The 42012-nt window shown below is 34.3% G+C and carries 39 protein-coding genes, 1 tRNA gene and 3 pseudogenes; 37 read left to right on the forward strand and 6 right to left on the reverse strand.

Annotated features, from left to right (window positions below; translation table 11 throughout):
* From dnaA to F5ESL0230_RS00065, 13 genes are all read left to right on the forward strand, one after another.
* Window positions 1-1368: chromosomal replication initiator protein DnaA (gene dnaA, locus F5ESL0230_RS00005; RefSeq protein WP_233551624.1), on the forward strand; the 1368-nt coding region annotated here is incomplete at its 5' end.
* A gap of 173 nt (window positions 1369-1541) precedes the next feature.
* A complete protein-coding gene (gene dnaN / locus F5ESL0230_RS00010) occupies window positions 1542-2672 on the forward strand; it encodes a DNA polymerase III subunit beta (protein WP_122021067.1) in 1131 nt (376 codons plus the stop codon).
* 210 nt (window positions 2673-2882) lie between these two features.
* Window positions 2883-3104 carry a S4 domain-containing protein YaaA gene (gene yaaA, locus F5ESL0230_RS00015; protein ID WP_305019947.1) on the forward strand — a complete coding sequence of 74 codons (222 nt, stop codon included), beginning with the start codon at window positions 2883-2885 and terminating at the stop codon, window positions 3102-3104.
* Window positions 3105-3115: 11 nt separating this feature from the next.
* The gene (gene recF / locus F5ESL0230_RS00020) at window positions 3116-4255 is read left to right on the forward strand and encodes a DNA replication/repair protein RecF (protein ID WP_122021068.1); all 1140 of its coding nucleotides are present in this window, start codon (window positions 3116-3118) and stop codon (window positions 4253-4255) included.
* Window positions 4245-6209, forward strand: coding sequence for a DNA topoisomerase (ATP-hydrolyzing) subunit B (gyrB, locus tag F5ESL0230_RS00025; RefSeq protein WP_122021069.1), 1965 nt, complete (start codon window positions 4245-4247; stop codon window positions 6207-6209). The genes recF and gyrB overlap by 11 nt, the downstream gene beginning before the upstream one ends.
* 10 nt (window positions 6210-6219) lie before the next feature.
* A complete protein-coding gene (gene gyrA / locus F5ESL0230_RS00030; protein WP_122021070.1) occupies window positions 6220-8709 on the forward strand; it encodes a DNA gyrase subunit A in 2490 nt (829 codons plus the stop codon).
* Window positions 8710-8918: 209 nt separating this feature from the next.
* Complete coding sequence (gene rpsF / locus F5ESL0230_RS00035; RefSeq protein ID WP_090093300.1) at window positions 8919-9215, forward strand: 30S ribosomal protein S6; 297 nt, start codon at window positions 8919-8921, stop codon at window positions 9213-9215.
* Window positions 9216-9262: 47 nt separating this feature from the next.
* Window positions 9263-9784, forward strand: a complete 522-nt coding sequence (gene ssb, locus F5ESL0230_RS00040; RefSeq protein ID WP_118895857.1) for a single-stranded DNA-binding protein — start codon at window positions 9263-9265, stop codon at window positions 9782-9784.
* 23 nt (window positions 9785-9807) lie between these two features.
* Window positions 9808-10044, forward strand: a complete 237-nt coding sequence (rpsR, locus tag F5ESL0230_RS00045; RefSeq protein ID WP_090093298.1) for a 30S ribosomal protein S18 — start codon at window positions 9808-9810, stop codon at window positions 10042-10044.
* A gap of 141 nt (window positions 10045-10185) precedes the next feature.
* Entirely contained in the window at window positions 10186-12204 is a 2019-nt protein-coding gene (locus F5ESL0230_RS00050) for a DHH family phosphoesterase (RefSeq protein ID WP_122021071.1), read from the forward strand.
* Between the two features lie 14 nt (window positions 12205-12218).
* Complete coding sequence (rplI, locus tag F5ESL0230_RS00055) at window positions 12219-12674, forward strand: 50S ribosomal protein L9 (protein ID WP_122021072.1); 456 nt, start codon at window positions 12219-12221, stop codon at window positions 12672-12674.
* A 38-nt stretch (window positions 12675-12712) separates the two neighbouring features.
* Entirely contained in the window at window positions 12713-14095 is a 1383-nt protein-coding gene (gene dnaB, locus F5ESL0230_RS00060) for a replicative DNA helicase (protein ID WP_090093293.1), read from the forward strand.
* A 169-nt stretch (window positions 14096-14264) separates the two neighbouring features.
* The gene (locus F5ESL0230_RS00065) at window positions 14265-14423 is read left to right on the forward strand and encodes a YtxH domain-containing protein (protein WP_122021073.1); all 159 of its coding nucleotides are present in this window, start codon (window positions 14265-14267) and stop codon (window positions 14421-14423) included.
* A 65-nt stretch (window positions 14424-14488) separates the two neighbouring features.
* Here F5ESL0230_RS00065 and F5ESL0230_RS00070 read toward each other — a convergent pair whose 3' ends face one another.
* Together F5ESL0230_RS00070 and F5ESL0230_RS00075 are read right to left on the reverse strand one after the other, a co-directional pair.
* The gene (locus F5ESL0230_RS00070; protein ID WP_122021074.1) at window positions 14489-15688 is read right to left on the reverse strand and encodes a DUF2974 domain-containing protein; all 1200 of its coding nucleotides are present in this window, start codon (window positions 15686-15688) and stop codon (window positions 14489-14491) included.
* A gap of 116 nt (window positions 15689-15804) precedes the next feature.
* Window positions 15805-16503: an MgtC/SapB family protein gene (locus F5ESL0230_RS00075; RefSeq protein WP_122021075.1), complete on the reverse strand. Its 699-nt coding sequence runs from the start codon at window positions 16501-16503 to the stop codon at window positions 15805-15807.
* Between the two features lie 148 nt (window positions 16504-16651).
* On the opposite strand from F5ESL0230_RS00075, the gene F5ESL0230_RS00080 reads away from it, so the two are divergent.
* Window positions 16652-16724, forward strand: a tRNA-Thr gene (locus F5ESL0230_RS00080).
* Between the two features lie 309 nt (window positions 16725-17033).
* On the opposite strand, the gene F5ESL0230_RS00085 is transcribed toward F5ESL0230_RS00080, so the two are convergent.
* Window positions 17034-17753, reverse strand: coding sequence for a helix-turn-helix transcriptional regulator (locus F5ESL0230_RS00085; protein ID WP_158593038.1), 720 nt, complete (start codon window positions 17751-17753; stop codon window positions 17034-17036).
* Between the two features lie 186 nt (window positions 17754-17939).
* Between F5ESL0230_RS00085 and F5ESL0230_RS00090 the strand changes: the two genes are divergently transcribed.
* From F5ESL0230_RS00090 to F5ESL0230_RS00155, 14 genes and pseudogenes are all read left to right on the forward strand, one after another.
* Window positions 17940-18386: a hypothetical protein gene (locus tag F5ESL0230_RS00090; protein ID WP_122021077.1), complete on the forward strand. Its 447-nt coding sequence runs from the start codon at window positions 17940-17942 to the stop codon at window positions 18384-18386.
* Between the two features lie 10 nt (window positions 18387-18396).
* Entirely contained in the window at window positions 18397-18603 is a 207-nt protein-coding gene (locus F5ESL0230_RS08500) for a hypothetical protein (RefSeq protein WP_233551625.1), read from the forward strand.
* 42 nt (window positions 18604-18645) lie between these two features.
* A complete protein-coding gene (locus F5ESL0230_RS08505) occupies window positions 18646-18948 on the forward strand; it encodes a hypothetical protein (RefSeq protein WP_233551626.1) in 303 nt (100 codons plus the stop codon).
* On the forward strand, window positions 18938-19732 hold the full coding sequence (locus F5ESL0230_RS00100) for an FtsK/SpoIIIE domain-containing protein (RefSeq protein ID WP_122021078.1): 795 nt from the start codon (window positions 18938-18940) through the stop codon (window positions 19730-19732). The genes F5ESL0230_RS08505 and F5ESL0230_RS00100 overlap by 11 nt, the downstream gene beginning before the upstream one ends.
* Window positions 19733-19845: 113 nt before the next feature.
* A complete protein-coding gene (locus F5ESL0230_RS00105) occupies window positions 19846-20640 on the forward strand; it encodes a replication initiation factor domain-containing protein (protein WP_122021079.1) in 795 nt (264 codons plus the stop codon).
* 158 nt (window positions 20641-20798) lie between these two features.
* Window positions 20799-21020: a hypothetical protein gene (locus tag F5ESL0230_RS08510; RefSeq protein WP_233551627.1), complete on the forward strand. Its 222-nt coding sequence runs from the start codon at window positions 20799-20801 to the stop codon at window positions 21018-21020.
* Between the two features lie 2 nt (window positions 21021-21022).
* Window positions 21023-21202 carry an AlpA family transcriptional regulator gene (locus F5ESL0230_RS00115; protein ID WP_122021080.1) on the forward strand — a complete coding sequence of 60 codons (180 nt, stop codon included), beginning with the start codon at window positions 21023-21025 and terminating at the stop codon, window positions 21200-21202.
* Window positions 21203-21245: 43 nt separating this feature from the next.
* Entirely contained in the window at window positions 21246-22472 is a 1227-nt protein-coding gene (locus F5ESL0230_RS00120) for a tyrosine-type recombinase/integrase (protein ID WP_122021081.1), read from the forward strand.
* A 90-nt stretch (window positions 22473-22562) separates the two neighbouring features.
* The gene (locus F5ESL0230_RS00125; protein ID WP_122021082.1) at window positions 22563-24665 is read left to right on the forward strand and encodes a DNA methyltransferase; all 2103 of its coding nucleotides are present in this window, start codon (window positions 22563-22565) and stop codon (window positions 24663-24665) included.
* A 2-nt stretch (window positions 24666-24667) separates the two neighbouring features.
* Window positions 24668-27457 (forward strand): DEAD/DEAH box helicase, encoded by a 2790-nt coding sequence (locus F5ESL0230_RS00130; protein WP_122021083.1) that lies wholly within the window; start codon window positions 24668-24670, stop codon window positions 27455-27457.
* 296 nt (window positions 27458-27753) lie between these two features.
* Window positions 27754-27936: a hypothetical protein gene (locus tag F5ESL0230_RS00135; RefSeq protein ID WP_233551628.1), complete on the forward strand. Its 183-nt coding sequence runs from the start codon at window positions 27754-27756 to the stop codon at window positions 27934-27936.
* A 215-nt stretch (window positions 27937-28151) separates the two neighbouring features.
* Window positions 28152-29345 (forward strand): annotated as a pseudogene (locus tag F5ESL0230_RS08515) (aminotransferase class V-fold PLP-dependent enzyme).
* Window positions 29346-29366: 21 nt separating this feature from the next.
* Entirely contained in the window at window positions 29367-29999 is a 633-nt protein-coding gene (locus F5ESL0230_RS00150; RefSeq protein WP_122021086.1) for an HIT family protein, read from the forward strand.
* Window positions 30000-30024: 25 nt separating this feature from the next.
* A complete protein-coding gene (locus F5ESL0230_RS00155; protein ID WP_158593039.1) occupies window positions 30025-30897 on the forward strand; it encodes a hypothetical protein in 873 nt (290 codons plus the stop codon).
* A gap of 314 nt (window positions 30898-31211) precedes the next feature.
* Here the strand turns inward: F5ESL0230_RS00155 and F5ESL0230_RS00160 are convergent, their stop codons facing one another.
* Window positions 31212-31496: a hypothetical protein gene (locus tag F5ESL0230_RS00160; RefSeq protein WP_122021088.1), complete on the reverse strand. Its 285-nt coding sequence runs from the start codon at window positions 31494-31496 to the stop codon at window positions 31212-31214.
* 92 nt (window positions 31497-31588) lie between these two features.
* A pseudogene (gene lepB / locus F5ESL0230_RS00165) lies at window positions 31589-32093 on the reverse strand (signal peptidase I).
* Window positions 32094-32294: 201 nt separating this feature from the next.
* On the opposite strand from lepB, the gene F5ESL0230_RS00170 reads away from it, so the two are divergent.
* Both F5ESL0230_RS00170 and F5ESL0230_RS00175 read left to right on the forward strand, forming a co-directional pair.
* Window positions 32295-32510: a helix-turn-helix transcriptional regulator gene (locus F5ESL0230_RS00170; RefSeq protein WP_122021098.1), complete on the forward strand. Its 216-nt coding sequence runs from the start codon at window positions 32295-32297 to the stop codon at window positions 32508-32510.
* 16 nt (window positions 32511-32526) lie between these two features.
* Window positions 32527-32955, forward strand: a complete 429-nt coding sequence (locus tag F5ESL0230_RS00175; RefSeq protein ID WP_147440860.1) for a hypothetical protein — start codon at window positions 32527-32529, stop codon at window positions 32953-32955.
* Window positions 32956-33960: 1005 nt separating this feature from the next.
* Here the strand turns inward: F5ESL0230_RS00175 and F5ESL0230_RS00180 are convergent.
* Window positions 33961-34965 carry a substrate-binding domain-containing protein gene (locus F5ESL0230_RS00180; protein ID WP_122021090.1) on the reverse strand — a complete coding sequence of 335 codons (1005 nt, stop codon included), beginning with the start codon at window positions 34963-34965 and terminating at the stop codon, window positions 33961-33963.
* A 133-nt stretch (window positions 34966-35098) separates the two neighbouring features.
* Between F5ESL0230_RS00180 and F5ESL0230_RS00185 the strand changes: the two genes are divergently transcribed.
* From F5ESL0230_RS00185 to F5ESL0230_RS08520, 7 genes and pseudogenes are all read left to right on the forward strand, one after another.
* Window positions 35099-35830, forward strand: coding sequence for a sugar phosphate isomerase/epimerase (locus F5ESL0230_RS00185; RefSeq protein WP_122021091.1), 732 nt, complete (start codon window positions 35099-35101; stop codon window positions 35828-35830).
* A gap of 16 nt (window positions 35831-35846) precedes the next feature.
* Window positions 35847-37301, forward strand: a complete 1455-nt coding sequence (locus tag F5ESL0230_RS00190) for a PTS galactitol transporter subunit IIC (protein ID WP_122021092.1) — start codon at window positions 35847-35849, stop codon at window positions 37299-37301.
* 19 nt (window positions 37302-37320) lie between these two features.
* Entirely contained in the window at window positions 37321-38292 is a 972-nt protein-coding gene (locus F5ESL0230_RS00195; protein ID WP_090093263.1) for an amidohydrolase family protein, read from the forward strand.
* Window positions 38293-38307: 15 nt separating this feature from the next.
* Window positions 38308-39264, forward strand: coding sequence for an NAD(P)-dependent oxidoreductase (locus F5ESL0230_RS00200; RefSeq protein ID WP_122021093.1), 957 nt, complete (start codon window positions 38308-38310; stop codon window positions 39262-39264).
* A gap of 115 nt (window positions 39265-39379) precedes the next feature.
* Window positions 39380-40381 (forward strand): hypothetical protein, encoded by a 1002-nt coding sequence (locus F5ESL0230_RS00205; protein WP_122021094.1) that lies wholly within the window; start codon window positions 39380-39382, stop codon window positions 40379-40381.
* Window positions 40382-40392: 11 nt separating this feature from the next.
* Window positions 40393-41934: an FGGY-family carbohydrate kinase gene (locus F5ESL0230_RS00210; RefSeq protein WP_122021095.1), complete on the forward strand. Its 1542-nt coding sequence runs from the start codon at window positions 40393-40395 to the stop codon at window positions 41932-41934.
* Window positions 41924-42012 (forward strand): annotated as a pseudogene (locus F5ESL0230_RS08520) (xylulose 5-phosphate 3-epimerase); the annotation flags it as partial. The gene F5ESL0230_RS00210 and the pseudogene F5ESL0230_RS08520, both read left to right, overlap by 11 nt.

A 42012-nucleotide genomic window follows, 5' to 3' on the forward strand; every position in this document is an offset into this window, starting at 1 on the left:
GAGTTTGATATTAATGAATTTTGGGAGCATTTTAATACTGAAATGCATCAACGCTTTAACGAAGTAGCATATAATGCTTGGTTCAAACATACCAAGCCTATTTCTTTTGACCAGACCAGCCATGAATTAAAAATTGCCGTTCAAAATCCGGTAACCAAAGGCTATTGGGAAAAAAACCTATCTGCTCAATTAATTCAATCAGCATATGGTTATGCCAATATTGAAGTCATTCCGATTTTTCGAATTGAAGAAACTAGTAGCAGCGAGCGCTTAGTTACACCGAGTTCACAGTCAAAGATGCCAACGGGCCAGACACAAAAGACCACACCAAATGCGTTTGTCCGCAATCTTAAATTAAACGAAAAATATACTTTTGATAACTTTGTCCAAGGTGAAGGAAACAAGTTAGCTGCTGGCGCTGCATTAGCGGTTGCGGATAGCCCTGGTAGTTTTTATAATCCACTTTTTATTTTTGGTGGTGTGGGATTAGGTAAAACCCACCTAATGCAGGCCATTGGTCATCAAATGCTGGCTGAACGTCCAAATGCTAAAATCGTCTATATTCAAAGCGAAACTTTTGTTAATGATTTTATTAATTCCATCAAAAATAAAACGCAAGATCAATTTCGGGAAAAATACCGAACTTGCGATTTATTATTAGTCGACGACATTCAGTTCTTTGCTAAAAAAGAAGGAATTCAAGAAGAATTCTTCCATACTTTTGAAACGCTCTATAACGATCAAAAACAAATTGTCATGACTAGTGATCGCTTACCAACTGAGATTCCCGATTTATCTGAAAGATTAGTTTCTCGCTTTACCTGGGGTTTGCAAGTTGAAATTACTCCTCCGGACCTAGAGACGCGAATTGCAATTTTACGCAAAAAAGCGGAAGCAGAGAACCTCACTATTGATGACAACACCTTAGATTATATTGCTTCACAAGTTGATACTAACATTCGGGAACTAGAGGGGGCCCTGGTCAAAGTACAGGCACATGCCACAATTGAGCATGAAGATATTAATGTTAATTTAGCGCGTGAAGCATTGGCCGACCTCAAATTAGTACAAAAAAATCAAGGACTGCAAATTTCTAAAATTCAAGAAGTTGTTGCAAATTACTTTCAAACTTCAACTTTTGAGTTAAAAGGTAAGAAAAGAGTTCGACAAATCGTGATCCCACGCCAGATTGCCATGTATTTGTCACGTGAATTAACTGATTCTAGTTTGCCGAAAATCGGACAAGAATTTGGTGGTAAAGATCATACTACCGTGATGCATGCTTATGAAAAAATTAGCCAAGAAATTAAAACTAATTCTGATATTAAGACTGCAGTTTTTGATTTAAAGCAAATGCTCGATCACTAACCAAATTAATTATTGTGGAAAAGATATTGACTTATACACAACTTCTTAACCGTACGAATTACGTTATTTTAGGGTCAACTTACTTTTTCAACACAAATCACAGGACCTACTAATACTACTTAAATAAATATATAATTAATATATAAAGAAATTAGCCATTACAGGAGGCAATTATGAAATTTACTGTTAATCGAAATCTTTTTATCGATAATTTAAATAACGTCATGCACGCAATCTCTTCTAGAACAACGATTCCTATTCTCAGTGGTATCAAACTTAACCTATCTGAAAATGAATTACTGCTAACAGGTAGTGATACTGAAATATCAATTGAAATTCGCATTCCAGTCAGTGAAGATTTAAAAGTCGACTCTCCAGGATCAATTGTTCTACCTGCACGCTTTTTTAGTGAGATAATCAAGCGTTTGCCAGGTAAGGAATTTTCACTAGAAGTAAAAGAAAGCTTTCAAACCCAAATTGTTTCCGAGAATAGCGAATTTACGATTAATGGCTTAGATTCCAATACTTACCCAAGATTACCGGAAATTTCCGACGATTCCGCTTTTATAATTTCGGGAAAAACTTTCCGTGAAATTATCAATGAAACCCAATTTGCTGTTGCTACTCAAGAAAGTCGTCTCGTACTAACGGGCGTTCATTTTACCTTTAGTCCCAATAAGATTCATGCCGTTGCAACTGATTCACATCGCTTATCAAGTCGTGCTCTAATTTTAGATCAAGGTGCACAAACTGAAACTGATTTAATTATTCCGGGAAAAAGCTTATTAGAATTAGCGCGAATTATTGGTGAGACAGATCCTCAAATTAAAGTTTGTCCAGGTGAAAACCAAGTATTATTTGAAATTGGTAATATCTTATTTTATTCACGGTTACTTGAGGGCAGTTACCCAGATACAGCTCGGTTAATTCCAACTGAAAGTACAACTCAAGTTGAATTTGATTTGGCTGAATTATCTAGCGCACTTGATCGAGCAAGTTTATTGACCCATGCTGGACGTAATAACGTAGTTGATTTAACCTTAGATACAGAAAAGCAAAGTGTTAAATTATCGGGTGAGTCGGCAGAAATTGGTAATGTTGAAGAAAACGTAAGTTTTCGCCAACTAACTGGTAGCAATTTGAAAATATCATTTAACCCAGATTACTTACGTGATGCCTTGCGCGCGTCTGTATCTGATGCAGTAATTATGGAATTTACGCAACCTTTGCGTCCGTTTACTGTTAATCCAAATAAAACGGACATTGACTTTGTTCAATTAATTACCCCAGTTAGAACTTTTTAGAAAAAAAGCCATTAATTTAAGCTAATGGCTTTTTTTGTATGACCTTGTTAAAATGGTCAAGATGCGGGGCTGTATTTTATTTTTGAGTCCTTTACTATAAAATGTTTATTTTGAAAAACAGCGGTTATAGGGCTTTATATTGCCACTTAAGTTGTCTTTTAGTGATGAAACGAATATACTTAATATAAGAAATATTAGAAGTTTATAGTGGTGAAGGTGGATATTATTAAGGAATTTAAAGTAAAGGGCGAATATATTACCCTGAGTCAATTTCTCAAAGAAGAAAGTATCATTTCATCGGGTGGACAAGCTAAATGGTACTTGCAGGAAAATCCGGTTTTTCTTAATGGAGTCAAAGAGAATCGGCGTGGTAAAAAAATTAGACCGGATGATCAAGTTGAAATAGCTGACGAAACATATAAATTTCGGTAAGCAACAAAAAGATGTACCTTAAGCATTTTATTGCGCAACATTATCGTAATTTACACCAGTGCGATATTAATTTTGATCCTAACGTTAATATTTTTATTGGACAAAATGCGCAGGGAAAAACAAACTTGCTCGAAGCTATTTATTTTTTGGCATTAACTAGATCGCATCGTACAAATAACGACAAAGATTTAATTGCTTTTAAACAGGAGTATGCAAATATTTCAGGTCGTGTTTATAAAAGTCAGCTTGATTTGTCCTTGCGCGTCCTAATTACAAAAAAAGGTAAAAAAGCTTGGATCAATCGTATTGAGCAAGCCAAACTTTCTAAGTATGTTGGACAGTTAAATGCTATTTTATTTTCTCCTGAAGATCTAGAACTTATTAAAGGGGCGCCGGCTCTGCGGCGGCGTTTTATGGACCAAGAATTTGGCCAGATTGATGCAGAATATCTTTATTTTGCTGGTAAGTATAAGCAAGTATTACAGCAAAAAAATAATTACCTTAAGCAACTAGCTAGAGGTAGAACAAAAGATACTGTCTTCTTAGAGGTTCTATCTGATCAATTGGCTGGGGTAGCTGCAGAAATAATTGTAAGACGATTTAAGTTTTTAAGATATTTGGATAAATATGCTAAAGAGGCTTATAAGCACATTAGTTCAAGTGGGGAGCTGCTGCAAGTTATCTATAGACCTTCAGTTAGTGATATTACTAGTCATGATAGTTTAGAAGAAGTTTATCGTAAGCTGCGAGTTAGTTTTCAAAAAAATCAGACTAATGAAATTACGAAGGGAGCGACTTTAAGTGGTCCACACCGGGATGATATTGAATTTGAGTTAGATAATAAAGATGCTCATTTATATGGATCCCAAGGACAACAAAGGACAATCGCACTTAGTATTAAGTTAGCGGAAATACAACTGGTTCATCATTTAACAGATGAGTATCCGCTGCTGTTGCTTGATGATGTAATGAGCGAACTTGATCACAACCGTCAAAATGCGTTGCTAAATTATATTCATGGCAAAACGCAAACCTTTATAACAACAACAGATCTTGCAGGTATTTCCTGGGAAATAATAAAAAAGCCCAAAATATTTCGAATAAAGTCTGGAAAAATTTATTTAGAAGAAGGGAAATTGAATGGCCGATAATAAAAAAGAAAATATTGATCAAATTAAACAATATGAAAAAGAAGCTGATAAATATAATGCCAGTCAAATTCAAGTCTTAGGTGGACTTGAGGCTGTTCGTAAACGACCTGGGATGTATATTGGGTCAACTAGTTCTCAAGGATTACACCACTTGGTTTGGGAAATAATTGATAATGGTATTGATGAGAGCCTAGCCGGATTTGCCACTAAAATTGAAGTTACCATTAACGAAGATGGTAGTGTTACTGTTCAAGATGACGGACGTGGTATTCCGGTTGATATTCAAAAGAAAACAGGGCGTCCAGCATTGGAAACTGTTTTTACAGTTTTACATGCCGGTGGAAAATTTGGCGGTGGCGGATATAAGGTTTCTGGTGGATTGCATGGTGTTGGGGCATCGGTAGTTAATGCACTGTCAACTAAACTTGACGTTACCACTATGCGTGATGGCAAGAAGTATTACATTGATTTTGACCATGGTCGGGTTAATACTGAAATGAAGCTTGCAGGAACCGTACCGTCGAGTGTGCATGGAACAATTGTTCACTTTTTCCCCGACCCAGATATTTTTACAGAGACTACTTCATTTGATGATCAGGTATTGAAAAATAGGATTCGTGAGCTAGCTTTCTTGAATAAAGGTTTGAAGTTAACCTTTACTGATCAGCGAAAAGAAAGTGCTGAAACTGATGTATATCACTTTGAAGGCGGTATAAAAGAATATGTTTCATTTTTAAATAAGGGAAATGACGTTCTATTTACTGAACCAATTTATGTTGACGGCACTTACAATGACATTAATGTTGAAGTTGCCTTGCAATATACTACTGGGTATAAAACGACATTAATGACTTTTGCTAACAATATCCATACTTATGAAGGTGGAATGCATGAGGCTGGCTTTAAGACGGCCTTAACGAGAGTAGTTAATGATTATGCCCATAAGACCAAGTTGCTAAAGGATAATGATGACAATCTTTCAGGTGAAGATATTCGGGAAGGCATGACTGCTGTTGTTTCAGTTAAGCATCCAAATCCACAATTTGAAGGACAGACAAAAACTAAACTGGGCAATTCTGACGCTCGAACTGCGGTTGATCATTCATTTTCTGAAACTTTTAACAACTTTTTGTTAGAGAATCCGCAAGTTGCACGTAAAATAGTGGAAAAGGCGCAGTTAGCTGAAAGGGCACGGACAGCTGCTAAGCGAGCACGTGAAGTAACACGGAAAAAATCGGGCTTAGAAATTGCTAATTTACCTGGTAAATTAGCTGATAATACCAGTAATGATCCCAGCATTTCTGAATTGTTTATTGTTGAGGGAAATTCTGCCGGTGGTTCTGCTAAGCAAGGTCGGTCGCGGTTGACCCAAGCAATTTTACCAATTAGAGGTAAGATTTTAAATGTTGAAAAAGCATCAATGGATCGTATTTTAGCGAATGAAGAGATTAGATCTTTGTTTACAGCCTTAGGTACGGGTTTTGGCGCTGACTTTGATGTCTCTAAAGCAAGATACCATAAGCTAATTATTATGACAGATGCTGACGTTGATGGGGCTCATATTAGAACCTTGTTGCTAACCTTGTTTTATAACTATATGAAACCAATGATTGAAAAGGGATATGTTTATATTGCACGTCCACCTCTATATCAGGTGCGCCAGGGTAAAGTAATCAGATACCTTGATACTGATGAAGAGCTACATGATTACCTAGGTAGTCTCCAGCCTAGTCCTAAGCCAACGGTGCAACGCTACAAAGGATTAGGTGAAATGGATCCAGAGCAATTGTGGGAGACAACTATGAATCCCGAAAATCGTCGCCTTGATCGAGTTAGTCCTGAATATGCTAAAAATGTAGATGAAGTTTTTGAATTATTAATGGGTAATGAGGTAGCACCACGACGTAAATTTATTGAAGAAAACGCTAAATACGTTGAAAATATAGATGCATAGGGAGGTTTAAATGGATAACGACAATCAAGGTCAGGATCATCGAATAAGAAATGTTGACTTGACTAGCGTAATGAATAGTTCGTTTCTTGATTATGCCATGTCGGTTATTGTGGCTCGAGCATTACCAGATGTTCGGGATGGCTTAAAGCCAGTACAGCGCCGTATTCTTTATGGTATGAGTGAACTGGGAGTTACACCGGATAAACCATATAAAAAATCAGCTAGAATCGTGGGAGAAGTTATGGGTAAGTTTCACCCCCATGGTGATTCTTCGATTTATCTAGCGATGGCGCACATGGCCCAGGATTTTAGTTACCGCTACATGTTAGTAGATGGACATGGTAATTTTGGTTCGGTTGATGGTGATGAGCCAGCCGCAATGCGGTATACTGAAGCCCGCATGAGTAAAATTGCGGTTGAAATGTTACGGGATATTAATAAAAATACGATTGACTGGCAGCGGAATTATGATGATTCTGAGAATGAGCCGATTGTTTTGCCGGCTAGAATTCCGAACCTTTTGGTAAACGGTACAAGTGGTATAGCAGTAGGAATGACAACTAATATACCACCACATAATTTATCAGAAGTTATTAAAGGGATACATATGGTGATGGACAATCCCGATGTTACGACTAAGGAGTTAATGAAAGCAATTCCTGGACCTGATTTCCCAACGGGAGGGACAATCATGGGTCGTAGTGGCATCTATCGTGCTTATGAAACTGGCCGTGGTAATATTGTCGTACGGGCTAATACTGCCATTGAAACTGAAAAGAGTGGCCGAGAACGGATTGTTGTAACTGAGTTACCTTACTTAGTTAACAAGGCGGAATTAGTTAAAAAAATCGCTGATTTGGCGCGGGCTAAAACAATTGATGGTATAACCGGAGTTCGAGATGAATCCGATCAGACAGGAATGCGCCTAACTATTGATATTCGACGAGATGCTAGCGCAAGTGTTGTACTAAATAATTTGTTTAAGTTAACGCAAATGCAAGCAAATTTTGGGATGAATATGGTCGCGATTGTTGACGGCGCACCCCATTTTTTAAGCTTAAAACAAATGCTGGAATATTATCTTAAGCATCAAGAAGATGTTGTTACTCGTAGGACAAAGTTTGAGCTGGGTAAAGCTGAAGCTAGAGCTCACATTTTAGCTGGATTGAAGATTGCTTTAGATCATATTGATGAAATCGTACGAATTATTCGACAGAGTGAATCGAGTGATATTGCCAAAGCAGCTTTGATTAGTCGTTTCGGACTTGATGATAAGCAATCACAAGCTATCTTAGATATGCGTTTAGTACGTTTAACTGGCTTAGAGCGCGATAAAGTTGAAGAAGAATATAAAGAATTGCAAGTTAGAATTGCTGATTATAAGGATATTCTAGCTCATCGGGAGCGAATTAATGAGATTATCTATGAGGAATTATTAGAAACACAAAAACGTTTTGGTGATGAACGTCGCACTAAGATTGGCGATGGTGAAGTCATCTCAATCGAAGATGAGGATTTAATTGAAAAACAGGATGTTTTATTAACTTTAACCCATAGTGGCTATATCAAGCGGATGCTCATTAATGAATTTAAAACGCAAAATCGTGGTGGTAAAGGCATCAAGGGAATGGGAATTAAAGATGGCGACTTTATTGAAAAATTAATGTATTCCAGTACCCATGACTTGTTACTATTCTTCAGCAATAAAGGTAAAGTTTATTCTAAGAAAGCCTATGAAATTCCTGAATTTAGTCGGACCGCTAAAGGCTTACCAATAGTTAATTTATTGCAATTGGAAAAGGGAGAAAAGATTGAAACAATCGTTAATATCCCTGAAGATGCAAATGACCAATATTTATTCTTTATTACTAAGTTAGGAGTTGTTAAGCGCACTCATGTTAGTGAATTTGCTAACATCAGAAATAGTGGGTTGATTGCGTTGACTTTACGCGATGGCGATGAATTAACCAATGTTTTATCAACTGATGGTAAACAGGATATTTTAATTGGAACCCATTTAGGTTATGCAGTTCGCTTTAATGAAACCACAGTTCGTTCAATGGGTAGAACAGCTGCTGGCGTACGTGGTATTAACTTGCGTGCTAATGATTATGTAGTTGGATCTGGTGTTGTGAGTGATCAAGATGAAATTATGGTTATTTCTGAAAAAGGTTACGGCAAACGTACATCTGCTGCTGAATATCCAACTAAGGGGCGTGGCGGTAAAGGAATTAAAACTGCTAATGTTACTGAAAAGAATGGTCCCTTATCTGGCGTGACCGTAATTGATAGTACCCAAAATATTATGGTGATTACCAATGATGGTATTATGATTCGCTTTAAAATTGATGATGTTTCGCAAACTGGACGTAGTACAATTGGGGTTCGCTTAATTAAAGTTAATGCTGAAAATAAGGTAGCCAGTTTGGCAATAGTTCCAGCAGAAGAAGATCAAACAGTTGGTGAAAAAGAAAGCCAAGATGAGGACATAAAAGGCTAAGCCTCAACTATAAATTTTTAAAAAATTATCAGACATTTTGACGTATTTATTCTATGAAGAGAGTAAAATCTTTTGTAGGATCACGTGAAGATAGTTTGGTAATTTTTTAGTATTGTGCTAAAATTAGAGATTGTGAGTAATAAATTGATTACTTTCCTTGTTCTTGAATTTTAGCAAGAACCATTTAGTCCAAAAGGAGGTGCACTAGTATGACAACTACAAAGTACGAAATAACTTATATTATTAAGCCTGATATTGATGAAGAATCAAAGAAGGCGCTAGTTGAAAACTATGATAAAGTTATTACCAATAATGGTGGTACGATGGTTGAGTCAAAAGACTGGGAAAAGCGTCATTTTGCATACGAAATCAACAAATATCGTGAGGGAACTTACCATATTATGGTTTTCACTGCTGATAACGCAGATGCAGTTAATGAATTTGATCGTCTATCTAAGATTGATACTGCTGTTTTACGTTCAATGACTGTTAAATTAGATAAATAGGCAAAACGTTATCGTTTTCGTGATTTAGGAAAGGGAGGACCTATAGTATGATTAATCGAGTTGTACTTGTCGGCCGTTTAACACGTGATCCTGAATTACGTACTACTGGGAGTGGAATCTCGGTTGCTACGTTTACTCTTGCTGTTGATCGTCAGTATACTAACGCTCAAGGTGAGAGAGGAGCAGACTTTATCAGTTGTGTCATTTGGCGCAAGGCCGCAGAGAACTTCTGTAACTTTACGTCAAAAGGGTCACTTGTTGGTATTGATGGCCGGATTCAAACCAGAACATACGATAATAAAGATGGGCAAAGAGTATATGTGACTGAGGTTGTCGTTGATAACTTTTCACTGCTTGAATCACGCAAAGAGCGTGAAGCCCGTGGCCAAAATGGTGATTTTACACCGAATAATACCGGCAACTTTGGTAATCCAAATACCACTAGTTCGCCTAATATGGGAGCATCTAATCAAAATAACCCAATTAATAATCAGCCGGATGTAACGCAGGATCCGTTCGCTGGTTCGGGTGATACAATTGATATTTCGGATGACGATCTTCCATTCTAACTTTTAAAGAAAGGACCTAGGATATGGCTCAACAAAGAAGAGGCGGCCACCGTCGTCGTAAGGTTGACTTTATCGCAGCCAACCATATTGATTACGTTGACTACAAGGACGTTGATCTGTTGAAACGTTTTATCTCAGAAAGAGGTAAAATCTTACCACGTCGTGTCACTGGCACTAGCGCTAAGAATCAACGTAAAGTAGCTAAGGCAATCGAAAGAGCTCGCATTATGGGCTTGTTGCCATTTGTTACTGAAGACTAATTAGTCTAATAAAAATTTAAACGTACTAAGTTTTTGAAAACTTAGTACGTTTTTTAGTTAAGTATTAGAAAGTTTCTTATCCTGTAAATACAAGGTATAATAAAACTGATATGTTTTACATTACTTTAGGAAGGATCTTACATGAAAGATTTTTTACGTAATGAATTACCTGCTTTTGTTAAGGATTCACGGTTAACTGCTTCAGTAATTATCATTTTAGTTTTGTCTCTGTTAGGCAGTATTGTAGCGCTAATTATTAACCCTTTATTTGGGTTAGCAATGGGAGTAATTTTTATTCTCACGGTCGCGTGTGTTGTTTATGGTAGCTATATCCTTGCTGGTAATGCCAATAATTTCGCTGTTAATTTGTCTTATCGAATTAAGCGTAGTGAGCAAGAGGCGATGATTAAGATGCCACTGGGTATCTTGCTCTATGATGAAGACCGGCAAATTCAGTGGGTAAATCCATATTTGCAACTTTATTTAAAAGATGAGGATTTAATTGGGCATACGATTAAATCAGTTGATCCAGAGCTAGATAAGTTAATTGACGAGTCACTCAAAGCTAAAACTGCTGAAAATCATATTGTTAATTGGGATAACCATGAATTTGAAATGGTTATTCAAGGTGATTTAAATGTGGTCTATTTACTTGATATTACCCGTTATGCCAAAATTGAGCAAAAATATAATAATGAATTATTAGTGCTTGGCCAAATCTTTATTGATAATTATGATGAATTAAGTGAAACGATGAGTGATCAAGAACTATCGACAACTAGTTCCTATGTGCAAAATACTCTAAGTGAATATGCCCAAAATTATAATGCTTATTTAAAGCGAATTGATGAAGACCATTTTTTATTATTACTTCATATGCAAGATTTGACTAAAATGGAACAGGATAAGTTTTCAGTTTTAGACAAAATGCGCTTAGAAACTAGTCGTAATAATACTCCTTTAACCCTATCAATTGGAATAGCTTTTGGCAGTAGTTTGATTCTCGAACTTGCCAATCAAGCGCAATCTAACCTAGATTTAGCTTTAGGACGTGGCGGAGATCAAGTTGTTTTAAGCCAACCAGGGCAAGCAGCGCGTTTTTATGGTGGTAAGTCTAATCCGATGGAGAAAAGGACGCGCGTCAGAGCACGTATGGTCTCACAGGCAATTAGTGAGCTCTTTAAGGAAGCAGATCGGGTATTTGTGGTTGGCCATGCCAATCCTGATATGGATTCAATTGGTAGTGGCATTGGCGTGGTTAAGATTGCACGGCTGCACGGGGTGCAAGCTAACGTTGTTTTAGACTTAAATAAGACAAATTATGATGTTGGCCGGCTAGTTAATAAGTTGCAGCAAGCAAAGGAGAAGACTAATTTATTTATTTCAGCTAGTGCAGCCTTAGAAAATGTAACGGATAAGTCGGTATTAGTGATGGTTGATCATTCTAAATATTCGATAACCTATTCTAAAGAATTATATAATCGCTTGAAAAACAGAATTATTGTAATTGATCACCACCGCCGGGGGGAAGAATTTCCCGAAAATCCAATGCTAACTTATGTAGAACCATATGCTTCATCAGCTTGTGAATTGGTAACAGAAATGGTTGAGTATCAGCAGCCTAGTTCTGGCAAACGAGTCTTGACGGATCTTGAAGCAACCGCAATGCTAGCAGGGATTACAGTTGATTCGAAAGAATTTTCCTTGCGTACAGGGACCCGAACCTTTGATGCAGCGAGTTATTTGCGCTCAATTGGTGCTAGTTCTGTTGGGGTTAGCGAACTACTTAAAGAGGATATTGATAGTTTTTTAGAACGTACTCGTTTAGTTAGTAGCTTGAAAATGATCAAACCGCAGATGGCTGTTTTATGTGGACCTGATGATAAGATAATAGATTCAATTATTACTGCTCAAGCTGCAGATACAGCCCTTGATTTAAAAAATGTTGAGGCCAGCTTTGCGCTTACGCGTAGGAGTAAAGATACGATTGGTATATCAGCTCGATCAATGGGTGAAATTAATGTGCAAGTCATTATGGAAAAGCTTGGTGGCGGGGGGCACTTATCTAATGCAGCTACCCAAATAAAAGATGTATCTGTGAATGAGGCACTTGCCAAATTGGTTGAAGCAGTGGATACTTATGAGCAAGAAAATGAATAGTAAAGGAGAAAACAATGAAAGTTATTTTTACTGAAGACGTTAGAGGTCGTGGAAAACGTGGTGAAGTAAAGGAAGTCCCTGATGGCTATGCCCAAAATTATTTAATTAAGAGAGGCTTGGCTAAGGCGGCAACTAAGGCCAATATGCATACTTTAGAGCGGATCACTGCTAATGAAAAAGCTGCTTATGAAAGTGAAAAAGCTGAAGCTGAAAAAGTAAAGGCTCTTCTTGACCAAGATAAAACTGTGGTTAATTTTAAATCAAAGGCTGGTTCTGATTCACGTTTGTTTGGCTCAATTTCAAGTAAGCGAATTGTTGAGGGCTTGGAAGAGCAGTTTGGTATCAAGGTTGACAAGCGCAAATTAAACCTGCGTGAGCCGATTAAAACTTTAGGGTATACCAATGTACCTGTTAAGTTATTTAAAGGTGTAGAGGGTAAAATTCGCGTTCATATTACTGAACAAGATTAACATGTTCAAGTGCAAGCTGATAAAAGTGGTTTTAATTAATGGATAATATTATTTCGCAACAGGTACCACATGATGATGGAGCGGAAAAAGCAGTTTTAGGCGCAATTTTTATTAATCCAGCGGCAATAGCTGATGCCAGTGCTGAAGTTCAACCAAGTGATTTTTATAAAAAGGCTAACCAATTAATTTTTCAGGCAATGATAGATCTATCTGATCGTGAAGATGAGATTGATCCGGTCACTCTGCAGGATGAATTAACTAAGAAAAATCAATTGGATGATATTGGTGGAATTGCTTATGTTTCTGACCTGGCAATGGCAACGCCAACAGCTGCTCATATAGTGTATTATGCTAAAATTGTCCATCGCAAGGCACTATTGCGGCGTCTTATTTCTGCAAGTCAAAAAATCATAACTAATGCGATGCAAGATTCAGAAGATGTAACTGATATTCTGGATAATGCAGAAAGCGAAATTATGAATGTTTCCTCTGAAAATAATGCTAATGGTTTTCGGGGAATTAAAGAAATTGTCAATTCAACGATTGAAGAGATTAATCAAATCCCTGAAGATGGTAATATGGTTACAGGGATGCCGACAGGTTTTGTCGAATTAGACAAAATGACAACTGGATTTCATAACGATGAGTTGATTATTATTGCAGCTCGACCAGGTGTGGGTAAAACTTCTTTTGCATTGAATGTGGCACAGTATGTGGGCCTGCATGTTCATAAAACAGTAGCCATGTTTTCTTTAGAAATGAGTGGGGAGCAACTTGTTCAACGGATGTTATCTTCTGAGGGGCTAATTAATTCGCAACATCTGCGAACGGGACAATTGGATGAGGAAGAATGGCAAAAATTAGTTGTTGCCTCAGGCTCCTTAGCAACTGCGCAAATTTATATTGATGACACTCCAGGCATTAAAATGAGCGAAATTAGGGCCCAATCAAGGCGGCTGGCTAAGGAAACAGGCGACTTAGGTCTAATAGTAATTGATTATTTACAGTTGATTGAAGGCCCACGTAGTGAATCGCGGCAACAAGAAGTTTCAGCAATTTCTCGGCAATTAAAGAAGCTTGCTAAAGAAGTTCATGTCCCAGTTATCGCATTATCGCAATTATCGCGGTCAGTGGAACAGCGTCAAGATAAGCGGCCAATTTTATCAGATATTCGTGAGTCTGGCTCAATTGAACAAGATGCGGATATTGTTTCATTTTTATATCGAGATGACTATTATCATGATGAGGATCAAGAAGACGGTCCCCAACAGAATAGTGACCTTGATAATGAAAATGGTGAAGTAGAGGTCATTATTGAAAAGAATCGTTCAGGTAGCCGTGGAACTGTAAAATTAATGTTTTCCAAACCGTATAATCGCTTTTCAAATCTCGATTATAGTCACGATCAACCACCAAAATGAGTAACAATATAAATTATATGTGTTATTTAATAAACCTTTATAGATTACTAGTAATAACTAAAACTTGTAAAAAATAAAGCGTTTTTAGTGACAATGATTATAATAAATTGTACTATTAAGAGGTAAACATATTATTTTCGCTAATTTTTTAGGGAAAGGACATAATATTATGGCTGATAAAGGATTAAAAGATAAATTAGCTGGTAAGGCTAATGAAGTTAAAGGAAAAATGCAGCAGGCTGCTGGCAACGTAAAGGATAAGGCGCAAGAAGCAACCGAAAATGTAAAAGATAAAGTTGATGACGTTAAAGAAAATATGAAGAAATAACGCTCAACTACTGAAAAGGCGAAGGACATGATTGTCCTTCGCCTTTTTCTGTTTCATGTGAAACACTAATGAGCTTTGTTTTTAACTTTTATTGGTAATTTAAGCTGGGGATGGTCTGAATCATAAAATTCATAAAATATGGGAGCTACTGCAGAATCATTGCTTTTAGGGTAAAGTTCATAGTTATTTGCCATTAAAGGTAAAGTCATATTGTTTTTATATGAATCCCAAATACTGGTAAAAATTTGGGTGAGCAATTTGCGTTCTTGTGGTTCAAGCGCCAGTAAAGCACGACTTAACCGATAAGTACCCACTAATTTATTGTTGGTCAGTTGATGCAACTCATTAATATCCATGTTTTCAAATGCTTCAAATAAATCAGCAAAAGCTTCGCCGCGTCTTTCTTTAGGAATCGAATTATTAAAATTAATCAGTGCATGTCGAATTACCCGACTGCCTGCAGATAATCCTTCAGCTAAAGTAAAACTATCGCGAGCAACGGACCAACGACGTGGATCGTGTTGATTGCGCATGGGGGCAGTACTTTTAACAACTAAAGTTTGTTCAGGATGATCGAGCATAGCACCAAAAACTGATCCCTGTGGAATGTAAGTTTTCATCTGGGGTAGGACACGTTTAAAACCGTCACTGGTATATACCTTACGAAAGAAGCCCGGGCCATCAAAATTAATTGCTTTGATAACTCTTTTTTGAATGTTGGCATCAACTGCACTTAGTGCATATTGAGCAAAATTTCCCCCTTTTGAATGACCTACAAGATAAATCCGTTTATCTGAAAATTGCTTAGCAATTGTTGTTAGATATTCAGCAGCAACATTTTGCCCATAAATTTCTGGCAAATAGTTCATGCGCATATCTTCTTTCCAGCCAATCATTGAGCCATCAGTACCACGAAAGGCAATAACAATTGTGTTATCGTCAATAATAAATGTAGCTGCACTAAATTGGAGGGGATGTGGTTCCTTCTCCAAGCGCGTAGTCCAGTCAAGAATTTTTATCTCACCTATGCGCGGGCTTTCAGCAAGTAATAAAATTTCAGCAGCAGTTTCGGAATGCATTTGATGTTGAAAAGAGGGTAAGCTCTGCAACTTTTTGGCTAACTCACCAAGTGTATGGTTAACAACAGAATTGTCGGCAGGTAAGTATGCTAAGGATGCTAATAAAGAGGCATCGACACTGTTGAACGGCTTTTCGGTAAATAGTAAGTCACCACGCCAACGTAAATAATCAAGTGAATTAGACATAAAATTACCCCTTTCTGATATATAACTACATTTTAAATTGATTTGGTCCGTAATGAAAAAATAAGGACAAAAAAACAATAGAATTAACTATTGCTTAATGTTTATTATTTAATGATTTACCCATTAGTTGTATAACTAATTCGTTTAATATCCGAATATTTGCGCAAAGCCATAATAATATTATTTTCATCAATATTATTATTAATAATGCCATCAACAACAAAGATAATTCGTTCATCACTGACATCCATTATTTTTACAGAAATACTTTCAACGTGATTAGCAGTCAACTCATGCTCAATTGTTTGTAGAATATGCGGTTTATTGACAGTTTCAATTTGAATATTAAAGCGAATATGACGAATAATTCTATCTATTAAATTATCATCATGAAACAGCATTTGTACGATAAACAAGAGCAAGGTAGCTGTAATACCCAATAAATAAAGTCCAGAGCCGATGGCTGTCCCGATAGCTGCTGTAGCCCAGATACCGGCTGCAGTTGTTAGACCGGAAATTTGCTGCTTTTTTATTAAAATAGTTCCAGCACCGATAAAGGAAATTCCAGTAACAATTTGAGCAGCAATTCTTGAAGGGTCTAAGGCAATGTTAGACATCTTAAGTAGATCGTTAAAGCCATATTTAGAAATTATCATGAATAATGAAGATGAAAAGGCAACAACAATATGGGTTCTTACCCCTGCACTTTTTCTTTGAATAGCGCGCTCATAACCAATTAAAGCACCGCATAAGGAAGCGACGATAATCCGCAATATCCAAGAAAATTCTGTAGCGAATGGTATTAAAATAGCCATTATATTCCTCCTTTTTTAAATCCAAATTTAATTATACGCTTAATAACAGAGATAGTATTGTAGTTAAGAAAAAATAAAAAAAAGCAAAAAAGGACTTGCATATTAGCAACTAATATGGTTAAATAAATATCGTTGTTGAGTTAACAACGCTGACTTAGCTCAGTTGGCAGAGCACGTCACTAGTAATGATGAGGTCGGAGGTTCGAATCCTCTAGTCAGCATTAGACGAACAACTTAATAGTTTTCAAGTCTGTTATCGAAGCTTTAAAAAGCTTATGATGACAGGATTTTTTGTTACTTTTGAATATTTTTTAATATTTAAAAATAATTGTGAATACTTCATTTCGCCACAAAAAATGCCACACAAAATTTCAGTGTGGCAACTGTGTGGCAAGAATCTATAGAAGGTTGATATGATAGGCTTTTTTTAGTGTATAAAAATAAGGCATCTGTATATATGTAAAAAATAAAAGGCTCTTATCTACGAAAAAATAGGTAAGGGTCTCTTTAATTTGGTATGAAACATTTCATTATAAATCTTTGTACTTATTATAGTATTCTGTCAAAAAATCTATTTGTTTCTTTAGAGCTGTTACAATTCTTTGATTATGTTCCTCTTCAGATTCTGAAAGTTGTTTAGACATTATTACATCTACTATATCTTGGTTATTCTGATTATTTTGAATTAAGAATTTTCCAATATCTGATTCAGACCTTAATTTTTCTACAATTGGCATCAATTTAATTAATATTCTCATTTGGAATTGTTTATCATCTTGAATGCCTTCTAAGCTACTTAAAAAGTCTTGGTCTTCAATTAGTTGTTTAAAACAGCCTTTCCAAAATTCTTTTATTGTAGGATTTAATTTGTAAGGTCCTCCATTAGGATAAAAGCTTAATGGAACCATAGCTTGTCCAGTGTACATTAGATATTCAGTTACATATTGACGAAGTTGACCATTGTCAAAATTTATCTTGTTATGGAAGTCAAAGTATCTTTTATGGATATCTTCAATTAGCTTATCAACTATTTCAGTTTTTCTAATACCTTTACCTTTTAAAAAATCAGTAGAAACGCCAAAATAGTTTGCCATTTGTTGCCATTTTAATTCACTAGGATTCCTTAGATTATTTTCATATTTAGATAAAGCATCTTTAGATACATTAATTCCGCGTCCATCAAAGATGTCTGCTAATTGTTGTTGTGTGAATCCTTGTTTTTCACGCATTTCTCTAATTCTGTTTTTCATAATAGTCCTACTTTCTAATCTATAGTCATTATAGCAGACAAAATTGACAAAAAAATACTTATTTGTTGACAGAATATAGTTATATGGTAATCTATTGATAGACAGATTAGACATTATCAGACAGAAGAGCAAAAATGTAAATCTGTAGATATCCATATTAAAAGTATTTTGAAAGGAGAGATTAATATGGTAGTAAATAATAATATTACAAAACAGGGTGAATTACTTTCTACCTTTAACGACAGTAGTAGTAAAAGAACTCCAATTCAATCGGCATTAACACGACCGCTGGTTGAAGCCATTGGTAAATGTTTCTTATTACTAAGTGGAACAACAGAGGAAGTACAAGATCCAAATGATGAAGCTAAAACACTTCCGCGTGCTGTATATGAAGTAAGAGTTGTTAGCTCTAGGACAAGACTACCAATTGGAACAGTATTAACCGTCAAGATTAAAGGCAGTGAAAGTGTAATTAATGAAGAGGAAAATAAGAAGTTATTACTAGGATTGGAGAAGAATAAAGTAGTAGCATTCGATGATCTTAGCCATTGGAACTTTAATGGTAATGAAGGGTTATCTGCCTCAAATATCCGAGTATTAGAAGTTAGCCCTCAAGAAGCAATGAACTTATAGAGGTGATTATATGACGAGCAAAAAAATAGTTTTGGATACAAAAAAACTGCTAGGTGATCCTAACAGTTTGAAAATGGTAACGCTGGCAACTTTAGCTTTATCAATTGGCGTTGAATATAAAGTTGCACCTCATTTGTTGAGTAGTGGTAATTATACTGCTCTTGCATATCCATTTTTACTACTCATTATACCCTTAAGCTATCCTTGTTGGAAATAGATTAATCTCTATATCATTAACTATAAGATTTATAAGCAATTAATGCGTATTATTCATTCTGAACAACTTATAGATTATGCAGAGAAAAAAGAAACATCCACTTTCAATGAAAGAAAGGTTGAATATGGTGCCAAAATTATCTATGAAGAAACTACGAAAGGTACTTACATTACTGTTTATCCTAATGGAATCAAGCATGCTGATGCAACAAGAAGCTTAAATAGCAGATTAGAAGAAACTTTTAACATGAATGTCCTATCAGTAGATCACCAGTTATCTTATACAAGATATCTGTTAAGAAGCGTTGATAAGCAACAAATGAGGGTTACAGAAGATGCATTCTAATTTTGAAATTCAGCTAGATAAAAATACTAATTTTAGTCTTAAAGGTTCGGGTGGGCTTCTTATCGTTGGTCGAAGTGGTTCAGGAAAAACTAATACGACCACGTATATTATGCTTAAGGCGTTGTCTCAATGTGATTGTGGTCTTTATATAGTAGATGCTAAAAGAGCAGATATGTATGGGCTTAGTCATTTTTTGAATAATGGTGAGAAGGTAGTAGCAAGTACTACTAACCAGATAGCTAGATTACTAAGAATCATTAACGAGAATATGAGCGCTAGATATGAGCACTTCAAGAATGGAAAATGGGGTCAAGACTTTTCTGAATATGGCTATCGACCATATCTATTAGTTATTGATGAAGTCTCTGCGATGCTTGCTGAAGCAGGTAAAAACAAGAAAGAAATCATGGGAGAACTTCGCCAAATTATTCTACGTGGACGGCAAGCGGGAATATTTACCCTAATTTCTGGGCAGAGAATTGATGCGACTATCCTAGATCGTGATATTACCTTACAGTTAGGTACGCGAATCGTTATGGGACAAGCAGACTCGGAAACTTATCGAATGGCTTATCCAATGGTAAAAGATATTAAGGCGTTACCATTAATACCAAATAAGCCAGGATATGGGCTTATCTATTCAGATGGACAGGAGATAAGCAACCCTACTCCATTTGTATCACCTGATATGACAAATATAGATGTACCAATGGTAATTACTCGGCTAGAAAATAATTTTGACGCATCAAAATATGTCGATGAATCTAGTTATTGGAAGTTCTAATTTGATTTAGTTGCCAGCTGGCGGGAGACGGAGTCGCACGAATGGGATGTCCAAGCGTGAGCGGGCTGGCAACACCCACTTAATAATATGGGTGTTACGGAAAGATGATTATCATGAAGCAGACAGCGAATATTAAAATTGATCAGCTTCGATTGAACATACCTTATGAGTATGTCAATCGAGTTGAGTGTAATAATGGTGAAATACCTAATGAAGCCATATTAGCTGATAAGCTTTTACATTTAAATTGGCTTTTCCATGAGACATCAGCTGGTAAGGGTCATAACGGCTATACGACTTCGTATAACTTTGGCTCTGATACAGGCGTTTCCGTAATGTGGAATCAAGCGCGTAAGGATATGGGAATCTTAATCGAATTCACCGCTTCTGGAAAAGCATTGTATGAAAGTCTAGCTGAAATGCATGGCTTAAAAGTCGATTGGTATCAGATCATAAAAAAGCTATATCAAGAATATGATGGGCATCTATCACGAATTGACATTGCAACGGATCTAATGAATTATGGCTTTTCTGTCAATGACATTAGTCTAAGATTGAAAGATCAGAAATCCTATTTCTTAAATGCTCAGGGGAATAAAATCAGCTCTAATCGATTCAAAATAGTTGGCACAACCAATGAGGCCCAAACTCTATATGTTGGCAGTCGAAAAAGTGATGCCTTCTTAAGAATTTATGATAAGAAAATTGAACAATCTAGACCAGATGGGCTTTATAGAACTTTAGCTTGTGAGTGTGCAGATTGGGTCAGAGTAGAAGGCGAATGTAAACATCGTCTTGCAAAAGAAATTGGAACTTTAATTTCGGGTTTAAATACAGATAATATTTATCCCTATTTAGTCGGTTGCGTTCTAGAGAGATGGTCATTAGTTGATAGCCTGGAGGAATAATGGCAGATGAAAAATTACATTCTTCTAAGGAATGGCAAGTCTTAAAAGATTTGGCTAAGGGAAATGGCTTGCAGGAAATTGAAAAGCCATAATTAGATGCAACGCTAAATAGAAAAGTTACTTGGTTTCTCTATAATGGCGCAGGTGGTGTTTTAACATTGATTAAAGAAGTATTCGGTGATGATGGACTAAAAGATTTTTATGATTTTATCAATTGCTTTCTGTCAAATTCAGATACTCTAGGTCATTATTACCACTCAGACAAAATTGATAATGATATTGCGTCTATTAGAGATGCTGTTCAAGAATTAGATTTTAAAAAGTATTTGTCGAATCTAAAGCAAGAACTTATAGAACAAGACAAAAAGAAAGGACGATAACAATGTTTGGCAAGGAATTACTTAATGCCCGACAAATCGCTAAAGAGTTAGGGATTAGCTATACATATTTCTTCAAAATTAGAAAAGAAGGTTGCCCTTACCATCAATTAGGCAATCAAGGCCGTAAATATTACGTCTTAAAAGAAGTACAGGACTGGTTATTAGTAAATAGTCAAAGGTAAGTGAGGGCGTGGCAATATGCTAGGCCTTTTATGGAGAAAGAATATGGCGATTACACAAATTAAATCAGGAAAAAATGAGTGTAAGTATAGGGTTAGAATTCAGCCAACTGATAATGAAACTGGTAAAACAATACCTGTACCTAGTAGAGTTACTAAGACAAGCAGTAAACGTGAGGCAAAACGACTGGAGGAGCAAATGTGGGTTGAATATCGCGCGCGTCAAGAAGTTAATTTAAATGTGTTAAATCAGCCACTTTCGATAACATTGAATAATTATGTTGAAGAAGAGAGAGCTTCGGGATGCTGGTCATCTATTACTACTTATGATAATTGGAAATATACTGTTAAACTTGTTTCTCAATATTTCGGTAGGAAAAAAGTTAAAGACATTAAGGAAAAAGATATGCGTAATTTCGCTAGAAATTATGTTAAGACTCATAAAACAACTGTAGCCCCTCATACCACGGTAGACAGGCAGTTACAGAATTTGAGGGGATATTTTTCAACTTTGAATGATGTGGGAATTACGAGAAACCCCGTTCCAATGAAACCATTATCTAAATTCTTTAGACGTGATGAGATGAGCTTAGCTACAAAAAAGTATGTTTTTACTAGTAGTGAAATTGAAGCTCTTAAAGCAGAGATTTATAAAGAACTAGGAATATGTAGAGTAAATTATTGGACTACACGGATTGCTATTTTAATAGCATTAGATACGGGTATGAGACCGCAAGAAATTCAAGCACTAAAGTGGAATCAAATTATTAATGATGGAAAATTTAAAGTGTTTCAAATAAATGATTCCTGGAGTGAAAAGGAAAAGCATCTTAACGGTCATTTGAAGAGTAGACCACGTGGAGAATCTAGACTAACCCTCCCTCTTTCTGAACCACTTTTGCAGTTATTGAAGAAGTTTCATCACCATCAGTTAGAATTACTTAAAGAGAATAGTTTGCTTAATCCAAATGAAAGAATATTGTTAAATATTACAGATTATAGTTTATGTTCTTTAGGTTATCCTATAACTCAAAAGAGTATGAATGAGATGTTGAAAAAGCTCTGTAAGAAAGTAAATACTCAAAATAATGATTTGAATGTAACGATGTATACTTGTCGTCATACAGTTGCAACTAAGTTGGGTAATACTCCAGGTATGTCATATCCGTGGGCGGCAAGTAGATTGGGACATTCTTTAAAGATGTTTATGCGGACTTATGTCCATGTAGATGAAGATAAGAATGAGGAAATGCTAGATTTAATTAGTAATTAACAAATAGGACTAGAAAGCTCTAGTCCTATTTTTGGTGATTTTAAATACTGATATAATGAATAAAGATAAAGAATAAAAGAGGAAAAGTATATGGCTGCAATAGATGACTTAATTGAACAAATTAAGGATAAGAATTTAAGGAAACGAATTCAACAAGAAGCGAATAGAATTAGAAATAATAAAAAACTTGGATTGGTCTTTGAAAATCATATGGTAGAGGCTACCCCTTTATATGATGTAAAAGTAAAAAAGGGATCTAAAGTTGCATTTAAAGATGGAAATATCTCTGATATGTACTATGTTGTTGAAATTAATGGTCAAAATGCTTTATGTCAAAATATTAAGGATCATACAAGGATTGAAACTAAAAAAGATAATTTAATTACGGTTGCTGAATTCGGGGATCCAATATTTCCGTACTTAAAAACTATTGATAAGGTAAAAAATGCGCCAAATTCTAGCTTGTGGCATACGCTTATTGAAGCTGATAATTACCATGCGTTACAGTTACTAGATTATCTATATGCAAGAAAATTAGACGTAATTTATATTGATCCACCATACAATAGTCGATCAAAAGATTGGAAATATAATAATGATTACGTTGATAAAAGTGATTTATATAAGCATAGCAAGTGGCTATCTTTTATGAAAAAAAGACTAGTTCTTGCTAAGAAACTATTAAAACCTGAAGGTTCTGTACTGATTGTTACTATAGATGAAAAGGAGTATTTACGTTTAGGACTTTTATTAGAGGAATTATTTCCAGAAGCTCATATTCAAATGATTACAACTGTAATTAATCCTAGTGGTACCGGTAGAATGAATGAATTCTCAAGAGTAGATGAATATATATTCTTTGTTATGATCGGAAATGTTCAAATAGCAAAGACTTCAGATGATATGCTATTTTCAGAAAATAAAAAGAAAAGCTCTAGAATTAAAGGTGGTCTTTCCTGGGAATCTTTTTTGCGTAGTGGACAAAGTAATATACGAAAAAAAGAAACAAAATTATGTTATCCAATTTTAGTAGATGAAAAGAAACTAAAGGTCATTGATTGTTTACCACCACTGAAGGGAGCAAATCCTGAAACACCGAAATATATCAATGGCTATAGAGCTATATATCCAATAAAAAAAGATGGAAAATTAGGAATCTGGAGATTAGTTTCTTCGAGCTTTAAAGAACTATTGAATAAGGGTTATGCGTATATATCGAGTTATGATTCAAAAAATGATAGATATGCGTTGAAATATTTATTAGCTGGTACAATTAAAAGAATAGATAATGGTGAAATTCATGTAAAAATGGGACCCGAAGGACATGTGATTTCCGATGATGAATATGTACCATATACAATGCCTAAAACGGTTTGGAATAAGAGCTCTCATAATGCAGGAAAATTGGGCTCAGATGTTTTAAATAAAGTGATAGGTGAAAAGCGATTTGATTATCCTAAATCTGTTTATGCAGTTGAAGATACAATTAACTTTTTCGTTAAAAATAATCCGAATGCTCTTATTTTAGATTTCTTTGCTGGATCAGGTACAACTTTACATGCAGTCAATTTGTTGAATAGACGTGATGGCGGGCATAGAAGATGTATTATGGTAACGAATAATGAAGTATCTTATGATGAATCTCAGACGTTATCTAATGAAGGCTATAAACCAGGTGATCAGGAATGGGAACGATTAGGTATAGCACAATATGTGACTTGGCCAAGAACTGTATGCAGTATAAAGGGCGAAGACTTAAAAAAGAATAAAATAAAAGGGAAATATATCGATGAAAATACAGCAATGTCAGATGGTTTTAAAACAAATGCTATATTTTTTAAGCTGGGATTTTTAGATCGAAATTCTGTTGCGTTAGGACAGCAGTTTAGAAAACTATTATCGATACTTTGGATGAAAGCAGGGAGTATTGGTGAATGTCCATCTATTGCTAACGATACTGCGTTACCAAATTATATGATTCTTCCTAAAAACAAGTTTGCTATTTTGTTAAATGAAAGAAATTATCATGAGTTTATTAATAAAATTTCTGATGATTCAAATATTGAAACAGTATTTATAGTAACGAATTCCGATGATGCTTATCGTGAAATGATTAGCAATCTAGAAAAGAAGGAAACATATCAATTATATAAAGATTACTTAGATAACTTTAGAATAAATATTAGAGGTTAAAGATGAAGGTAGAATTATTTCCTTTTCAAAAAAAAGCTGTTGATGAGTTGCGATATAACGTCGCTAACTCTTTAGGCGCATATCAACAAACCATGATTCCGCAAGTAGTATCTTTTACTGCTCCAACTGGTTCAGGGAAAACTATAATTACTTCGGCTCTTATTGAAAGAATTTTTAATGGTGAAGCTAGATATAATGACCAACCTGATGCAATCTTTCTTTGGATTTCAGATTCACTTGAGTTGAATTTACAATCGAAAGAAAAAATTGATAGACAAGCAGATAAAATAACATTAGAACAAACGGTTGAAATATCTGATGATAGTTTTGATGAAGAGATGCTTGAAGATGGACATGTTTATTTCTTAAATACACAAAAGCTGGGAAAGTCTAGTAATTTAACAAAACATTCTGATACACGTAACTACACGATTTGGGAAACTTTAAATAATACGATAAAAAATAAATCAGATAGATTATATTTAATAATTGATGAAGCTCATAGAGGAATGCAAGTAAAAGATGCATCTAAAGCAACATCAATTATGCAAAAATTTATCAAAGGCAGTAAGAATGAAATAGAACCTTTTCCAGTAATTATTGGTATGTCGGCCACAATAGATCGTTTTAATAAACTTATTGGTGAAACAACAGCTACTATTCGAAAAGTTATAGTTACTACTGATGAAGTTAGAGCTTCAGGTCTATTAAAGGACAGAATTATTGTTACTTATCCTGAAAAAAAGACCATTAATAGAGATATGGCTGTATTACAAGCTGCAGTTGATGCGTGGAAAGACAAGTGGGATCACTGGCAACAATATTGTAAAGAACAGCATTATGCATATGTAAATCCTATGTTAGTTGTTCAAGTTAAAAATGGTACAGATCATAATAATATTTCAGACACTAATCTTGATGATTGTCTTCAGTTGATAGAAAACAGAAGCGGTTTTCAATTTAAGGAAGGCGAAGTGGTTCATACTTTTGGTCAAACTGCAGATCTGAAAATTAACGGCTTAAAAGTACAGTATATAGAACCATCAAGAATTAATGATGATAAAAAAATAAAAGTGGTTTTCTTTAAAGAAAATTTATCAACTGGTTGGGATGCTCCAAGAGCGGAGACTATGGTTTCTTTTAGAAGAGCAGTGGATACAACTTATATTGCCCAACTTTTAGGAAGAATGATCAGAACACCTTTAAGAATGCATATTAATGTTGATGATACTTTAAATGACGTAAAACTATTTTTACCGTATTTTGATCAAATTACAGTTCAAGATGTACTGAAAGAATTGCATAATTCAGAAGGTGGAAATATTCCTGCAGATGTTTATGGAGAAGAAATAGGTGAGAGTAATTTTACTACGTTATCTATCCATCCAACATCAAAAAAATATACTAAAAGATCTAGAGTTAAGGAAGCCGATAATCAACTTTCATTTTTTGAAGCTTATAAAACAACAGAAAATAATAAAGAAACTACACAAAAAACAAACGATAGCTTATCTAAGAAAACTACATTTATTCAATCTAATGTAGTTAATGAAACAAGAGATAAACGGAATAAAGATAGCTCAGCAGTAAATATTCAGCAAAATACGGAAGACAATTTTGACAAAGAGATTAATAGAGAAGAAGTTATTAAAGCGATAAATAGTATGGGATTACTAACATATAATATTAGATCGACAAAAATCAATAATTATTTAACCTCATTGTTTAAATTAGCTCATTTACTCACTCAATCGGGTATTTATCCTGGTGCTGTAGATAGTGTTTTAAATAATGTGGTTGAAAAAATACATAACTATATCATTTCTATTAAGTCTGATAGCACATATGATTATCTAGCAGATAAGGCTAGAAAATTTGAATTATCAACACAGTCGTTTGATGTATTCGGTAAAAAAATACAAGGTAGTCATGATATAGGCTTGTATTCTACGACCCAAGCTGATATTGATAGACAATTTAATTTGGCTGAGAAGAAACTTGGGGATCAGGGAATTGGAATAGCCTATGGTAATAAATATTATGATGAAAATGATCCAGATTCATTTAAAATACATGTAATTTTATATGCTTTAGATGAAGAGTGTAGAAAAAAATTATTTACATATGCAGAAAATGAATTTCATAAATTGGATGATCAATATAGGAGATACACATTAGATAAGGGAGAAAAGTTTATCAAGCAATATGATCGAATAGTTTCAGATGGCGATGTTGTAAGTAAACATAGTTTTAGATTACCCGAAGCAATTAGTATTTCTCCTGATAAGTCTGGCAAACTTTATAGTGATCATTTATATGTTAATGATGATGGATATGTTCGGGTTGACTTGAATAGTTGGGAAGAAAGAGTAATTAAAGAGGAAGAACGAAGACCTGATTTTGTGTGTTGGTTAAGAAATCCTCCTAGAAAAACATGGTCTTTAACAATACCATATAAATTGCACGGTGATGAGAAGCCAGCGTATCCAGATTTTTTGATTATTAGACGAGATGAAAAGAGTAAGTTTGGCTACGTTGTAGATATTCTTGAACCACATAATCCTTCTTTAGATGATAATTTAGGAAAAGCTCAAGGATTTGCTAAATATGCACAAAATAACATTCAAATCGGCAAAGTAGAGTTAATAAGACAAACAAAAGACAAAGCCAGAAATAATAGATTTATTAGATTAAATATGGCTAAAAGTATTATCCGAGATAAGGTTTTGCATGCTGTTACTTTAGAAGAATTAAATCATATTTTTAACGAATATGGGGTTTTTGAAGATTAACCACAATATCTGCCACACAGTTTTATAGAAATGTATTAGTAATGTTGATTTAAGAGCAGAGGAGTTGCAAGACTTCTATGCTTCTAGTCGCATAAGTTTTTATAAATTAACTTTAAGAAGTCTATTATTGAGGTTATATAAATATCTTGATAATGGGCTTTTTTCGTGTTTTTTATTTTTAGTTGATAGTTATGTAAAGTTGTTAATATTTAACTTTTGCCACACAACTGCCACAAAAATAGAATTAGATAATTTTTGTGTGGTAAAGATGTTTCTGATTCACAATAAATATTAGCATGTACACTTGTCGGCATACAGTAGCGACTAAGTTAGGCAATACTCCAGGAATGTCTTATCCGTGGGCAGCAAGTCGTATGGGTCATACAGTTAAAATGTTTATGAAAACCTATGTGCATGTAGATGAAGATAGGAATATTGAAATATCAGATTTAGTTATGAATAGTAGAGTGCATAAATAAAATTAATATTTTTTATTTAGTAAACATTCGAAAACTTTATAGATTAATATTAGTAATAAATTATATTAGTAATAAATTATATTAGTAATAAATTATATTAGTTTGTTGATATTCATGTTAGCGCTTTACAAAATTTAAATAAAGAAGTAAAATTATTAAAATTTAAAATTACTTATGTTGATAATTTGTACTAACAGTAGTTTATGGAGGTACTAATGATATATTTTGATAATGCTTCAACTTCTTTTCCTAAGCCAGAGATAGTTAAAAAAGGAGTTGCAAATCTAATTGAAAATTCAACTGGAAGTTCTATGCGAACAGCGAATACCGAAAAAACAGATATAATATTTGAGACTCGTAAGAAATTAGCAAAATTATTAAACGTTGATTTTCCAACAAGTATAATTTTTTCGTCTAATGCAACAGATTCACTTAACATGATAATTGATGGCTTTCTTAAAGAGGGGGATCACGTTGTTTCAACTGCAATTGAACATAATTCTGTTGTTAGACCATTAATTAGACTGCGTAAAGAAAGAAATGTAAAAATTTCTTGGGTAAAGTCTGACTGTTATGGATATGTTGAGCCTGATGAAGTTATCAATGCTGTTGATGAGAACACTAAGCTAGTGATAGTAAATCATGCCGCTAATGTTACAGGAACTGTTCAAAATGTCGAAAAAATTGGGCAAAAATTAAAAGAATATCCAAATACACGTTTTTTAGTGGATGCGTAACAAACTATAGGCCATATTCCAATTGATAATAAAAAAATTAATGCAGATTTTATTGCATTTACAGGGCACAAGGCGTTAATGGGTATAACTGGGATTGGCGGATATTATATTAATCCTGAAATAGAAATTAGACCCTTTAAAGTGGGTGGCACTGGAGTTTTATCAGAATTACTGGTTCAGCCCAAGGGAGCACCATTAGAATATGAAGCAGGTACGATGAATACTATTGGTATTGGTTCACTATCATATGGTATAGACTATCTGAATAAAATAGGTATATCTGAAATTTCGAATGAACTAGTAAAAAAGACAGGCTTATTAATAAAAGAACTATCAAAGTTAGATAATCTTTCAATTTATTCTAAACCCAACCCTGTTGGTATAGTTTCATTTAACATAAAAGGAATTATTCCCTCAAGATTATCTACTTTTTTATTAAAAGATGTGGATATTAAGACTAGGTCAGGAATTATATGTGCCCCATTTATTCATGAATTCTTAAAAACTAATCCTTTTGGCTGTGTACGAGTAAGTATGTCACATTTTAATACTGAAGATGAAATAGATGATATAGTTAATTATATTTCTGAAGTTATAAATAACTTAGATAATGTACGAAATATCAATATACCAAATATATATACTAATCCAAGCATTTATGATTTTAATTAATTGTTGCGGAGAATTGATACTATGAAAAATATAAAAGATTTTTGTACTTTTTGTGATGAAAGTACAAATCAAGTATATTACAGATCAAAAAATTTTACGCTTTGGGCTACATCTGGTCCAATAGTAGAAGGATATTCACTTATTGTTCCGAATGATCATTATAATTGTATTGGTGCAATACCTAAGGAATTACAAGCAGAATATTTAAGCCTTAAAAATTTAGTTAGAAAAAAGTTGATTCAAATTTATGGTAATTGTATATTTTTTGAACATGGAAGAGCAGGATATTGTCATGTTCAACCAGGAGAAGAACTGTGTTATCATGCACATGTTCATGCAATTCCAATAAATGTTGATTTGAAGAAGTCAATGGTTGAATATGGGTTAGCCTCAATAAAGCTAGATAACCCAGAAGACATGTTTAAAAAATATTATGAATTAGGCCAATATCTTTATTTTGAAAATGCTAATAATCAAGAATATCTTTTTCAAATTTCTAGACCTATACCAAGGCAATATTTAAGGACATTATTAGCAGACGCTGTTGGAAAACCTGAACTTGCAGATTATAATAAATATCCAAATTGGGAACAGATAAAAATGACTAGAAAAAAGTTAGAACAATCATTTTTAAGTGAAAAGTTGGAATACTAATAATATGGTAATAAGCAATTTTTTATTGATTGCATTTGCAATAATGTCATCTTTGTCCAGGGGAATAATCTCAGTAATTGATCGGTATCAGATGGGATACCGCCATCAAAGTTCAATTACTGTAAATTTTTTGAATAATCTTTGCAGTACGGCATTAGTAACCATATTTTTAATTGGCTTGTTAAATAAGTTTCCTACGACCAAAATAACGGGAAACTATGTTGGCAAAATTATTATTTATGGTTTGCTTGCACAGTTGGTTGCGTATGGTTACAGTTATGTTTTTAAAAGAGTAACGATAATGCAATCAATTGTTTTAAGCAAAATGACCGACTTGTTTATTCCCTTAGCCATCTGTTTAACCATGGGTTACTTTAACAAGTCGGCATATTTGATTTCAATTATATCTACTATTATTGTAGTTTGCTACATTATTTTTAAGCAGAGACACAGTCAGATGAATGTGTCAACTTTGTTAAAAACATTTATGGTTATTGGTCCCCTGTTGATTGTACAAGCAGCACTATCGCCATTATTAACTAAAGGCGTTATAAGGCCGGTTGATTTAGTATACTTTACGATTGCTACAATTTATATTCGTTGTTTCATCACAATTATTACTTTTTGGGTTAAGCATCATGGTTTGCGCATTAAGGGTGTAAAAATTAACAAACAGATTTTTGGGATTTATGGTGCTCGTGCAGTTTTGACAATACTGGCACAAGCGACGTATACGTTAGCAACATCATCGCCTAATTCGGGAATTGCGTGGATTTTTCTCAATATGACCAATTTATATAGTGTTATTTTTGGTAGTTTTGCATTAAAGGAAAAAATCCATTTTTCTGATGTGCTGCTGATTATTTGTATTTTTGGGTTAGCGCTAATATCCAAATAATTAAATTATGATATAAGCTATAGTGACCACAAAAATAGCCACACAACTTTTATAAATTAATATATAAAGGCTAGTTTAGTAATAAAAGCTATGATAAAACTACGTGCTTCTAGTCCATTTAGAAGAATTATTTAAATTAATTATCCTTGATTTACCAATGTTTTAGGCAGATAAATTAAGGATAATTTTTATTTGTAAAGGATAATTAAGAACACAATCGGAACTTAAAAATTATTGCTGTCACATAGCCTTTAACATTATTATGGACATTAAAAAAGTAGTCGTGAGACTACTTTTTTGTATTTTAAATTTGTTTATTTTTCAAGTAAATCAATCGTACTCTTTTTAAAAAAATTCCAGGTAGAAGCACATAAAAAGGCTAGGAGTAAACCATAAATGATGATTATTAAAGAGCTAGGAAGCTGACGCAAATAATTGATACTATGACAAAAGTCAAATATTTCTTGTCGAAATAGTATAGCCATTAATGCCCAAAAAAATGACCAAAGCATCTGAATTCGATTAACGGCTTTTTGCTTAGGTGATCTGTTTTTATATTTTATTTGATTATTTGCTAAATGTGATTTAAATGCATTCAATTTAAGTCCCCCCTAACTAATTTGCTAATTTTAAATTAAAGATATTAAAGCACAATTAAGCGTTATAAGCAATTGCTAATTTTTAATGTGGATCAATAGCTTTGAATTTTATTAAAGGGATAGTACCGAAAAACAACTTTTCCAATTAATGGCACTAAGTTTAACTGGTCCAAAAAAGCGGGAATCTCTGGAAATATCACGGTATTCGCCCTTTACAAAGTCATATCCTTGAGGGACTTTATAAGTAAAATTAGTGGTAAAGGGTTCACCTGCATCTTTGTCAGCTTTTTTAAAATGGTTGTTTAAGTATGGTTCTGGTAATAATTTGCCATTGATATACATTTGATCACTTTTAGAAATAATGGTATCGCCAGGAAGTCCAATAATTCGTTTTACGTAAAGGGCTCTAGGAACGCCTTAAGTAGTTTTTGGGGCACGTAGCACCACGACATCATTGTGCTTAGATGAAAAGTTACGCCATGTAACCAAGCGGTCATTATCTTCAAAGTTAGGTTGCATAGATGCTCCTGAAACACGATTATTTGAAATCACAAATTGTAATAAAAGAAAAAAGATTCCCAGAGTAATTATCGTCATAACGATGACATCAAAGACAAATTTTCCCCCAACTTTCTTTTTTAGTGGTTTTATTTGTATTCATAAATTATCCTCCGCTTATTTTTTATTATATCTCAATTAAAGTATATTTTGAGATCCAATTAATGTTATAGCTTGATTAATTTAATATAATATTAATTATAAAATTAACATAATCGTCTAAAAAAAGGATATGGTATTATCAAAAACTTAGTTAAAAAAGAAAGAGAAAAGCGAAAATTAACTCAAGCTTTACTTGCTGAAAAAGTAGGGGTAAATGAACTGACAATAAATTCAATTGAGCAAGAACGCTATCAACCATCAATTATTTTAGCTTATAAGTTAGCACAGATATTTGCTACTAATATTGAAACCTTATTTTGCTTGCAGGAGTACTTTGAGAATGAAAAAAAATAATCAAAAAAGGAAATTGATGTACTATTTAGAAACATTTTTCTTTTTATTATGTTCAGTCCTGAGCCTGTATGAATTAGGGCGAGATTTTTTATATAAAGTTGAGTGGATTAAACTGCTTAAAGATAGTGTATGGCTAGTCTTAGCTATCATTGTGACTATTGGTAGTTTTTTTCGTGCAAAAGATGTGGGTACCAGTCAAGATGATGATGAACGCGATAGGTATCTAACGATGAAAGTAGATCAGCAGGCATATAGAATTACTAAGGTATTATTATTTGTGATTGGCTATGGTCTTTTTGCTTGGGGTATGATTTTAAGTAAGAGTGTAGGATATAATGAACAAGTAATGGTTATAGTTATTATATCTGCAGTGTTGGTAGGGTTATGGAATTTATTACTTTTAATTGAATTAATTTTGGGTCTATATAATTACCTACGAAAATAAGTAAATGTTTTTTTAAAAATAATAATAGTTTATTTTTAAATTTAACTTTAGATGGTTTTATTTGATACTGAAATTTATTAATTTTAGAAATATATTAATTAAGAAGGTAAAGTTTAATTGTCGCTTACATGATTATACATTTGAAAAAGGTTGAATATTGTAACCAACTAATTATTTCGTTATAATTAGGGCAAATAAAAAATTTGTGGTAGGGGTTTACAGTAATGCAAAACTTTCGAGATTTATCTCTTGACCCAAAGAGATAGCTTGAAAGTTTTTTTAGCTTGGGAAAAGGTAATCAATAAACTTTATTAGCCAATATATCTTGATTTTATTAGATATTGGGCGAATTATTTAGTTATTTCAAATTCTTACCTATTGTTGGAAACTTACTAGCTGGAATTTTGTTAGGTTCTACAATGTTAATTTTGATAAAATCTAATTCATTTTATAATTATTGGCACAATTGATATTAGTTGTTTAATATTTCTTACTGCCTAAAAAGTAATTTATCATTATTGAAGATATATTCTAAAGTAAGTCTTATGATTGTAAGGTTAGGAGTTGTAGTTACTATTCTTATGTTTGGAACTAATTTTTTAATTGAAATAAGCTATTTTGAGTTAGTTTGGTTAATCTATCGTCTTGCTCCTAAGCTTATGAATTTATTGAATTAGACTCTCATTGCTTTTATCCTAACTAATTTTTGCTTTTATCCTAACTAATTTACTGATTTTAAATTAAAGATATTAAAGCACGATTAAGTGTTCCAGGCAAGTTTGCAAAAATAATTGATACTAGTGCAGATAGAGATTAAGCGGTAGTAATTAGTTAAGTATGGCTTAAATGGGTCATTTCCTAGGAAATTATAAAATGTTGCAAAAATTGTGAAAGTGTTTGCAATATTTTCTTGACAAAATATAGAAAGCGCATACAATTATACTTATAAAGTTTGTTAACCGGTTAACTAAATTTTATAAGCATTAATTTTATTAAAAAGAGTAATTAAAAACTATCGTGTAGGATTTGCTTTGTAGGAATTAATTTCAGCTGTGGTTTAGACGCCTGCTTATGTTCCAATTTCTGTCGGAGAATATGCATGGCAGTTTTACCAATTGCCTCAGAATTTTGCTGAATGCAGCTAATTGGTGGAGTCATTACTTGCATCCAATCAAATTCTTCATAAGTTGCTACGCCATAATCTTCTGGATAAGAAAAATTTAGTTGTTGCATAGTGCGCAGTAAATGTAAGAGTACGCGAGCATTCATGCAAAAGAAGCCAATTTTAGCAGTAGTATTTTGTTCCATTATGGTATTAATATTCTGAGTAAATTGTTGATATTCTACTTTTTTCCCATGATGGGGCACGGCAACTAAATGGTTTAAAGTAGAATAGTGAGTTGCTTTGATGAAGCCTTGGTAGCGTTGGGTTCGAGTGCTAATATTTTGGAAAGGCCAAGTAACAAAATAAAGGTTGTCGTAGTGCTTGGCTTGCATTTTTTGCACCAATTCTTGTACTGATGCCATATTATCCGTTGCAACTGTGTCAATAATTAAATTAGAAGATTGGCGGTCAACCATGACTGTATTTTGGTTTGAGAGGGATTGATAGATGGGGCTGTCAGGATTAACTGGATCAACGATGATTCCAGCTACGCCATCATTTTTTAAGCGTGTAATATTATCGATTTCTTTTTGCTCACTATTAGCAGCATTAGTGAATAATACGCGATAATTGTAATTATCACATTGTTCATAAATACCTGATAATACTTGTGAAGTGAAGGGATTAGTAATATCAGCAATAGAAACCCCAATTGTTTTATTTTCATTCTTGGCTAAATTTCGCGCGGTTGAATTAGGCCTAAAATTGGTATGACTGATTATTTGATTTAAATGTTTGCGTGTTTTTAGTGACATCCGATCGTAGTTGCCATTGAGATAATTTGAAACTGTAGCAGTTGATACCTTGGCCATAGTTGCAATATCTCTAATAGTTAGTTTTTCCATAATTAAACCTCAATCAATATTATCTTAAATATATCGTAATTTTTATTTGACTAAGAATCAAGTTGTACTAAATAGTTAACCGATTAACATAGTTGATATGCTAATCAATTAAGCAGTAAAGGTAGGTGAGCAGGTGACTAATCACTTTATTGTTAATACAGCAGCTTTTCAAAATAAAAAAACTGCTGTTGAGCAAGTGAAATACGTTAAAGTAGCACAAAATTTAGGCTTTGAAGCAATTGAAATTCGGAGTGAACTTCTAAATGGTTCAAAGCAGGAATTACAGGATATAGCGCAGATTGCTAAAACAAATAAATATAAAGTTTATTACAGCGTAGGCGATGTTTTATTTAACAAGCAACAGCTAAATTCTAAGTTGTCGGTGTATTTAGAACAAATGCATGAATTAGGTGCTACTCATTTAAAAATGAACTTAGGTGAGTTTAATCCAACAAACGATGGTTGGTATCAAGAATTAAAAGGAATACTTGATGGATCTTTTAAATTATATATTGAAGATAATCAAACTCCAATTGAAAGTGACTTATACCAAACTAAGGCTTTCTTAGAGCAGGGATCTTCTTTGGGGATTAAGTATTGCTTTGATATTGCTAACTGGAGCTGGTTGGCGACGGATGTCTATACCGCAGCTGAGGCTTTAGCTGATTTTACAGGGTACATTCATTTAAAAAATATTCGAACTATCGGTAACCAAAAAGTGGTAACAAGCTTAACTACAGGTGAACTAAACTGGAGAGAAATTTTGGCTATGTTACCACAAGCTAATTATTTTGGTTTTGAATATGCGGCAAAATCAGAACAGCTAGAGTCAGATTTGCAGTTAGTTAAGCAGTTAACTTCATAGTTAAGGGGATGAGGGTGTGTTAGAAACTGTTAATCGTATTTTTCAAGTTTTTGGTGCGAGTGTAGTTGTGCCAGTCATGATTTTTATTGTCGCACTATGTTTAAAGGTTAAGCCTAAAACTGCCATGATGAGTGCATTTTATGCAGGCGTGGGCTTAACGGGATTTGGTTGGATAATTCAAGCCTTTACGCCGACGATAACCAAAATTATCAAGCAAATGGTTAACAACACAGGAATCAAATTACCAATTGTTGATATTGGTTGGCAAGCAGGTTCATTAGCCTCTTTTGGCTCATCAGTTGGACTAAGTTTTTTCGTCTTTGGCTTGATAGCTGAATTGTTATTGTTTGCCTTTGGCATTACTAAAATTTTTATGGCTTCCAATTTATGGAATAATTTTGGTTTTATGATTTGGGGCACAACCTGTTATTATGTTACTCATAATTTTTGGCTATCACTAGGGTTATCATTTTTCATGTTACTTTATACTTTAGTTTTAGCTGAAATTCAAGCTGATCGTTGGTCAGATTATTACGGGGTCAAGAATGCCTCCGTAGCGTCTTTGCACAATATTGAACAAGTTATACCGGCAATTTTACTAGATCCTTTGTGGAACTTATTAGGGTTTAACAAGGTTAAAATGACCCCTGAATATTTCAAAAATAAGCTAGGTGTTTTTGGTGAACCGACTACTTTAGGGGCCCTACTAGGACTAATTATTGGAATTTTAGGTAATTTAAATAGCCTAGGTTCTTTAGCAGCATGGGGACAAATTTTTTCAGTAGCGGTACAATTGTCCGCTGTTATGACTATTTTCCCCTTAATTACTAATGTCTTTTCGAAAGCCTTTACGCCTTTAGCAGACGAAATTGATAAAAATACGCACAAAAATACGGCTGAAGCTAAGGAAAGTGTTAGTGAGACTACTAATAAAAAGCGGTGGTTCTTGGGGGTTGATGATGGAGTTGGGTATGGTGAGCCTGCTACAATTATTTCAGGTGTAATTTTAATTCCTATTATGGTTTTAATAGCCTTTATCCTTCCAGGTAATAAAACTCTGCCAATTGTTGATTTGATTTCCTTACCGTTCATGGTTGAATCGATTGTTGCTCTAACTCGGGGGAATATCTTAAAAGTAATTGCTAATGGAATTGTTTGGTTTAGTTTGGGATTATATGCTTCTAGCTGGCTCGGTAGTTTTTATACGGGAGCAGTCTCTCATTACGGCGTTGCCCTTCCAGCGGGTATAGTCTTGATTACCAGCTTTAATTTAATGGCTCGCCCCCTGAATGCTTTAGTATTTGCGGCGTTTGTTTCGCAAAATCCATTGTTAATTGGCTTAGTAGTTTTAATTTATTTGGCATTATTATTTGCTTTACGGCGGTATCGTCCACAAATTTGGCAATATTTAAGTAAAATGGCAGATAAAAATAGAGGTTATTCTGGTAGTGATGAAAAAATAACTTATTAATCGAAAGGAGATAATTATTATGAAAAAAATTGATGGACACATGCATTTAGTGCGCTCGTTAGCTGGTTTATCTGCTAAGGGGAGAATGACTCCCCTAGGCAAAGGTCAGGCAATTTGGGACAATGGGATGTTTCTTAATTTGATTCCTGAAGGCTGGGGTGACGATAATTTTACTGCCGAATCGGCTTTAAAAGTAATGGAAGACGATGAGGTTGAAAAGGCAGTTTTGCTTCAGGGCAGCTTATATGGCTTTCAAAATTATTATTCTTATCAAGCTGTTAAAAAATATCCTGATAAATTTATTGCAGCCTTTTCAGTTGATCCCTTTGCCGATAATGCAATGGAAATTGTTCGCCGGCATGTAGAAGACTTAGGTTTTCGGGCAATTAAGTTAGAAATTAGTCAAGGTGGTGGGTTACATGGTTATCATCATCCATTTCGTTTAGATACTTCACCAGAATTAGGTAAAATGTTCCACTACTTTGCTGATTATCCTGGATTTGTGATTACCGTTGATTATGGTGACTATACGCAATTTAGCTATCAACCCGAAGCAATTGTTAATTTAGCACAACGATATCCTAAATTGGATTTTGTGGTTTGTCATTTATCATTCCCTAGTGCTGATCATTTGAATCGTTTAGCTAATGCTTTAGAGCAATGGGAACCATATAATAATATAACTACTGAAATTGCGGCAATTCAAGATATTGAACATGAAACAGAATTTCCATTTCCGCGCTGTCAAAAAGATGTAGCTTTAGCAAAAGATATTTTGGGGGCTAAAAGAATTCTTTGGGGAACCGATTCACCATGGTCTTCGACTTTTAACTCATATCATAATTTAGCAACTTGGTTAGAAGAAACTGATATCTTTACTGCATCGGAATTAGAAGATGTTATGTATAATAATGCTAACCGGATTTATTTCAAACCGCAAAATATACAAGCAGTTCGTGATAGTGAAGACCCAGTTTTGAAGAAGATATAGTAAGGAAGTAAAAAGATGAGTAAAATAAAAGTATTAGTCACAGGAATTATTCCTGAAGCAGGTTTAACTGAACTGAAACAAAATTTTGATGTTACTTATGACCCAGAAAAAGAGACGCGTGAATGGGTTTTAGAACATTTATCTGAATACGAAGGATTATTAATTATGGGGATGAAGGGTGATCGAGAACTGATCGATGCCGGTACTAACCTCAAAATTATTACTGCTAATGGAGTTGGCTTTGACCATATTGATATTGAATATGCTAAGCAAAAGGGTATTGTGGTAGCAAACTGTCCTCAAGGTGTACGCGTTCCAACAGCAGAAATGACTTTTACCCTCTTATTGGCAACAGTTAGACATCTTCATTTTTATGATAAAGTTGTGCGCAGCGGGCAATGGATTGATGTCTCTGAACCACAGTATATGGGGATGAGTTTACAGGGTAAAACTCTTGGTGTTTATGGTATGGGGCGTATTGGCTCTGAAGTAGCTAAATTTGCGCAAGTATTCGGTATGAAAGTTATTTATAATGATGCCCATCGCTTAACTCCTGAATTAGAAGCAAAATTAGATGTTAAATATGTGGATTTTGATACCTTAGTTCAAACTTCAGATGTAATTACTTTGCATGCCCCAGCCCTTCCTTCAACCAATGGAATTTTTAACGCGGAAGTATTTAAAAAGATGAAAGATACAGCTTACATCATTAATGCGGCGCGGGGACAATTGATTAAACAAACTGACTTGATTGCAGCCCTTAAAAATGGTGATATTGCAGGAGCAGGTCTTGATGTTTATGAAACTGAACCAGATATTCCACAAGCTTTACGTGATTTAGATAATGTTGTTCTATCACCGCATGCTGGAACGGGTACTTTAGAATCGCGGACAACGATTGCACGTGAAGCCTCGCAGAATTTGATTTCATATTTACGTGATAAGAAACCACTAAACCAAGTTAATAAATAATAGCTTATCTTTTACCAGTAACACTGGTATTTGGCTCAATTATTGAGGAATCCCCCAAATAGTTTCGTGCTAGGAGGGGATTCCTTTTTTCAAAAATTATAACTGAGGTAGAAGTATGGAATTTAATAAAATTTTTAGTGATCAGCTTGATCATTGTTATGCAATTATGCGATTACAAGCCTTAAATCGTGATTTTATCATAGTAGCTTCAGAAGAAAATCAGCCATGCTATGCTTATGATTTAAATAGTAATTTTAACAAGTCCACTGTTTGGTCAGACATTGGTGGAACAATGACTATGGTTCAGATACCAGGAACATTAAATTTTTTAGCAACGCAAAAGTTTTATCCAGGCTTTAATTCTTTACATTGCCGGATTGTAAAAGAAACTTTCAATGGGCAAGGTTGGGATCAAAGTATTGTGGGGGAGTTTCCCTATATTCACCGCTTTGATATTATCCCCAAAACTAAAGACGATTATTGGTATATCGGCTGTTCAATTGCTAATTCTAAAAAAAATACGAATGATTGGTCTGATCCTGGAAAAGTCTGGGTAGGTATTTATAAAGATAAACCGCAAAAAATTACCGCTTTAAAGGCTTTACCAATTAGAATTACCAAAAATCATGGTTATCAAAGGATGGCAGGTTATTCTTTAATTACTGGTGAAGAAGGTATATTTCGCTTAGATTACCCAACTAAAGTGGATGATTGGCAACTGCAACAATTATCAAGTATTGCAACTTCTGATATTGTAGCAACTGATCTTAATGATGATGGACAATTAGAATATTTGGCAATTGATGGATTTCATGGCTCTTATTTAAGAATGTATGATAACAATTTCCATACTCTAGCAAGAACTACTAAAGAAACCCCTTTCGGGCATGCACTATGGGGTGGAGAAATTAAGGGCCATAACTACTTTTTATTTGGTTGGCGTTCAGGAGCACAGGGGTTAAAACTGATAAAAAATGTTGATTTAACTGGCGATTTATTAGCTAGTCATCTTGGCCCAAGTAATGTGTTAGTTTATCAAAAGGAACAACAACAATATTTACTATCAGCTAACCGTGAAGCCAATGAAGTGGCCATCTATCAAATTTGTGACAAATAAGGTGAAGTACAATGAATTATTTTTTGACTATTGATAATGGTGGAACTAATACTAAGGTCGTCATTTGCAATGAATTAGGGCAACAACTAGGCTTGGCTTCGTTTCCAACCAAGCGTATATCTCCCCAACCAGACTTTCAAGAAATTAAATTGTCAACTTTATTAGTAGATATTGGTCGTGTGATTCAAGAGGCTTTGCATAATGCCCACTTAAAAGCAGCGCAAATTAGTGCAGTCACAGTAGTGGGTCATGGTAAAGGATTATATGCGCTTGATAATGAAGGCAAAATATTTATGAATGGTATTTTGTCGACGGATAATCGAGCTAAAGGTATTGCAACTGAGTTAAATCAGCAACTAGTAAAAATTTATGCGCTTAGTCATCAACAAATCATGGCTAGTCAGGCACCGGTTATTTTGCGTTGGTTAAAAGATAATCAACCGGCTAAGTACAATCAAATTGGCTATATCCTATCTAATAAAGATTTTATTCGGTATCTTTTAACCGGTAATATTTTGCAGGAGCTAGGGGATGCATCTGGTAATAATTTAATTAATTTGACAACTAAGCAATACGATACAAGATTATATGATTTCTTTGGTATTTCAGAAATTTCTGCTAAGTTACCACCATTGATTAATGCAACTGATTTAGCAGGGCATATAACAAGTCAGGCAGCTAAAATAACAGGGTTAGTCAGTGGCACACCAGTTTATGGCGGGATGTTCGATATTGATGCTTGTGCCCTAGCAACTGGTGTCTTAGATGATAGTTTATTTAGTATGATTGCTGGAACGTGGAATATGAATATCTTTCCTAGTCACCAGTTGGCACCACTTGACTCAGGCTTAATGAATTCTATTTTTCCTACTGGTGATAACTTAATTGAAGCATCAAGTCCAACTTCTGCCGGTAATCTTGATATGATGCTCAAAATTTTGCTAGCAGATGAAATTCAAAATGCTAAGCAAAATCATAAGTCAATTTATGATTATTTGGAGCAAATGCTAGATACCACCAAGGCAGATTATGCTCAATTATTTTTCTTTCCATTTTTATATGGTAGTAATGTAAATCCAAATGCTGAAGGTGCCTTTATTGGTTTGCAAAGTTCGACCACTAAAACTGAGATGATTCGAGCAGTTTATGAAGGGATTTGCTTTGCCCACCGTTATCATCTGGATCAGTTATTAAAAATATTGGGTCATAATCCTACTGCAATTAGAGTGTCTGGTGGGGCATGTAACTCTAAACATTGGGTCCAAATGTTTGCAGATGTCTTAAACTTGCCAGTTGAAATCACTGCTGCAACTGAATTAGGAGGCTTAGGGGGAGCTATAACTTGTGCCGTTGGCCGTGGCGTTTATCCTGATCTACCGACTGCAGTAGGTAAAATGACGCAAGTAACAGCTCAATATCAACCATGTCGTGAAGAAACTAAGATTTATAATCAAAAATATCAAGTTTATTGTTCATTATTACAAGCGCTAGATGGTGCCTGGAATAATTTAAGCAAGTTAAAAAAGGAGTTGAATGTGCATCATGACAACTAATGCACTCGGAATTTACGAAAAAGCTTTACCACAAGATCTATCCTGGCGGGAAACGTTTGAATTAACACATGACTTAGG

Source organism: Lactobacillus sp. ESL0230 (genome assembly GCF_003692805.1).
Classification (GTDB): domain Bacteria; phylum Bacillota; class Bacilli; order Lactobacillales; family Lactobacillaceae; genus Lactobacillus; species Lactobacillus bombicola.

Excerpts from the sequence above, each read along its gene's own strand:
- F5ESL0230_RS00125 (WP_122021082.1), top strand. The coding sequence starts at position 22,563 with ATGGCTGCAATAGATGACTTAATTGAACAAATTAAGGATAAGAATTTA.
- gyrA (WP_122021070.1), top strand. The coding sequence starts at position 6,220 with ATGGATAACGACAATCAAGGTCAGGATCATCGAATAAGAAATGTTGAC.
- F5ESL0230_RS00180 (WP_122021090.1), bottom strand. The coding sequence starts at position 34,965 with ATGGAAAAACTAACTATTAGAGATATTGCAACTATGGCCAAGGTATCA.
- F5ESL0230_RS00130 (WP_122021083.1), top strand. The coding sequence starts at position 24,668 with ATGAAGGTAGAATTATTTCCTTTTCAAAAAAAAGCTGTTGATGAGTTG.
- F5ESL0230_RS00210 (WP_122021095.1), top strand. The coding sequence starts at position 40,393 with ATGAATTATTTTTTGACTATTGATAATGGTGGAACTAATACTAAGGTC.
- F5ESL0230_RS00115 (WP_122021080.1), top strand. The coding sequence starts at position 21,023 with ATGTTTGGCAAGGAATTACTTAATGCCCGACAAATCGCTAAAGAGTTA.
- F5ESL0230_RS00075 (WP_122021075.1), bottom strand. The coding sequence starts at position 16,503 with ATGGCTATTTTAATACCATTCGCTACAGAATTTTCTTGGATATTGCGG.
- rplI (WP_122021072.1), top strand. The coding sequence starts at position 12,219 with ATGAAAGTTATTTTTACTGAAGACGTTAGAGGTCGTGGAAAACGTGGT.
- F5ESL0230_RS00065 (WP_122021073.1), top strand. The coding sequence starts at position 14,265 with ATGGCTGATAAAGGATTAAAAGATAAATTAGCTGGTAAGGCTAATGAA.
- F5ESL0230_RS00070 (WP_122021074.1), bottom strand. The coding sequence starts at position 15,688 with ATGTCTAATTCACTTGATTATTTACGTTGGCGTGGTGACTTACTATTT.
- F5ESL0230_RS00200 (WP_122021093.1), top strand. The coding sequence starts at position 38,308 with ATGAGTAAAATAAAAGTATTAGTCACAGGAATTATTCCTGAAGCAGGT.
- dnaN (WP_122021067.1), top strand. The coding sequence starts at position 1,542 with ATGAAATTTACTGTTAATCGAAATCTTTTTATCGATAATTTAAATAAC.
- F5ESL0230_RS00120 (WP_122021081.1), top strand. The coding sequence starts at position 21,246 with ATGGCGATTACACAAATTAAATCAGGAAAAAATGAGTGTAAGTATAGG.
- F5ESL0230_RS00105 (WP_122021079.1), top strand. The coding sequence starts at position 19,846 with ATGAAGCAGACAGCGAATATTAAAATTGATCAGCTTCGATTGAACATA.
- F5ESL0230_RS00135 (WP_233551628.1), top strand. The coding sequence starts at position 27,754 with ATGTACACTTGTCGGCATACAGTAGCGACTAAGTTAGGCAATACTCCA.
- gyrB (WP_122021069.1), top strand. The coding sequence starts at position 4,245 with ATGGCCGATAATAAAAAAGAAAATATTGATCAAATTAAACAATATGAA.
- rpsR (WP_090093298.1), top strand. The coding sequence starts at position 9,808 with ATGGCTCAACAAAGAAGAGGCGGCCACCGTCGTCGTAAGGTTGACTTT.
- F5ESL0230_RS00090 (WP_122021077.1), top strand. The coding sequence starts at position 17,940 with ATGGTAGTAAATAATAATATTACAAAACAGGGTGAATTACTTTCTACC.
- ssb (WP_118895857.1), top strand. The coding sequence starts at position 9,263 with ATGATTAATCGAGTTGTACTTGTCGGCCGTTTAACACGTGATCCTGAA.
- F5ESL0230_RS00085 (WP_158593038.1), bottom strand. The coding sequence starts at position 17,753 with ATGAAAAACAGAATTAGAGAAATGCGTGAAAAACAAGGATTCACACAA.
- F5ESL0230_RS00150 (WP_122021086.1), top strand. The coding sequence starts at position 29,367 with ATGAAAAATATAAAAGATTTTTGTACTTTTTGTGATGAAAGTACAAAT.
- F5ESL0230_RS00195 (WP_090093263.1), top strand. The coding sequence starts at position 37,321 with ATGAAAAAAATTGATGGACACATGCATTTAGTGCGCTCGTTAGCTGGT.
- F5ESL0230_RS00100 (WP_122021078.1), top strand. The coding sequence starts at position 18,938 with ATGCATTCTAATTTTGAAATTCAGCTAGATAAAAATACTAATTTTAGT.
- dnaB (WP_090093293.1), top strand. The coding sequence starts at position 12,713 with ATGGATAATATTATTTCGCAACAGGTACCACATGATGATGGAGCGGAA.
- F5ESL0230_RS00205 (WP_122021094.1), top strand. The coding sequence starts at position 39,380 with ATGGAATTTAATAAAATTTTTAGTGATCAGCTTGATCATTGTTATGCA.
- F5ESL0230_RS00175 (WP_147440860.1), top strand. The coding sequence starts at position 32,527 with ATGTACTATTTAGAAACATTTTTCTTTTTATTATGTTCAGTCCTGAGC.
- F5ESL0230_RS08500 (WP_233551625.1), top strand. The coding sequence starts at position 18,397 with ATGACGAGCAAAAAAATAGTTTTGGATACAAAAAAACTGCTAGGTGAT.
- recF (WP_122021068.1), top strand. The coding sequence starts at position 3,116 with ATGTACCTTAAGCATTTTATTGCGCAACATTATCGTAATTTACACCAG.
- F5ESL0230_RS00050 (WP_122021071.1), top strand. The coding sequence starts at position 10,186 with ATGAAAGATTTTTTACGTAATGAATTACCTGCTTTTGTTAAGGATTCA.
- F5ESL0230_RS08505 (WP_233551626.1), top strand. The coding sequence starts at position 18,646 with ATGCGTATTATTCATTCTGAACAACTTATAGATTATGCAGAGAAAAAA.
- rpsF (WP_090093300.1), top strand. The coding sequence starts at position 8,919 with ATGACAACTACAAAGTACGAAATAACTTATATTATTAAGCCTGATATT.